The organism is Parapedobacter sp. (assembly GCF_053550995.1).
Genome location: NZ_JBMQOC010000050.1, coordinates 1 through 46305 on the forward strand (window position 1 = coordinate 1; position 46305 = coordinate 46305).

The 46305-nt window shown below is 48.5% G+C and carries 42 protein-coding genes and 1 pseudogene; 20 read left to right on the forward strand and 23 right to left on the reverse strand.

What is annotated here, in order from left to right; genetic code table 11:
* Positions 1-614 precede the first annotated feature (614 nt).
* Positions 615-1085: a 3-oxoacyl-ACP synthase gene (locus tag ACO1NT_RS06965; protein WP_449047754.1), complete on the forward strand. Its 471-nt coding sequence runs from the start codon at positions 615-617 to the stop codon at positions 1083-1085.
* Between the two features lie 21 nt (positions 1086-1106).
* Here ACO1NT_RS06965 and ACO1NT_RS06970 read toward each other — a convergent pair whose 3' ends face one another.
* The 10 genes from ACO1NT_RS06970 to ACO1NT_RS07015 all read right to left on the reverse strand — a co-directional run bounded on the left by ACO1NT_RS06970 (position 1107) and on the right by ACO1NT_RS07015 (position 18001).
* Positions 1107-1808 carry a porin family protein gene (locus ACO1NT_RS06970; RefSeq protein WP_449047755.1) on the reverse strand — a complete coding sequence of 234 codons (702 nt, stop codon included), beginning with the start codon at positions 1806-1808 and terminating at the stop codon, positions 1107-1109.
* Positions 1809-2000: 192 nt separating this feature from the next.
* A complete protein-coding gene (locus ACO1NT_RS06975; protein WP_449047756.1) occupies positions 2001-3821 on the reverse strand; it encodes a hypothetical protein in 1821 nt (606 codons plus the stop codon).
* Between the two features lie 36 nt (positions 3822-3857).
* Positions 3858-6629, reverse strand: coding sequence for a family 78 glycoside hydrolase catalytic domain (locus ACO1NT_RS06980; protein ID WP_449047758.1), 2772 nt, complete (start codon positions 6627-6629; stop codon positions 3858-3860).
* 49 nt (positions 6630-6678) lie between these two features.
* Positions 6679-7845 carry an SGNH/GDSL hydrolase family protein gene (locus ACO1NT_RS06985; RefSeq protein WP_449047759.1) on the reverse strand — a complete coding sequence of 389 codons (1167 nt, stop codon included), beginning with the start codon at positions 7843-7845 and terminating at the stop codon, positions 6679-6681.
* Positions 7846-7867: 22 nt separating this feature from the next.
* Positions 7868-9220: a hypothetical protein gene (locus ACO1NT_RS06990; protein WP_449047760.1), complete on the reverse strand. Its 1353-nt coding sequence runs from the start codon at positions 9218-9220 to the stop codon at positions 7868-7870.
* A gap of 37 nt (positions 9221-9257) precedes the next feature.
* Entirely contained in the window at positions 9258-10439 is a 1182-nt protein-coding gene (locus ACO1NT_RS06995; RefSeq protein WP_449047763.1) for a DUF4998 domain-containing protein, read from the reverse strand.
* Positions 10440-10463: 24 nt separating this feature from the next.
* A complete protein-coding gene (locus tag ACO1NT_RS07000; protein ID WP_449047765.1) occupies positions 10464-11681 on the reverse strand; it encodes a DUF4959 domain-containing protein in 1218 nt (405 codons plus the stop codon).
* 31 nt (positions 11682-11712) lie between these two features.
* Positions 11713-13611, reverse strand: a complete 1899-nt coding sequence (locus ACO1NT_RS07005; RefSeq protein WP_449047766.1) for a RagB/SusD family nutrient uptake outer membrane protein — start codon at positions 13609-13611, stop codon at positions 11713-11715.
* A 10-nt stretch (positions 13612-13621) separates the two neighbouring features.
* Positions 13622-16864: a SusC/RagA family TonB-linked outer membrane protein gene (locus tag ACO1NT_RS07010; protein WP_449047768.1), complete on the reverse strand. Its 3243-nt coding sequence runs from the start codon at positions 16862-16864 to the stop codon at positions 13622-13624.
* Positions 16865-17092: 228 nt separating this feature from the next.
* Positions 17093-18001 carry a helix-turn-helix domain-containing protein gene (locus tag ACO1NT_RS07015; protein WP_449047769.1) on the reverse strand — a complete coding sequence of 303 codons (909 nt, stop codon included), beginning with the start codon at positions 17999-18001 and terminating at the stop codon, positions 17093-17095.
* A gap of 198 nt (positions 18002-18199) precedes the next feature.
* On the opposite strand from ACO1NT_RS07015, the gene ACO1NT_RS07020 reads away from it, so the two are divergent.
* From ACO1NT_RS07020 to ilvD, 3 genes are read left to right on the forward strand one after another with little or no spacing between them, the layout of a single operon-like run.
* Positions 18200-19072 carry an amidohydrolase family protein gene (locus ACO1NT_RS07020; protein ID WP_449047771.1) on the forward strand — a complete coding sequence of 291 codons (873 nt, stop codon included), beginning with the start codon at positions 18200-18202 and terminating at the stop codon, positions 19070-19072.
* Entirely contained in the window at positions 19069-20142 is a 1074-nt protein-coding gene (locus ACO1NT_RS07025) for a Gfo/Idh/MocA family protein (RefSeq protein WP_449047772.1), read from the forward strand. The genes ACO1NT_RS07020 and ACO1NT_RS07025 overlap by 4 nt, the downstream gene beginning before the upstream one ends.
* Before the next feature lie 39 nt (positions 20143-20181).
* Entirely contained in the window at positions 20182-21870 is a 1689-nt protein-coding gene (ilvD, locus tag ACO1NT_RS07030; RefSeq protein WP_449047773.1) for a dihydroxy-acid dehydratase, read from the forward strand.
* An 8-nt stretch (positions 21871-21878) separates the two neighbouring features.
* Here ilvD and ACO1NT_RS07035 read toward each other — a convergent pair whose 3' ends face one another.
* The 3 genes from ACO1NT_RS07035 to ACO1NT_RS07045 all read right to left on the reverse strand — a co-directional run bounded on the left by ACO1NT_RS07035 (position 21879) and on the right by ACO1NT_RS07045 (position 24073).
* Positions 21879-22481 carry a DUF4142 domain-containing protein gene (locus ACO1NT_RS07035; RefSeq protein ID WP_449047775.1) on the reverse strand — a complete coding sequence of 201 codons (603 nt, stop codon included), beginning with the start codon at positions 22479-22481 and terminating at the stop codon, positions 21879-21881.
* A 99-nt stretch (positions 22482-22580) separates the two neighbouring features.
* Complete coding sequence (locus tag ACO1NT_RS07040; RefSeq protein WP_449047776.1) at positions 22581-23141, reverse strand: hypothetical protein; 561 nt, start codon at positions 23139-23141, stop codon at positions 22581-22583.
* Between the two features lie 164 nt (positions 23142-23305).
* Positions 23306-24073, reverse strand: a complete 768-nt coding sequence (locus ACO1NT_RS07045; protein ID WP_449047777.1) for a mechanosensitive ion channel family protein — start codon at positions 24071-24073, stop codon at positions 23306-23308.
* Positions 24074-24520: 447 nt separating this feature from the next.
* On the opposite strand from ACO1NT_RS07045, the gene ACO1NT_RS07050 reads away from it, so the two are divergent.
* The 5 genes from ACO1NT_RS07050 (at position 24521) to ACO1NT_RS07070 (ending at position 26996) form a co-directional block, all read left to right on the forward strand.
* Positions 24521-24769 (forward strand): hypothetical protein, encoded by a 249-nt coding sequence (locus ACO1NT_RS07050; RefSeq protein WP_449047779.1) that lies wholly within the window; start codon positions 24521-24523, stop codon positions 24767-24769.
* A 4-nt stretch (positions 24770-24773) separates the two neighbouring features.
* Positions 24774-25157, forward strand: coding sequence for a hypothetical protein (locus ACO1NT_RS07055; RefSeq protein ID WP_449047781.1), 384 nt, complete (start codon positions 24774-24776; stop codon positions 25155-25157).
* A gap of 186 nt (positions 25158-25343) precedes the next feature.
* Positions 25344-25991 carry a LuxR C-terminal-related transcriptional regulator gene (locus ACO1NT_RS07060; protein WP_449047782.1) on the forward strand — a complete coding sequence of 216 codons (648 nt, stop codon included), beginning with the start codon at positions 25344-25346 and terminating at the stop codon, positions 25989-25991.
* 24 nt (positions 25992-26015) lie between these two features.
* Positions 26016-26264 (forward strand): hypothetical protein, encoded by a 249-nt coding sequence (locus tag ACO1NT_RS07065; RefSeq protein ID WP_449047785.1) that lies wholly within the window; start codon positions 26016-26018, stop codon positions 26262-26264.
* Positions 26265-26996, forward strand: coding sequence for a DUF72 domain-containing protein (locus tag ACO1NT_RS07070; protein WP_449047786.1), 732 nt, complete (start codon positions 26265-26267; stop codon positions 26994-26996).
* Between the two features lie 6 nt (positions 26997-27002).
* On the opposite strand, the gene ACO1NT_RS07075 is transcribed toward ACO1NT_RS07070, so the two are convergent.
* The 5 genes from ACO1NT_RS07075 to ACO1NT_RS07095 form a co-directional block, all read right to left on the reverse strand.
* On the reverse strand, positions 27003-28988 hold the full coding sequence (locus ACO1NT_RS07075; protein ID WP_449047787.1) for a PAS domain S-box protein: 1986 nt from the start codon (positions 28986-28988) through the stop codon (positions 27003-27005).
* Between the two features lie 185 nt (positions 28989-29173).
* Positions 29174-29668: a DUF2383 domain-containing protein gene (locus tag ACO1NT_RS07080; RefSeq protein WP_449047788.1), complete on the reverse strand. Its 495-nt coding sequence runs from the start codon at positions 29666-29668 to the stop codon at positions 29174-29176.
* A gap of 42 nt (positions 29669-29710) precedes the next feature.
* A complete protein-coding gene (locus ACO1NT_RS07085; protein ID WP_449047790.1) occupies positions 29711-30169 on the reverse strand; it encodes a PA2169 family four-helix-bundle protein in 459 nt (152 codons plus the stop codon).
* Between the two features lie 119 nt (positions 30170-30288).
* On the reverse strand, positions 30289-31479 hold the full coding sequence (locus ACO1NT_RS07090; RefSeq protein WP_449047791.1) for a phospholipase D-like domain-containing protein: 1191 nt from the start codon (positions 31477-31479) through the stop codon (positions 30289-30291).
* A gap of 16 nt (positions 31480-31495) precedes the next feature.
* The gene (locus ACO1NT_RS07095; RefSeq protein WP_449047792.1) at positions 31496-32647 is read right to left on the reverse strand and encodes a baeRF3 domain-containing protein; all 1152 of its coding nucleotides are present in this window, start codon (positions 32645-32647) and stop codon (positions 31496-31498) included.
* 156 nt (positions 32648-32803) lie between these two features.
* Between ACO1NT_RS07095 and ACO1NT_RS07100 the strand changes: the two genes are divergently transcribed.
* The 3 genes from ACO1NT_RS07100 (at position 32804) to ACO1NT_RS07110 (ending at position 35428) form a co-directional block, all read left to right on the forward strand.
* Positions 32804-33484, forward strand: a complete 681-nt coding sequence (locus tag ACO1NT_RS07100) for a DUF421 domain-containing protein (protein WP_449047793.1) — start codon at positions 32804-32806, stop codon at positions 33482-33484.
* A gap of 65 nt (positions 33485-33549) precedes the next feature.
* Positions 33550-34497 carry a YihY/virulence factor BrkB family protein gene (locus ACO1NT_RS07105; RefSeq protein ID WP_449047794.1) on the forward strand — a complete coding sequence of 316 codons (948 nt, stop codon included), beginning with the start codon at positions 33550-33552 and terminating at the stop codon, positions 34495-34497.
* A 421-nt stretch (positions 34498-34918) separates the two neighbouring features.
* On the forward strand, positions 34919-35428 hold the full coding sequence (locus ACO1NT_RS07110; RefSeq protein ID WP_449047795.1) for an RNA polymerase sigma factor: 510 nt from the start codon (positions 34919-34921) through the stop codon (positions 35426-35428).
* 110 nt (positions 35429-35538) lie between these two features.
* On the opposite strand, the gene ACO1NT_RS07115 is transcribed toward ACO1NT_RS07110, so the two are convergent.
* The gene (locus tag ACO1NT_RS07115; protein WP_449047797.1) at positions 35539-36051 is read right to left on the reverse strand and encodes a YciE/YciF ferroxidase family protein; all 513 of its coding nucleotides are present in this window, start codon (positions 36049-36051) and stop codon (positions 35539-35541) included.
* 137 nt (positions 36052-36188) lie between these two features.
* Between ACO1NT_RS07115 and ACO1NT_RS07120 the strand changes: the two are divergent.
* The 3 genes and pseudogenes from ACO1NT_RS07120 to ACO1NT_RS07130 all read left to right on the forward strand — a co-directional run.
* Positions 36189-36275, forward strand: a pseudogene (locus tag ACO1NT_RS07120) (KTSC domain-containing protein); the annotation flags it as partial.
* A 7-nt stretch (positions 36276-36282) separates the two neighbouring features.
* A complete protein-coding gene (locus ACO1NT_RS07125; protein ID WP_449047798.1) occupies positions 36283-36384 on the forward strand; it encodes a KTSC domain-containing protein in 102 nt (33 codons plus the stop codon).
* 221 nt (positions 36385-36605) lie between these two features.
* Positions 36606-36992 (forward strand): response regulator, encoded by a 387-nt coding sequence (locus ACO1NT_RS07130; protein WP_449047799.1) that lies wholly within the window; start codon positions 36606-36608, stop codon positions 36990-36992.
* 21 nt (positions 36993-37013) lie between these two features.
* Here ACO1NT_RS07130 and ACO1NT_RS07135 read toward each other — a convergent pair whose 3' ends face one another.
* Entirely contained in the window at positions 37014-38570 is a 1557-nt protein-coding gene (locus ACO1NT_RS07135; RefSeq protein ID WP_449047800.1) for an FAD-dependent oxidoreductase, read from the reverse strand.
* Between the two features lie 140 nt (positions 38571-38710).
* Between ACO1NT_RS07135 and ACO1NT_RS07140 the strand changes: the two genes are divergently transcribed.
* Positions 38711-38926 (forward strand): hypothetical protein, encoded by a 216-nt coding sequence (locus ACO1NT_RS07140; RefSeq protein WP_449047801.1) that lies wholly within the window; start codon positions 38711-38713, stop codon positions 38924-38926.
* Between the two features lie 57 nt (positions 38927-38983).
* Here the strand turns inward: ACO1NT_RS07140 and ACO1NT_RS07145 are convergent, their stop codons facing one another.
* The 3 genes from ACO1NT_RS07145 to ACO1NT_RS07155 all read right to left on the reverse strand — a co-directional run bounded on the left by ACO1NT_RS07145 (position 38984) and on the right by ACO1NT_RS07155 (position 42300).
* Positions 38984-41428: an alpha-L-rhamnosidase-related protein gene (locus ACO1NT_RS07145; protein WP_449047803.1), complete on the reverse strand. Its 2445-nt coding sequence runs from the start codon at positions 41426-41428 to the stop codon at positions 38984-38986.
* A gap of 169 nt (positions 41429-41597) precedes the next feature.
* Positions 41598-41837, reverse strand: coding sequence for a hypothetical protein (locus ACO1NT_RS07150; RefSeq protein WP_449047805.1), 240 nt, complete (start codon positions 41835-41837; stop codon positions 41598-41600).
* 58 nt (positions 41838-41895) lie between these two features.
* On the reverse strand, positions 41896-42300 hold the full coding sequence (locus ACO1NT_RS07155) for a VOC family protein (protein WP_449047806.1): 405 nt from the start codon (positions 42298-42300) through the stop codon (positions 41896-41898).
* Between the two features lie 416 nt (positions 42301-42716).
* Between ACO1NT_RS07155 and ACO1NT_RS07160 the strand changes: the two genes are divergently transcribed.
* The 4 genes from ACO1NT_RS07160 to ACO1NT_RS07175 all read left to right on the forward strand — a co-directional run.
* The gene (locus tag ACO1NT_RS07160; RefSeq protein WP_449047808.1) at positions 42717-43079 is read left to right on the forward strand and encodes a hypothetical protein; all 363 of its coding nucleotides are present in this window, start codon (positions 42717-42719) and stop codon (positions 43077-43079) included.
* 32 nt (positions 43080-43111) lie between these two features.
* Positions 43112-43579 (forward strand): hypothetical protein, encoded by a 468-nt coding sequence (locus tag ACO1NT_RS07165; RefSeq protein ID WP_449047809.1) that lies wholly within the window; start codon positions 43112-43114, stop codon positions 43577-43579.
* 115 nt (positions 43580-43694) lie between these two features.
* Complete coding sequence (locus ACO1NT_RS07170) at positions 43695-44258, forward strand: helix-turn-helix domain-containing protein (protein ID WP_449047810.1); 564 nt, start codon at positions 43695-43697, stop codon at positions 44256-44258.
* 85 nt (positions 44259-44343) lie between these two features.
* The coding region (locus ACO1NT_RS07175) for a heavy metal translocating P-type ATPase (RefSeq protein ID WP_449047811.1) at positions 44344-46305 on the forward strand (1962 nt) is incomplete at its 3' end.

Genomic DNA, 46305 nt, shown 5'->3' on the forward strand with positions numbered 1-46305 from the left:
CCCGGAAACCTGCTTGGTTTGGGCTAGGCCTACACCATGCAATAGCAGTAAAAACAAAATTCCAATAATTCTCATGGCATTTTAATGGTTATTAAAAAAGCGAATACACTCTTGGTTTGCTTGCAACATCGTACAAACGATACATCATTCGAAGCATACGACCCGCGCGCAACGGCACAAACGGGGCATGCTCATTTTTCGGTTGAAATCATGCGTCCCCTGTTCATTGATAAAACCTGGAAAGGAGACGCCGCAATCCTTAACTGTTTAAAAAATCACTGTTCTTTGATAGGTTTTTGGGTAATTGCCTTCGCAATGGAAGGGTTGAAATGTGTCTGTTTCTCTCCATACTCGTTTAGTTTTAATGGGCAAGTGACGACGTCCTACAATCGTTTAGTTGGTTATCACTGGCTTGCTCAATGCAAATGTATGTTATATTTTGGGAACTCGAAATTTTTTTTTATTAAAAAAACTTGAACTTTTCAAACATTTACCGTTAAGGGCCGGCGACCGTTCGGACCCATTGATGGTCGCGGGTGTGATATTGTACAAAACATTTTACCGATATTCACCCCGCGTAGAAAAAATTGGAAACCATCGATAACGAAGCATATATGGATAAATCATCATCACCCGAAACCATTAAAGCCTCCCTCTTGGCGGCGTGCGGGCGTTACGTAAACCAACGCATCGCAAACGCCCAGCAAGCCATCGTTTCGGCAAGCGAGGCGGCGAAGGACGACACAAAAAGCAGTGCTGGCGACAAATTTGAAACCACACGCGAGATGATGCAACAGGAGTTGACGCGACACCATCAGCTATTGGCCGAAGCGAAACGGATGGAACAGGTACTCGTTAATTTAGATCCGCGGGTGGATAATGGCCCCGTAAGGCTGGGCAGTCTGGTCACCACAAACCGGGGCCTCTTCTTTATCGCCATCAGCATGGGACAATTGCAGGTTGGCCAGTTATCCTGCTGGGTTATTTCGGCAGCATCGCCGTTGGGCCAACAGCTTATGGGCATGCAAATTGGCGAACAGGTCGCCGTCAACGGTGCCATCTACCAAATAGCAGATATTGCGTGATGGCGGCACCCCGTAAGCGGCCTAGAATCCGTACCCTATCGTAAGGCTATACCCCTTGTTACGCACGCTGCCTTCGGGTGCTGTTCCGTCAACATCAGGCGCCAGGTTGGCGACGCCAAATTGACCTTGTAGCTGCATCGAAAACCGGGGTGAAAACTGGTATCCTACCATGACATTTGCCCCGTAATCCCAAGGTTTTCCGTAGAGATAACTGCCATATTCACCATCTGCCACATCGTTCCTGAAAATGACAGCTTCGTAATCGTTTCCGAGCGGAATATCACCGACCATTACCTGCCCCTCAGCCTCCCACGTCCCGCCGAGTCCGTACCCTACGTACGGGCCGGCGCCCACCATGAGGTTTCCGGCACCTGTCCATAGCTTATAAAGGAGCGTGAGCGGCACTTCGACGTACGATACGGCCGCTTGGAATTCCTGGTCGGCCGCAGCCAGCCAACCGCCGTCCTGTTTAAATCCTTTGCCTACATACAGGGCCGCTGGCTGCAGATATAATCCCATGGCCAAGGGAATATCCACCGTGAGGCCAGCCTGCACACGTGGGATCATGCCTGTATCCTGATGCTTGCCCGTGGCATCCGTAACACGGATACCCGAAAAATGAACACCCGCCCGCAGGCCAACAATGGTTTGGGCTTGGGTAACGAAGGAAAATACAACGAATAGGACGACCAGTCCTGGGATCAGGGTGCGTTGACTTGTCATTAGATTTTAATCTTGTTTAGTACAATAAAAAATATATACGTGGCCACCATTATTCCGATGTTTAGTAAAAGGCAAAGGCATTAGGCGCCGTTTGTGAGTTAAACGGAGGTCGCGCGGGGAACGCTACACGGGCAACGAAAAAAAATTAATTGATTTACGAATCAAGTATTTTCCGGCATCAATTGCCGGGAATCACTGGCCATAGCTGAAACTTAAACGCCCAAGGGGGGCACTATCCCCAGTTACATAATAGTCCATGATATCATCGTATCGCGTAACATGGTCGGCTACCTTAAACTCAATTGCACAATTTTCCGCTGTTAGCGCCAGCTGCTCCAAGGGTACGGCCACCTGTATAACGTTGCCGCGAACCATATACTCGGCTTCACCGCATTGCACCCAATGATAGCCGCCCAATGAACGTTCCACGGAAGTATGTCCCATTCCCGGCTTACGGTTAATTATATAATGATAGCCCGCAAAATCCGCATCACCCGTCGAACGGATCAAAACATTCATCCAGTTCAGGTCGCTACCATTATAGGCAGTGATGTCGGCCTGTGTTTTTATCCGAAAATATAGGTTTTTTTCGTCGTGCGCAACCTTAACCTCAACGATATCATTGCGGTTACTGCGGTCTGTATACACGGCTGTGCCGGCAGCATTCGCAAAATCCCGGGGTATGGCGTCGCCCGCGAAATCAACGTACGTCGTTTCGATACGGTCCCACTGAACAGTATCGCTACGTTGTATATCAATGGCCGTAACCGGCACACGGTCGTCGGGCCCTGCTTGCGAAAACTTAAATTTACGGACATTCTGCACCAATTGCATATAGAAATTATCATTGTATCCGCCCTTCATCATCTCAATATCCCTGGAAAACTCCGGATTGAATACATCTACAAAAAAAACTTCGGTGGATTCCCGTACATATTTAATAGCCATCCATTCGTTGAACGACGTTACCAGCACATGGTCGATCTTCTCTTTACTCGAAAAAACCGCCTCCCACATGGTTTGGAAATTAGCGCCTGCGGTCCAGTCGGCTTCCACTTGCCCGGTAAGGTGGTTGTAACCGCGATTACATTCCGGGTGCATGCTACTGGCATAAATAACGGAATGGCTGTGCTGCGCAACGGGCACGGCAACCGATCCATCATGGTTCCACGGTGGGTATTGCCAACTCATCCAGGGCAAAGCATGCTCGTTGTACTCGCCGTTAGGCCATTGCGATTCACGCACCTCGAAATAGGACTTCATGGTCGGCGATATGAAGTCCGTGTATTTGCCCGATTCGACCTCGGTCTTTTCAAACCTTGTTTGGTCCGACGCATGGCCATTCGCTTCGGTAATACCGACAATCATCGGTTTCCCATTCGGTCTAAACCAGATGGAATCATATTTACCGCCGCGATAAAATTCCCGATATATATTCTCCACCGTTGTTCCAGACCGCGTATTCGTATAAAACACTACTTTAGGAACCGAAAAACCCTGATCCTGGAACCTGAGAAGGGCATCTAATAAATTAAATGTAGATACAGGATACAATACCGTATTGGTTGCATCGATGCATAGATAATCGATAGAAGCATTGGCAAGCAATTCGATGTGTCGGGTAACCACCCACGGATCACTCATGCTGTAATAACCATATAGCGGCTCACCCCAGAAATGAAACTCATGCAACGGGCTTTCGGGCTGTCCCTGGGGATCGAACAACGCATCGGGATGGGTTGCGAGGAGTTTATGGATGTCATATATACCGCGTTGACCCGAATGGTGCTGCCCCAGCCAAACCGAGTAAAATACCCCCACGTATTTCGGGGCGCCGGATGTTTCCTCTACCACGCCGATCCGTCGGCCCAGCGCATCGGTCGCCGAAAGGTGGGTCAATGAAAACCGATCTTTCGCGGGCGTTGGCGCATGCTGAGTTTGCGCTACCACCGTTCCGATACGGAAACTCGCCCATAGGATGACGCTAAGCAACACGGCAATTTTGAACATCATGGGATTCGACCTATGATACTATGGAAATGAATACGCTCATTGGGCAGTCTTAAACTGATAATGCCCCGACCCGGTTAGCACAACGGTATAGTCCGCGTCATCACGCACGTGGGTTACCCCTTCAGCCTGATCCAACGCTTTTCCACCCTCGCTTATCGCCGTACCGTAAGTACGTGGAATCCAGATTTCGGCCTGGGTATTTACCGGTATATCGACATCCAGTTCGAACCCATTTTCCATGATACGCCAGGAACTGCCAATGGTACCATGCACTGACTTAAACGTACCTTCGGCGTGGCGCAAGTCGCCAGCCGGTTGCGGCTTAATCTGGATTCGTTTAAAACCAGGCGCGGCCTCATTGATGCCGAGCAGTGACCGGTAGAACCATTCTCCAATGGAACCGAACATCGGATGGTTCTGCGAGTAAGTATTGTCCGAATATTTCCATGTTTCCCAAATCGTCGTCGCCCCATTTTCTACCATATGGCCCCATCCGGGAAATGTCCGTTGATTTGCTACACGATAGGCCAGTTCATTGTCACCCCTTTCGCGGAAAACATCAAACATCATCTTCGTACCGAAGATGCCTGTAGAAACGTGCCAGTCTTTTTCATCAAACGCGATCTTGAGCCGCCGGTACACGTGTTCGTAATCCGTGTCATCCACGGTGTTGCCCCATAAGGCAAATAATTGGTCGGACTGCGTGCCGTTGCCAACCATACCATTACGTTTGTTCAAAAACTTACCAGAGACTGCCTTCTTGACACGGGTCGCCAAGGCAAGGTATTCCCGTTCATCATCCGAGCGACCGAGGATTGCGGCGAATTCGGCCATCAATTTTACATGGAGATGGTAAAAAACGGACGCTGTCAATGGTTTATTCTTGTCTTCCAACGACTCATGGTCACCGAGATCTGTACTGAACAAGTAATTCGAGGTATGGGCATTGAGGAATTCCATTTGTTTTTGCAGCGATGAATAGGATTGTTCGACAATCTGTTTGTCGCCATAAAAATCATACAATTTTTTTATGAGATAAGGATAACCTGCTTGGTACCCAAGTGGCCCAGACCCGTCTCCCGGGCCATCATCTGCGATGCCAACAAACGGTGCAGTTTCGGTAATACCCCCTAAGGGGCGCTGGTCATTGGCGTGATCCCGGATCGTTTTGGTGTAAAACTGGCTCATGTTATAATTGAATAGGAATGTTTCGGCTGCACATAGGATATCACCTCCATATGCCAATTTCTCACGCCCCGGGCAATCGGACACCACGCTAAACACATTGCTTAGGAATGTCCATTGGATAATATCATCCAATTTGTTGAACAATTCACTTGACGACGAAAAATGGCCCGCTTTTTCCAAATCGGCACTCATGCGCAACCCTTCGACATCGTCCAGATCCGGTTGGCCCGGCCACCCCCTCACCTCCACGTACCGGAATCCGTGAAAGGTAAACTTTGGCGCCCACACTTCAACTTCGCCGCCTTTGAGAATGTAGCTATCTTCTTGCCAAGCAATCTCCGGCGCGCCCGGCCCACCATTTCCAGCCTTAATTTGACCGGCCACCGTGGTCATCAGGTTCACGTGCCCGTCGGGATACCGATCTTCGCCATACCGTAGGGTAATCTTGGTACCTGCAGGCCCTTTCACACGGATACGGGCTACACCGGCAAAATTCTGTCCCATGTCGTAGACAAATACGCCAGGCTCTACCTCATTCACTTCAATCGGTTTCACCACTTTGGTGACGCGAACAGGCGGTTGCTGCTGTACTGTCATCACCCCCAGGGGACCATTGACGACCGTTGCATCGGTCCACCCTTCATCGCTTCCTTTGGCCGTACACCAGGTCGGATCTTCCAACCGTGCATCATGATGCTCCCCCAAATAGACGCTGTTCCGTACAATCGGCCCCGGTGCAGTTTGCCACGTGTCGTCCGTTTCGACGATGTCGACCGAGCCGTCCTTATATTTGATCCGAATCATGGCCTTGACTTTCGGGCGCCCCGTGGTTAATGCGTCCCGCCAGTTGTACGCTCCCCAAAACCGCAGCGGGAGCGGATTATACCACCCGTTCCCTAGCATCACCCCAACCCTGTTTGCTCCTTTGTGCAGTTGATCGGTAACGTCATACACGGAATACAGCACCTGTTCGTCATAAGCGGTCCACCCCGGCTCCAACACCCGATTACCAACTTTGGCCCCATTCAGATAGGCTTCATAGTACCCCAACCCACTGATATACAAACGAGCAGATGCAACACCTTTCTTCGCATCAAACGATTTTCGAAACAACGGACTACGATCATCCTGGTAGAAATCAGCATCCTGAGTGAGCGGCATACTACCGTCGCCGATCCAGTGCCCCCGCCAGTCGCTATCGGCCAACGCAGCCGTTTCAAACCAATTGATTCTGGACCATGGAGATACGCGCCCTTCTTTATCATAAACACGCACGCGCCAATAATATCGGGTAAACGGTTCGAGCAGCTTGCCTTGATAACGCACATGGATACTCTGATCCGTTTCGACTTTACCCGTCGACCATGTATTACCACGCCCCCTTCTGATCTGCCGAACATCTGTGGAAACGATCAGCTCATAGGCGGTCTGCCGCTGCCCCCTTTCGTCAGACGACAGGATCCAACTAAACCGCGGATTCTGCATATCGATCCCCAATGGATCCACCCGATATTCGCAAGTAGTTGCGGTGACAGAAATAGGCTTTCCAGAAAGACTACTGAACTGAAAAATAAAGCAGCCAACAAAAACCAGGAATTCATATACTTTGGGATACATCATCAGGATAACTTATGCGGAATTGAATAATACATTGAACATTGGATGAATGTTACTCATAGATTTCGGGTACGTCGACCAATGTCCGGAGAAACATCAGTCTAGATCCTTTCACATTGGGATGGTGGTATATTTTACCCCAGTCGTAATCTTCGAAATACATCGTGGTCCGATCGACTTCTTTGCCATCTTGATTTACAGATGTGGCCAAATCAAACTTACAGCCATTGATCCCATATTTTTGCCGCACCTTTTCGATGAGGGCATTGGCTTCGATATGGGTGTTGCTTTCGTTTGCAGGAATATTATTCAGGATCGGGATGGCCCCTTGCTGTTTGATGTATTCCACTAATTCATTGAGATTCCCTTCGGTGTTACCACCGTTGGTTCCAATGGTTACCATCACATATTTTGCTTTCACGTAGGGCAATTCGTTCTTTATACGATCCAGTAACTGATGGATGGTTGTCCCGCCCCGCCCACTCGATACCGCCTTGCCCTCCACCCTGTCGATGATAAGCTGGGTCCACGAACGGGGGAAGTCAGCGGTCGGGAAGTAACCCTCAGGTTCCGTGATGGAGTCGCCATAAATCAATAGTGTCAAATCACTTGCTTTCGACTCGACGATGAGGCGCTTAACCCAGGCATCCGTACCCTTAACGAGGCCAAAACAATAATAGTCGTGCTGAAGGCCGACATAAAAACCCGACCGCTCCTGGCCTTGACCCACACCACCCTGGCCATCCATCGTCGCGAACAGTTCTGCGGACTGACCCGTAAACAAATCAATAATCCGGATGCCCGACGTTTGATAATCCCTGTGAATTTCAATAAGATACTCATGTGAAGCATCCAAAAAATCGACCTGTCTGTAAAGGGTCGGTGTGGTTGCTATACTGATCCGTTTGCCAGCCATGTCTACATGGGCAACAAAGTCGCCTTCGTTACTGCTGAATGCCATTTCGGCATCGGCCGAGAACCGTACATGGTAGCGTATCAAACGCCGGGCGAGCGCGTAATATTTATCCAACTTCACCAGTTTATTATCTACATGCAGGTGTAAACCCTCTGCGGTGTACGTTAAATCCGTACCCAAAAGCTCGGGATAATCATTGCCTTCCGATAGTATTTGATGGTATAGGATATTCGTTGGTTGCTCAGCTTGGCCGAAACAAAACCACGGCATCAGGTAAAAGAGAAAAAAAAGTATGGCACGCATCAGAACATGGTTAACTAAAGTTTTACTGGATCTCGCGAAGCTTTCGCAATGCGATATATGGAGCACTCACAGACGTCATATACACTGGACCGCGCGTGTAGCCCGACGGACTATAACATTCGTATGGGCCGGAAAATTGACTTCCCTTGCGGAAGTCCCCTTCCCTCAATTCGTCGACATACTCCCGTGTTAACCGTGCCGCGGCGCCGGGGTCTACGTTAGCTATGGCGTTGATGACCCAACCCACCGGCGTGCCCCAATATGCCCCGTTCTGATAGGTGTCTACCGGAACAATGGCATCTTCCCAAGCGGTTTGACTGCTAAAATCTTCGCCCCGGATGACATGCCTTATCCCGCCTTTATAGGCGAGGTTGCCCGCTGCATATGCCGCCGCAAGGTGTTTGCCGGCTTTACGGGCATCGTCGTCTTCCATCACGCCAAGGTAAATGGCAAGCGCAGTGCCCCACACATCGGCCTGCCCACTCTTACCTGTCGATGCGCGCAGCATACCTTCTTCATTCATGAACGTAGGAACCAATGCCTGCTTGATCTTACGCGCAATTTGCCGGTATGAGTGCGCTTTTTCTTTGTCTTCCATGGCATCAAATAGCTCCGCAAGTTGCCATGCGGCCCGGTACTTTAAAATGCTGGAGTAACAGAGCTCCCCCGTAATCCGAATGGCATCACGAAATCCAAAATCCTTTCCCCGATAGTTATCCACTGTATAAACGATGCCATTGTCTGCACGCGATGGAGGAATGGCAAAAGCGATTTCCAACCGATCGCTAAGCCTTATGCCATTGATTTCATTTTTCAAGAACTTCACATCGTTGGTCTCTTGCCAGTAATAATGCGCCATAAAAACGAAATAAAACTGATCGCAATATGGCGGCATCCGGCCAAATTCCTCGGTACCCTGCTCTTCATAATCATAGGTCCCCGGAAAATAAATCGGCATCGAATCATCGACACGGATGTGGTCCGCAATCGCGCCATACGGCACATAACTTCCGCCTTTGGTAATCCATGATTGGTCACATTGGGTCGCCGCTGTTAACCAAAGCATATGCTTCTGTTCTTCCAGCGTTACCCATCCCGTTTCTAACGTCATCGCATAATCCCGAATCCAGAAGGCGGGGTACGTTTCGCGGCCACCTGGACGGATCAGTGTTCCACCTGTGTTATTCACGCCAAATGGATCGGGCAACCGTTGACCGGAATGAATTCGCGAGCTATCTACTACCGCTTTGGTTAATCCCTCCAGATACAAAAAATCATCATCACTCATGATCTGTTGGGCACGCAGTGCGGTGGATTGCGCTACCACCAATAATATCAAACATCCTTTCAAAAAAGCACGCATTTGCGTTTTCATTTCAACTAATTCGAATACCGCTACCACTCATTCAAATCTAAGGTGCCTCAAAGCTACCCATTAATTCGATTTCCATCATGACGATGGGGCCAACATCCGCACCATTTCCCCAGGTAGACGATACCTGAACCCGCAAATACCGAAAAGCCGGAGCTCCAGCAGGTATTTCGAATAATTCCCCTGCGGTTATATCGTGTGCTTCGGACGTAAAATCACCAAGCTTGGTCCAGCTATCCCAACTGCCATCCGCGGCGGGGTCGTTGCTTCCCCACAGGGCAAACGTCTTCGGGTTGCCGTGGCCGTAGGCAGTACCCCAATCCGTACGCTGCCACAGCCGGAATGAAGACAGGGAATAATCCGATGTACCTATATCAAAGGTTACGTGGGCGGGCTTTGGCAAATCCGGCGTATGGAAACCGGGGTCTGCATTGGTCCGGCCATCCCACATATTCCGGAGGAACCAGCCGATTTCCGCCAGCGCCGGTGCATCGTTGGGAAGAAAATATTCCTGGAACTTCGATTTATCCAACCTATACCGTATCGAGTTCCCCGCGATGATATCCACTTCGGTTTTCAATGTATCAATCGATGTCGTATCGGCAATGTACCAGGTAGCGTAGGAAAGATCCGTTCCCTTTTTATAATCGGCCAGCATCGTGCTTCCTGTCTCAGCTTTTACAAAAAGGCGCTTTTCCACACCGGCCTCATCTGTATAGGTAAGCTCGTGCCCGATGCTTCCATTGTTGATATCAGCACCGCCCCAAAATAGCTGTAACTGTCCGTCGGCATTGTCAACAAACGCCCGCGACAAGGGGCGGTTGAACATATTGGAGAGGAATGCTTCTCCGATAGACCGCCCTTGCACTTCCACCGGTACCGATTGGTGGCCTTCGTCGTCATATGTCTTGACGATAAAGGAGTAATTGCCTTCGGGGATATCCAGGAGATAGGAAACGGTGTCAGCATCTTCAGGTATTTCCAACGCTACCGAATCCAGATAGTTATTCCAATAGATTCGTGCGTGGGTCACGTTCGGATCGGCCGGTGCCTTCCAACCAAATTGTATCCGATTCAACCCGGAATATGTCTTTACCATTTTAGCGCGCTCCACGTACGTGATGCCGGATGGCACCACGAATTTTTTGTAGGTATCATCCATTTTCTTGCAGCCCGCCATCACCAGAAGCGCTGCAACAAGGTAACTTATGTTGATTTTCATCTTATTCAAAAATTGATTTCACCATTAATTACTACCATCCTGGCCCCACAATGTAAGCTCTTGAATGACAATTTGGGCCCTTCCGCTGGGGATACCCCAAGTATTCAGCGTTTTTAAACGGATGTACCGAACAGCAGGTATACCCGGTTCAAACTCAAAATCCTCGCCCTGGTTCAAGGCGTAGTCCCGATCTTCCGCGGTTACCGGCCCTTCTCCAGAGGGTTTAAAGGAGCTGAACGTCCCCAATTTGACCCAGTTATCGCGATAGATCTTGTTCTCCACATCCACGTAATCGCCATCCGGATTGACGCTATTGGCTCCCCAGATTTCGAATTCCTTCGGATGGGAACCTTGGTAAGCACCTTCGGGATGGAGCCATGTTTTCATACGACTGATAGTCACCGGCCTCCCGAGGTCGAGCGTAATGGTGTGCGGTAGTTGAAATTGATCGGAAGCAAAGAGGCAGCAGTAGCCGAAACCACCGTCGAAGATCTTGTAGAGTGGGTAGTTTTCGACGTATTGGAAATTATCCCCTGGCAGCTCCAATGCACTCCAAGTGGCTTTGTCAATCAGTTTTTCGAACAAGGGTGTAACGACAGACTCTTTCATCTCCGTCCGGTTATTCCAGCGGTCCCGCAGGAACACGGCAATTTTCTTTTCTTCTGTATCCATCCCACGCACGGAGAAATTAATGTCATCCGCAGCGGTATAATAGGTGGTCAGTTCGCTATAGTAGCCATTGTCGGCCGTATCTATCATGATGATGACAGCCAGGTTGGCACGGTCGGGATTCTGCAGTTTTACATTGATACCGCCAAACGTGCCCGACACATCCAGGGACTCATATACCGATTGGATGGCCGGCATCAACGGTTTAACGGTTACTACCAATGGTTCAGATTCCTTTTCGTTCTTGCCCACGCTAAACAGTTTCACGTCGTATTCCTGCGTATCGCCAAAGCCTTCTATTTTCAAGGTATCGGTATAATAGGAGGATTTCACTTCCCAAACAGCACCCGGAGCCGTTTCATAAACCGCTTTCACATACCTGAGATTAGGGTCTTTAGGCACCTTATAAATAATATGTGCCCCGCCGCTCGTTGGAATAACGCTAACATCGGATACTTGTGCAGGAGCGGGCAGCTTTGGGTCCGTATAATTTACGAAATCTTCACTCGGGTCGCAGCTGAACAGCACCAACGAAAGAAGTACGCCTAGTACAAACTGAAATTTCTTTTCCATCTTTTATGAAAATTAAAAGTGTTTACATTCTTTACCAACCGATATTCTGTACCAGGTTCGTATTCACATTACGTTCATTTTCGGCGATCGGCCAGAAATAATCCTTGATACCGAAGCGTTGCTGGAAAATATTCGTCGGCCGGTAATACGTCTCGGTGGTCGAACCATTAACATTCCAGCCGGTAATCATTTTGTTCATTTCCGTAATGGCCAGTTTCCACCGCCGCAGGTCCCAAAAGCGATGCTGCTCAAACGCCAGTTCGTTCAGCCTTTCCTGCCGGATGATCTCACGCACGCCGTTCTGGGTGGTTACCTTTGCGGGATTGGTTGAGAAATCTGTCCAAGCCGCAACGACCCCCGGAATACCTGCCCGTTCCCTGACCTGGTCTAGGTAGGCAAACACTTCGTCGCTAGGACCATCCACCTCATTAAGACACTCGCTGTATAACAGATACAGGTCGGCCAATCGCATCAGTGGCCAGGGGTATTCGATCGTGGTATAGCTTGTAGGGCTCCGCACATTATCGGGGTGTATCCATTTCTTGATGGGGTAGCCCGTAACCGGGCCTTGGTAGCTCGATTGTTTTCCAATCGGATCACCCAATTTGAGCTGCAAGTAGTAGAGGTCAGCGGGCACCTCATCGTTGAACCGGCCCTGCCCGTACCAGATACCGCCGTCGAAGCCCAGATAGGCGTAAAACCGCGGTTCGCGATTAAAATTGAGCGTGGCGGTGGCAAAGCCGCTCCTGATATACAGGTCATGTTCGTCTGCGTCGGTGGCTATTTTCGTTGCGTAACGCTGCGCATAGTTCCATGTTTTGTCTTCGCTTATCGGAAGGCCGTTATGGGTATAAAACTGTTCCACCACTTTCAAAGGCGCGTTGTAGCGGTTGTCCATCCACACACGTGCTTGGGGGCTGGGTGCCCAGTCGGGCGAGGCGAGTACCTGTACCCTGTTGATCCAGCTTTGCGTGTTCGCCCATATGATCTCCGAGTTCCATTTTTCCGAAAAGGCCATCCGCAGGCTTAATTCGGTCTGCATCGTATCGCCGATTAAAAATGCAGCCTTAACGTTTGGATGTTCATAGAGTTTGATGCCCGCGGTTTCGCAGATGGCTATTGCCTCACGACATGCATCGGCCGCCAACTGCCATTTCGCTACGGATACTTCCTGATTGAATAGTTGGGTGCCATCCGCATTTTTCAGGCTGGCTTGGTCGGTGTTGCCGTTGAAGAGTGGACTGGCCGCAAAGGTCAACACCTTCGCCTTCAACCCATAAGCTATCGGCTGGGATATCTTGCCATAGTACTGGGGGTCTACGACCGTGAGAAGCAGATCGTCTTTCGCTTCATCCAGCAGCTGTACCACGTAGGCGAAGCAATCGTCCACCGGTTCACGGAGCACCTTCACCTCATCGGCACCGGCCGAAATGGGTATATTGGTGCGGATAACAGGGACGGGGCCATACATCCGAATCAACCAGAAATGGTAATAAGCCTTCAGCACTTTTACTTCCGCAATCCATTGTCGTTTTTCTTTGGGTTCCATATCTGGCACCCGCTCTATATTTTCGAGGAAAATATTGCAGTCCCGAATGGCCGCATACATGTGGCTCCATAAATTACCAATCGGATTATTTACATTTTGGTTCCCTTCCGCCAGTTGCCGGTACACACTCGTTTCGTTAATTTCGGGAAGTTCCCAAACCTCGTCGCCACCAAATAGAGCCGGGCTACCATTGATATCGGCGGTACGAGGCATGTAGGAGTAACAGGTGAACAGGTATTTTTCGGCCTCTCCGCGCATGGCAAAGGCATTGTCGAGTGTAGCCACATTATCGGGAACGATATCGAGGTAATTCGTGCATGACGAAAAGCAAGAAGCGATTGCAACCAAAAAACCTAAAGCTACCTTTTGTATGTTGAGCATTTTCATAAGCTTAATTAAAATTAACGTGAACCCCCAGATTGTACACCTTTTGGATGGGATACCCTAGACCGTTACCGCCCATTTCAACATCCCAAAGCTTGAATTTACTAATGGTAAGCAGGTTGTTACCGCTAAAATAGATCCGGACGCTGGAAGCCCCAATCCTTTTGGTAACCTGCTGTGGCAGGGTGTAACCGAACTCTATGGTTTTCAGGCGCAAAAAGCTGCCATTACGCATGAACCACGTGCTTGACTGCGCATTATTGGGGTGGTCAAAATTGCTGAGGCGGGGCCAGAGGGCATAAACATCCTGGTTCTGCTCGCTCCAGTAATCATCGGCAATTACTTTGAGCACCTGCCTATCGCCGACAAAAGGATTAATGGCTTCGTAAGGCCTATCGGCGCTAGGAGCGGTATAATTCATCCAGAACGATTCGTGGGCCAGGCCTTGGAAAAATAAGGACAGATCGAATCCCTTATAGGAAGCGGAAGGGCCAAAACCATACACAATTTCAGGGATTGTAGGATAGCCAATGGGTACTTGGTCGGCTTGCGTAATTTCGCCGTCGCCGTTCACGTCCAAAAACTTAATATCACCGCCCAATACCGGGCGACCGAAATTCTGCCCGGGGGAATTCAACGCTTCTTCGTCATCCACAAAGAGGCGTTCGGCAATATAACCATAGACTTGGTTGATGTTCTGCCCCACCCTAGAGCGGTAAGCCTCTTTGTAAACCGGCTCTTCGTTCACCAGGAATTCATTAGTGGAATAGGTAAAATTCCCCATGGCCGATAAGAACAGTCCATTATCGAACGACTTGTTGACCGTAAGCGATGCATCGATACCTTGCGATGACGCTTCACCCACATTTGCACGTATAGGTGCCGACAGCCCCATCGTAGCGGGGATGTAAGCCCGTGTCATGAGGATATTCGTACGGTGCTGTTTGAAAAGATCCACATTCAGGGTGATGGCACGGAACAGCCCCACCTCCAGTCCCAGGTTCTGTTGGGTCGATTTTTCCCATGTGATGTCTTCGTTGGCATACCGCGAAACAGAAACGCCGTTGAGGTATTTGCTGGCTCCTATAAGATCACGGCCGAACCGGGCGGCCCGGGGCACCGCGTTCATATTCACCTCGGACAAATAGAAGAACCTATCCCAAGGTTCGCCGATAGCATCGTTACCGATGATACCGTAGGTATACCGAAACTTCAGCGTATTAACCGTACCCTTCAACTTTTCAAAGAAAGGTTCGTTATGTATGCTCCATGCAACACCTGCGGAAGGGAAAAAACCAAAGCGTTTCTCTTGGTAAAATCGCTCGGAACCGTTATACCCAAAATTGAACTCGGCATGGTACCGGGTGTCATAACCATACGTAAACCTGCCAGACAGCCCCGTATTTCTAAAAGGCAGGGAGGTAAGCAGCGTACTGGCCGCTGAATTGAGGCGCTGTTGCACAATACCCACCAGCATCCCGCTTACGGAGTGGGTTTCATTAAATATATTATCGTAATTCAAAACCCCCTGGGCGTAAAAATTAGCGTTGACTTCCCGGAGGTCGGCGTTACTATCAAAACTTAAGTATTCCGTACCGATGGGTCCCACGGGCTGTGGGTTGGCCGAGGAGTTAATCACATTATACGAATAGTCTTGGGTAAAGGGATCATAATTGGATATTTCATAGTAAAACGGATTGTAGGAGCGGGTAACCGTATTATAAGCATAGCGCTCTACATTAAACATCCCCCTGAAATTAAGCCCTTTAACCCAGTCGCCAAAGTTTTGGGATACTTCCAGCTGCGCCATCATTTTGGAGCGATTCCAATCGCGGTAGCCCCTCACCATCTCCGCATAGGGATTCAAGTACAGGGAACCACGGTTGCTCCGCGTCACATTGTTTCCAAAAACGACATGCTTCACATGCGCGTGGTCCTCATCTAATGGAAAGGTAACCGGGAACTGAACCGGGTTGGAATGCATCGACATGGCATACATATCTTCCCCGTTATGGATAGGCCCCCGGTAGTCATCAAAATTACCATACAACCTTACGGTAAGCATGGTGCTCTTGGTCAGATCGATATCGATATTGGAGCGCAACGAATAGCTTTTCAGGTTAATGTTGCTGTTAAAGTTATTTACTGGATCCACTTTCAGCACCCCATTATCCTGATTCAGCCCACCGGAAATAAAGTAGCGTGCCACGCCGCCACCGCCGCTTACATTAAGGGCGTAGCGCTGATTGCTTGTATAGTCTTTGAATAACGCTTCACGCCAGTCGTTCATCGGATAAATATAGGGGCTGGCGTCGGGTTGCCCTGTTCTGTTGATCTTGTCGTCAGAATAAAGGATGGTTCCCAGACGGTCTCTTGTAAGCACCGCTTCATTGGCCATTTTCATATACGTAATGGGGTCGGCCAACTCTATATTCTTTGTGGGCGCAGAAAATGCCTGATCCACGCGGAACGATATCTTGGCTCGGCCTTCCTTCCCTTTCTTCGTTTCCACCAGAATCACGCCATTGGCACCCCTGGCACCGTAAACGGCAGTAGAGGTGGCATCTTTGAGGATGGAAAAAGAAGCGACATCATCTACCGTTATACGCGCGAGGTCGGTATTTGACGATTCTATTCCGTCAATCAGGATGAGCGGACTATTCTTGTAACCGAATGTTGTAACACCCCGGACAAAAAAATCGGCATTATCCCGTCCCGGCTCACCCGAACGCTGGTAGGCAATAATCCCTGCGGCCCTTCCTGCTAAGGCATTGGTCAGGTTGCTAGAAGGGATCCGCAGCTCCTCGGGCGTAATGGATGTTACCGCGCCCACGACCGCCTCTTTTTTGGTAACGCTTCCAAATGCAGTTACGACCACCTCGCCTACCTCCTGGGTGGCCGGCTGAAGCGTGACGTTTAAATCAGCATTGCGAGATACCGCGATTTCCTGGGTCTCGTAGCCCAGCATCTGGAAAACCAACGTAGCACCTTGCCCGGGTACCACCAAGATGAAACGCCCGTTCTCGTCGGTCGCCGTACCCACCTTCGAATTCCCTTTCACGGTAATCGTCACATTGGCCAACGCACCAACCGAATCCTGGACGATACCTTTCACCTCAATCTCGTCTTGACGGATTGAATGGAAGGGGCCGCTGTAAGCACGGGCCTTTTCGGCGATGACCAGTGAAACGGCAAACACGCACACAAGAACCATTACGTTTCGGTTTTTGAGTAGTTTATTTTTTCTCATACAGATTAAATTAAGTTCAGCATAACCGTTATCAATTCATAATCCCATATGGGAATTTCACACATGAATGGGAACCTCAAATAAAACAGACGCCATATCAATGATATAATATCGACTCATTAGGATTATAATTATATGGACAAAGTAAGCCGGAAACAGCTTACCAAAACAGTACGGATTTGGCTACAATCAATACGAAATTGACCATCTCACCGTACCCGCGATTACTTAGGCCTGTTTGTTGGTATGGTGGTATATCCCTGAAATATTGGTTCGGTACTGTTGAGGGGTAATCCCCTTGAACTCCTTAAACCTGCGATTGAAATTGGAAATATTATTAAACCCCGCTTCAAAGCAAATCTGGGTAATACTCAGTTGATTTTCTTCCAACAGCTGGCAGGCATGGTTGATGCGCAGATCATTCACGAATTCTTTGAGGGTTCGCTTTGTCCGTGCTTTAAAGTACCGACAGAAGGCCGAGGGCGAGATGTGCGCCTGCCGCGCAATTTCGTCCAATGCGATTTCCTTGGTGAAATTCTGTATGATGTACTCGTAAATTCCACTCATCCGTACCGCATCATTATCGTTTAGATTATCCCAATAACCTGCAGACGAGAGCAAATCATAATCGGTGGTCGAAGCAATTTCTTGCAAAATCTGGATCAATAAGATAACCCGCGCAGAGCCCGTATGGTCAACCAGTTGGTTCATCCAACTTGCGATCCGTGTTCGCGATGGGCCCTTCACCACTAAGCCATGGGTGCTCTTCCTCAGTACAGCCTGAATCGCATTCATTTCCGGAATGGAAAAAAATGATTCCCCAAAGCAATCCGCACTAAAATGCACAACGACAGCATGGTATGAAAGCCCCTTATTATAAGACGGCTCGGTATGCGTTCCCGGGGCTGGCTCATGTGACCATGCATGGGGGATATTAGGCCCATAAAATACCAAATCCCCTTCATCGAAGGTTGCCATGCTGTTGCCCGCAATACGCTTGCCATGGGGATAATTGATAAAGGCCAGCTCATATTCCGAATGGTAGTGCCATTTCGTGTCGAGCACATCAAAATAATCCTTTCTCACTTGAAAAGCAGCTCTGCTTCCTAACGGGGGCTTGGCATAAATGGGTTTCATGATTATCTTTACATTAAAAGCAGTTCAGCATATACTTTTTTGACTAATTATCTAGAATAAACATCATAGCCAATCAATCGAATATCGAAAATACAACAAATCCAACATACTTTACCCGAAAAATCAAAACGGTACAGATACTTGCTAATCCGATACCATTGGAACTACCATTTTCATTCTACCTTTAACGAAATTTTTATGGCCAAGATAGACGACAAATACGATAGCCCATTCGTTACCGATGCCCACGTGCATTTCTGGGATCTGGAAACATTGCATTATCCCTGGTTGGACGGGTTGTCGATCAAGCGGTCTTTCGGACTTGCTGATTACGAAACCGCAACGGATGGCATACCCATATCGGATATGATATTCATACAGTGCGAATGCCTCCCCGTTGAATATTTGGCTGAGGTGGACTACATAACGGCATTAGCCAAAAAAGAATCACGCATCCGCGGTATCATTCCATACTTTCCATTGGAGGCGCCGGACGCCGAGGAACAGCTACACAAACTTATAGGCAACAAACTGGTGAAAGGGATTCGCCGGCTCGAGGAGGAGCCTGTTTCTTTATATCGAGACCCACGATTCATCGCGAACATGGCCCTCCTGAATCGGCATAACTTGAGTTTTGACCTCGGTGTGAAAGCGCATCAGTTGCCCGCGGCACTGCAACTTGTACAGGCTGCGCCAGATAATCGCTATGTCCTCGACCATTTCGGCAAACCGGCCATCGGAACCAACGCATTTACACAATGGCGAAGCCATATCAAAGCGCTAGCTGAACACCCCAAAGTATGCTGTAAGTTATCAGGATTGGTTACCGAAGCGGATTGGGACTCATGGACCGTTGCCGACCTCCAACCTTATGTAGACACGGTCATCGAATACTTCGGCCCCAACCGGCTTGCCTTCGGCGGAGACTGGCCAGTGGTGACCCTCGCCTCAACCTATGCAAAGTGGTACGAGACGGCTCGGGCGTTATGCCGTGCATTCGCGCCTGTGGATATCGACAAGGTATTTCATCACAATGCGCTTAACTTCTATCAAATTAGCAAAAGTACATGAATAACTATTCGTTAACTTCCGATTTTGCCATGCCCACTCGACCAAAACCAATTGTGGTCATAGGTGCCGGCGGCATTGTGGAAGAGGCCCACCTCCCCGCCTACCGAAAAGCAGGATGGCCTGTCCTTGGCATCTATGACATTCAGGTAGAAAAAGCGGCACGGCTCGCAGCGGCATTCGAACTTAAAGAGGTATATGATTCGATGCAGGAACTTATCGACCGTGTACCTTCCTACGCGGTATTCGATATCGCCGTGCCCGCATCTAAATTAGCGGATATCCTGGATCAGTTACCCCACGGTGCCCACGTCATGATGCAAAAACCCATGGGGGAAACACTCAGCGACGCAAAAAAAATCATCGAAATCTGTGAGCGAAAGCAATTTACCGCAAGTGTAAACTTCCAGATGAAACTGATTCCTTCGATTATTGCTGCAAAGCACCTGATTGGCCAAGGTGCTATCGGTCAATTGCACGATATGGAAATACGGATGAACATCCATCATCCGTGGGAGCTTTGGGATTTCCTTTTCGGACTGCCACGCATGGAAATGCTCTACCATAGCATCCATTACATGGATATGATCAAATATTTCTTAGGTATGCCCAAGCGGCTATACGCTAAAACATTCCAGCATCCCAAACAGATGCAATTGGCATCGACACGGTCGATTATCGTATTTGATTATGAAGAACCCGTGCGGGCGTTTGTCAACACCAACCATGGGCATGATTTCGGATTGCAACACCAGGATTCGTTTGTGAAGTGGGAAGGAACGAAGGGTGCCGTAAAAGCAACGCTTGGAAAAAACATCAATTTCCCGAAGGGTGAAGCCGACCGTTTTGAATATTTCTTATCCGATAACGCCCATGACGGGTGGGTAGAAGGGCCTATTTCCGGCGCGTGGTATCCCGACGCGTTCATAGCCACCATGGCCGACCTACAGTGTGCCATCGAAAATCCGGCTTCTCCGCATGCTACATCAGTGAAACACGCCTATGATACGATGCGTTTGGTGGAGGCCGCCTATATATCAAACGATTCCGGTGGCACAACCATCCCCGATTAATGAAAGTTTTGCTCACCATTAACATGTCACGCTAATATAATGGACACCATTCTAAATAAATTCAGCCGAAAACTCACCGAAAACGAGGACCAACCGGGTTCAAGAGCGATGCTCCATGCCATTGGTTTGGACGAAAAGACCATCAAATTTCCCCAGGTGGGTGTCGCCAGTGCGGGTTATGCGGGAAACCCCTGCAATATGCACCTCAATGACCTTGCAGCTATCGTGGTTGAGGCGATGAAACCACACGACATAACGGGGCTCACGTTCAACACGATCGGAGTAAGCGATGCCATCGGTATGGGCACCAGCGGAATGAACTTTTCGCTTCCCTCGCGCGATCTCATTGCCGATTGCATCGAGACGGTGATGGGGGGGCAATGGTACGACGGTTTGGTAACCGTAATGGGGTGCGACAAGAACATGCCCGGAGCGGTCATTGCCATGGGGCGGCTCAATCGCCCCGCGCTCATGATCTATGGGGGGAGTATCCACTCCGGAATCCACAAAGGAGGAAAAATCAACGTATTATCGACATTTGAAGCTTATGGTGCCCGGATGGCGGGCATCATCGATAATGAAGAGCTCAATCAGATTATCCGTAACGCATGCCCCGGCGCAGGAGCGTGCGGTGGGATGTATACCGCAAACACGATGTCTTCATCCATTGAAGCACTGGGCTTATCATTGCCCTATAGCTCATCCAACCCCGCCACAAGCGACGAAAAAAAACAGGAATGCGTAGATGCAGCTGGCGCCATTAAGAACTTGCTGCGGCTCGACTTGAAACCGCGTGATATCGTTACGCCACAAGCGCTGGAAAATGCACTGGTCGTGGTGATGGCACTCGGGGGCTCTACCAATGCTGTGCTGCATTATCTCGCTATCGCTCGCGCCTACGGGCTTTCATTGACGTTAAGTGACTTTCAGTACATCAGTGACCATACACCGTTAATCGCCGACTTGAAGCCAAGCGGAAAGTACCTCATGGAAGATGTGCATGACAGTGGTGGAACGCCTGCCATTTTGAAGATTCTCTTGGACCATGGTTTATTGAACGGCGATTGCATAACGGTTACCGGCAAAACACTTCGTGATAACTTAATTGACATCAAACCTTGGGATAATGCCTTGAATATTCTAAGACCTTTTGACAAACCATTGAAAAAGAGCGGGCATCTACAAATCCTTTACGGAAATGTAGCCCCCGCGGGTTCGGTAGCCAAGATAACGGGAAAAGAAGGTGAATTCTTTGAAGGAACCGCCAATGTGTTCGACAGTGAGGACGAAACGGTCGACGCTGTGAAGAAAGGACGGGTTAATAAGGGGGATGTCATCGTCATCCGCTACGTAGGGCCGCGGGGCGGGCCGGGCATGCCCGAAATGCTCAAGGTTACCGCCGCCATTATGGGGGCCGGGCTGGGCAACGACGTGGCGCTGATTACCGACGGACGCTTTTCGGGTGGCACACATGGCTTCGTTGTAGGACACATCTCGCCTGAAGCATTCGACGGGGGGCCTATTGCGCTTTTGCAAAATGGCGACCGTCTTACCATCGACGTGGTGAACCGCCGCATCGATGTGGGATTGACACAAGCGGAATTGGACGCCCGTGGAGCCACCTGGACCCAACGAGCCCCAACGGTCACTTCAGGTGTATTATTCAAATACCTCCAGCATGTTTCTTCAGCTTCTATAGGATGTATCACTGATGAAAAAGTGATTTGATAGATCAATCACGGCAATACCCGCTGTACGGTGGTCGTATCCACCGGACTAATCGAATCGCGCAGTATTTTTGCTTCTTCGAAGTGTTTTTTCAAGATAGGAAGCGTCTTCGCAGCAAATGCCTGCAATTCCACATTCCGTGCATCGGATGCGGCATCTTCAAACAGCGATACCACGCGATCGTGATCTTTCACCATGATATCGATGTACGCTTCTTCAAACGCATCGCCTGATTTGTCACGAAGCTTCCGCTGTTTGTCTACATGGTCTTCGCTGAGCACCGGGGGCAGCGTAATCTGGAGACTCGTTGCGATGGTCATCAGCTCATCATTAGCCCGTTGGTGGTCGGTAACCATCCGCTGGGCGAAATCCTTAAGGCGCTCGTCGGACGCTTTCTCCATAGCCAGCTTACCCAATTCGATTTCCGCCAAGCCGGCATCCGCTGCCTTAACGGCAAAATCGGCATCCTGTTCATTGACCATCGCCGATGTATCGTTGACGTCCTGGGCTTGCTCCACACTGTCGTCTGCAGCCCGCCTATTCGCGTTATTACATGCGGCCACGGTAACTGCTACCATGGCCATCGTCCAAATCAATTGCAAAGGTTTCATAACATTTCAATTAATAATGTATTCATCCATTTAATTATTCAACAAACCATCCAATAAACCCTGCCATTGTGGGTATGACGTTTCTTATATTATCCCAAATTACCCACCCTTTTCTGTAGGGTTGTCCGATTGGATTTGCTTATCGCCCAGCGGGTCCCGTTCATCGGTTGGCGAAACGTCTTGGTCGCCTTCTTCAAGTTCTCGTCCCTCACTATCATCCGGAGCCTCCAAAATAGGGTTGTGGTCACCCCCGGCATCATCCTTAACCGGATAACCTTCGGCGTCGAGATCACCACGGGCATCCTCGGCCGTATGGGCTAGCTGCTCGTCGACTTCATCCAACTGCGTCAATTTTTCATCGGTCACCATGCCATCGAGCTCAGCCAACTCACCTTGCATATCGTTTTGTTTATCACGGTACTCATCCGGCGTATAAGGATTTTCCTCGTCATAAGATGAATTATCATCTTCCCCTTCAGGGGCGGCCGTGTTATAGGGTTGTGGATGACGGTATTCCTTGTCGGCGGTTTCCGGATCGAGTTCGAAGCTATCCTCCGACTCATTATACCGAAGGTCTTCCCCCGTAGGCTCCCTGGTTTCGTCAGTATCCCGTACATCAAGTGGAATGATGGGTGGTTTATTTTTGTTATCCGTATTCATTTCGTCCTTTTTGGATTGATACATCCACATACTGCGCCACGCTCAATTATCTCCCAACGGAACGCCTATTCGCAGGGGTGCCCGAGGAGGTAGGTACCGATGCATCAACTATTCCAGACACACTGTTTATTTTTGTAGGTTTATTGTTCGGAAAAACGCACAATTTAAGCCAGCATCCGGATGGCATGCAACAATTTTTCCTGCACCGTGAGACGCGTGTCGGGATACCCACGTTCGTCTACCCATACGGATACCGAAATGCGGTAACCATCGGGCTCGAGCACACTGATGCCGATAAGATATTCATCGCTTACCAAGAAATCGCTCGCTTTGTTGAGTTCGGCTGTCAGCACCCGCTTGGCATTTTCGAAATCGACATCGTATTTGAGCTTCAGCTCCACATCGAGCCGCCGCTTCCCCGCACGGCTCATGTTAACGATCACTTCATTGGCTAGTTTACTATTGGGCACAATAACCGTGCGGTAGTCGCGCGTGAGCACAACGGTATAGAAAAGTTGAATGGATGTGACCTCCCCTTCTTGCCCCTGGCTTAGAATCTGGTCGCCCACGCGGAATGGCTTCAGCATGAGAATAAGCACACCGCTTGCGAAGTTCTGCAATGTGCCGGAGAGTGCCAGACCGGCAGCGACACCAAAAGCACCCACCAATGCAGCAAATAGTGTCATTTTTAATCCCATGATTTGGATGACCAGCAAAATCAACCATACACGGAGTGCCATCACAATCAGGTTGGAAAGGAAAACTTCCAATGTAGGATCCCAATCTTTTTGGTTTATTTTGCGTTTTATCCACCGAAGGAGTAGCCTGATCAGCCACATCCCCAAAATCAAGATGGCGACCCCTAACAACACGCGGGGCGCCTGATGGACAAGCCAATTCTCGAGCCGGTCATAGAACTGTTCGATTTCCATACAGAAAACTGCTGATGTATGTGGTATAGCGCAAAAAGCTTACCTAAGCCGCTATTAACCCGAGTTCGATTATTATTTTCGACTCAGAACGCTTTGAAAGGGTCAGGTTCAACTGAAAACGACGCTGGAATAGCGGGCTATTTCGAGGAGTTTTCAGGAAGAAGATGGCCCTTTCAAAGTGAATAAGGAAAGAAAGCTCGTCCAATAGCTACCCTATGCGGCCTTGCCTAGGATTACTATTAGACTTCTGAGTCGAAAATAATAATCGAACTCAGGTTATTAGCGCTACCAAGGCGTACCAGTGTACTAAATACCGCATAGCCGTGTCTCCAATTCTGAAAACCTTGTGCCATAAAACCGAAGGCACCTAGCGGATTTCCGCCCCTGCCGTCTTGGCACTGTGTATGCACTGACTTCGTTAAAACAGAAAGGAGTAATCTGATGGTTATGAGCGACAATCCCCAACATCAAGAAGGAAAAACGACCAAGGCAATCGAAGATCAGACTGCCAAATTGCCGTCAAAACTGTTCTTATGTGCGGCGTTGACCGTAATGGGCGTTTCATTGGCGTTGAAATGCGCCGGACATAAGCACGCAGCACTCTTCGTGGGCCAATGGGCGGCACCTTTTCTCCTATTGGGCACCTACAACAAGATTGTAAAAACACACGGACACGACCAGCAAGACAGGCATTGACTCCATGGCCAACGCAACCCATAGCAAAGCACTTGGCATAGCATTCCTCATCCAGGGGATTTACTTTGTTGTGACGGGGATATGGCCTATACTTAACATGGCCAGTTTCATTACAGCAACGTGGCCGAAGCAGGATGTTTGGCTGGTAGAAATGGTCGGTCTCCTTTCCACATCCATTGGGTTGACCTATCTCGTAACCAGCCTTCGGAAACAACACTTGCCCATTTTGCTTGGCTACGCGACTTCGCTGAGTTTTCTCGTCATGGACATCATCTACGTGACGAACGGCGAAATCGACCGAATCTATCTGTTGGATGCAATTGTTCAAGCAATATTTATCATTGCGGTCACCGTTATGCTCGGTTTACCAAGGAGCACCCCCTCTTAAAAATCGTTACATTCCTGCCCTCCATATCGTTTATTGTGCCGTCCATCGGTGTACTAAAAACCCGACGGATTGTTGGCAGAAGAGGAAAAATCTGAAGATTTTTAAAACTTTTTTAGCTGTTGAAGCGTATTCCCTTACGATTAGCGAACGAAGTAAAACAGTTTTTAAAATTAGACGACGAAGCATATGGAAAATTCAGCAAAAATTATTTGGGCTTCTCCTCAATCACTCGCCCGTGACGGTATCATTGCACTTTTGGATCAAGAGCCCGATTTCACTTTTGCGGAGATTGTTTCCAAACAAGAAGATATGACGAGCGCCGTAGCCGCAAAACCTACCGTTAGTTTATTGATCGTCGATCACCTCTTTTTAAGCGAACAGCATCAACTCCTCACCTCGTTGAAAGAAATCGCGCCCTTATTGAAAGTGCTGGTCTTATCGGGCTCCGAGCAAAATGAAGATATCCTCGACTTGATGAAATCCGGAGCAGACGGCTACATCATCAATGAGGCTAGTAAAGACGAACTTATTTTCGCCATCAAGCACATATTAAATGGAAATACCTATATCTGCACCGCCTTGTATCTCCAGGTGCTGGAATCCATCGCGGCGTTGGATAAGGAGAAAGAAGGAATTACCCTGGAATTCTCGGCACGCGAAGAGCAAATTCTCAAACTTATTCTGGAGGGCTACTCCAATCAAGAGATCGCTTATCAGCTATTCACCAATAAACGCACCATTCTGAAATATCGGGAGAATTTATTGCATAAGACCGGCGCCCCCGATATCGGTACGGTCATCCGTATGGCATTGCAGCAAGGTGTTTTGAGTTGATCCACGTTCACGGTTAACAAATCGATGGTGGAAAAATCAGAAGGCATATTTGAAATCGAGATTGCGGAAGGCCCGCTTTCGGGGCGAAGCCTGGTTGTCCGGCCGGCACACACCACAGACGGCGTTCCGGTTTACCAGTGCCATTTACAGGATGACACATCGATTTGTGAATTGCGGCGGGAGCCATCCGGCGAGTGGGTGCAACTGTGGGGTGACTTGCCTGATGATACCGTAGCGGAAATTGGCGAAGCTATCGCCAGCCATACTGCATAAATGGCCACCGGCAATATCTACATCGGAACTTCGGGCTGGCATTATAATCATTGGAAAAAAAACTTCTACCCCGAAAACCTTAAACAACCTGACTGGTTATCTTATTACGGCGAGACATTCCATACGGGTGAGCTAAACAACTCGTTCTATCGGACACCCAACGCAACGACATTCGAAAAATGGAAAACATCCGTTCCCCCAGCATTCGTTTTCGCTGTAAAAGCGAATCGCTTTATCACCCATTCAAGAAAACTGCAAGGTGCACAGCAATTTACGACCGATTTTATTCAACGAAGTTCCCAACTCGACGAAAAACTTGGGCCAATCTTGTTCCAATTACCACCCTATTGGAGCGTGGATAAGGAAGCCTTAGCTGATTTTGCTAACGCTCTTCCTAATGGCCATCGTTATGTGTTCGAATTCAGGAACCAAACATGGTACGATGAGGAGGTCTATGAAATCCTGAGGGCGAACAATTGTGCCTTTTGCATATACGAACTGGCCGGTCACTTATCACCCTTAGAAATTACGGCCGATTTCGTCTACGTCAGACTACATGGGCCAGGCAACAAATATGAGGGAAAATACACGGATACGAACCTATCTGAATGGTCGAAACGAGGTCGTTCCTGGCAGCATGATGACAAGACGGTATACATTTATTTTGATAATGACCAGCATGGCTACGCTGTGGAAAACGCCAAAACACTTAAGGCAATGATCAATGCATAAATTGGGTTATTTTTCCGGCGTACGTGGAATGGAAAAATAAAACGTAGATCCTTTTCCCAATTGGCTCTCTACGCCCACGTGGCCACCATGCCGTTCGATGATTTCCTTACTTAAATACAAACCGAGCCCCAGTCCGGTCATCTTCGATGTTCCTTCGACCTGATAAAAGCGGGTAAAAACCTTTTCCTGTTGATCGTACGTCATTCCCATCCCTTCGTCGATGACCTGAATCGTCACGTCATATGGAGAAGACTCCAGTACCACATGTACTTGATGGGCATTTGGCGAGTATTTTATCGCATTGGTAATCAAATTGATCACTACCTGCTCGATGCGCTGCCTATCGGCTTCCACCATATAGTCGCCATGGATGTTGTTCACGAAAACGGTATGTGTTTGGCTGCTGAAATGGAAGGTTTCCACCACGTCCAAAATCATCTCGCTCATATCGAACTCCTCAAAGTGGAAACTGAGTTTACCCGCTTCGATTTTCGAAATATCCAACAATTCGGCAATCAATGCATTGATTCGCTCCAACTGCTTGAGGGCTTTCGTGAGGAATCGTCGGCCCACTTGGTCAATCTCCGACCGTTCCAATATTTGGAGGTAGCCTTTGGTGGTGGTGAGCGGGGTCTTCAACTCATGGCTGGCAAGCGCGATAAACTCGTTTTTCCGCAGATTCAATACATTCACCTCCTCAAACAGTCGTGCATTCTCCAACGTCACGGCGACCAGCGATGCAATGCTGTGAATGATATCCTCATCGGCGGCATTAAACACATGGCTCTGCGCATATCCGAAAAACATGGCCCCGGTCAACAATTTATTGGCTGAACGGATAGGAATGGCCAAGCTGTGTCGAATGGTGGGTGCACTTTTCCCTAGGCATGATTCGAAGAGCGCCTGGATATGGGGCACTGCGGTAACATCATCGAATTTGATGGAGTTTTCACCGGCAAAAACCGTATGGATAAGCCCCTCACTCCGTTGCAGTTTACTGAAATCAATTTCGGCTTCCCCAAGCGTCGCTGCAGCTACCGAGAACCGGGATGGCTCCTGTTCATCCGACATGCCGTAAAAGCAAATGCCTACATCGGCGGCGGCAAGATGGGTGGTCGAATTGATGACCGTTTGAATGAGCGAGGGCGTATCTAATTTTTCAGTGATGATCTTACCGATAGCGTGTAAGGTCTCTAACTTCTTTTCATGGAATTGTATAATCTGTTCCCGTTGGATTTTATCGGAAATATCCCGCGCGATCTTGGAAGCACCAATAATTTGCCCGACCCGATTGCGCATGGGTGATATCGTCAGCGTAATGGGTATTTCTTTTCCCGACTTCGTGATGCGGATGGTTTGGTAGTGGTCTACCGTATGGCCGGCTTTAATCTCATTGATAATGGTGTTCTCTTCATGTTGAAGATAGGCCGGAATAAGGGTATTTATCGACTTGCCGACTATTTCCGCCTCATTATACCCGAAAATCCGCTCCGCACCGTGGTTCCAGCTCATGATGATTCCATCGAGATTCTTACTTATGATCGCGTCGTCCGATGACTGAACAATCGCTGACAATAGGGTTTGCTTCTCTTCATATTGTTTGAATTCCGTGATATCTACCAACGTATTATGTGCACCGATTATCTGGCCTGCCCCCGTTCGGATGAGCTTGGGAAAAGCGAGTGTGACCCGCCGGACGCCGTCGGGGCGGACGATGATTAATTCTTGCCCACATGTATCTACCTGTTCGCGTATCGCTGTCGCCATCGGTGTAGCTTCGGGCGGCATGGGTTGGCCATCCGGATAATATATGGAACCAGCCCCAGACCATTTCTCTTCACCTACTACCGGCCGCCGGCCCCAAAGTAATTCGGCTGCATGGTTGAATGCAACGATGTAGCCGTCATAGTCACATATATAACTCGCGACCGGCGATGTTAAGAATAATTCTTTGTAGATGTGGTCATCAACCCAGGCGTGTGGTTTCTTCATTTTTTTACTCTTCACCGGATAACTAGCGAAAATACGATTGTTTTATCACAATACCGTAATTAATGTATCGGTAACGTTTCGGAAAATCAGGGTAAGGCAGACCTCCTCACCACGTGAAGAGCCATTGCTAGCATGGCTTTCAATGGCGTCTAAAAAGTACAAATAAAAGTGTTGAATAAAGCGATTTAGATCACTACCCCTACCGGCTGTTCATGCAGCGGCGCTTGCCTAGGCAGTGCCTCAAAGTGAGCAATCCAGTCCCTCGCGGCAATAACTTCGCGTTTTTGCCGGTTAATCAGCAGACGTATCGGTTCGGCTAACCCGCCCGTATTTTCAATACAATGATAGGCAATAAGCAATGCATTCTCGCCCGACCGGCACTTATCTAACAGGTAACAGGGCATCTTGCTGGAAAATACAGCTTTGACCACTGACCAGGCAAGCCCATACTTGCCATTTACTTCCGATTGATCAAGGTCGTCCAATCCCCAATCTTTGCCCGTCCTGCTCAACTCCTCGGCCATGGTCTTACTTTGGGCTATAAACGCGTTAAATAACGTAATCAAATACGCTTCATCTTCGGCTAATCTATCCATCATGGTGCGATAGCCGGCCACTCGTTCACTGTGGAATGCCGCCAAATCTCGGAGACATTCCACAGTTATTTTTAGGTTTTCCATAATTCCGTCTGTCTATTATCAATTGATGATGGTCTCTCAAGGCTAGTCGTTTACCACCTTTTCCCGATCGCGCAACTGTTTAATCTGATCATGGGATGCTCGCAATTGAGTTTTCTGGCTCGAAATCAGCGCTTTTGCGGCGGTTGATATATCGGCTACCTCTTCGGCCTGCCGATACGCCTTTTGCGCCGCATCTTCACCATATTCACAACTCTCGAGAATGGCTTTCCGATCATCTAATGCAAACGTCTGTTTGACGTCCATCCAAGCGCGGTAAATCTTTCCTGAAGCCGTGGTTTCATCATCTACCCGATTTTCCCAGGCACTGATATGTTGTTGCAGCTCGTCTTTCAGCATTTGGCTCTGTTCAATCAAACCGCTGAAAAGGGCTTTCAAGTCAACGTCCGCAGCCGGCAATCGGGCGATGGCCTTTTCATATCCTGCTATCCGGTCGTTGTTAATCTTGATGAGATCATTTAACACTTCGGCTGTTTTTTTCATCTGCTCCATCATGTTTCCTTTTTATTTGCTTAAACCTTTTTGTTACGCACCCAATCGTTGGGTGTGTTTGCTATTGACAATCGATTGCGAGTTATTGTTTCAAAAATTTTAGATCACCGCTATTCGGGCTTTTCCTGCCGCATGTAAAAGGTGCCCAGGAAAAAGAGCACGCGCAGTACACGGAACGCCCACCACCTCACAAAGCGGGCTGGCATGCTGTTTTTCAGCTTGATGTTCCCACGCGTTATCCGTTCGCAATCGTTCGCGATGATCTTCTCCATTTCGACGATAGCTTGCCGTACCACGGCCTCGCCCCGCAGATCGATATTTAGTTCAATACTGACCCGGGCACTCAAGTCGTTGATATTAAATGAACCGACAGTCATCCATTTCCGGTCAGAAGTCGCTAACTTGCCGTGTAACATATTCCCTCGGTATTCATAAATTTCAACACCATGGCGCAACAGCCAATCATACATATAACGTTCGGCATCCTTAACCAATGGCACATCCATCCGGCTGCAGATAATTACGCGGATGCGGACGCCCCGATTGGCGGCCATTTCAATGTCCTTTTGCATGGCACGACCGGGAAGGAAATAACTGGAAAGCAAGATAACATCTTCCTTGGCATCGTGAAAAATCTCCCGGTAGGTCCGGCTAATCTCATACTTGCGACGCACCCAATCGTTACGGCGCATACGTAGGGCGCAACGGTGTGTTTGTCCAAAGTCGATAGCTGTTTGGGCTGGCCGGCAGCTCTCCGAAAAACGTTTGATGAATTGGAAATTTTTCCACGTCATCAAACAGGCGTTACACAAATGCGAAGCCACCTCTCCTTCTAAACATACGGCCGCATCAAGCCAAGCGGCCTGGCTAGGCAGGTCGTTGTATTTATTGCCGATATTTACGCCGGTTATCACGGCATATCTGGCATCAACCACCAGCACTTTACGGTGTAGCCGCCTACCGAAATAGAAATGCCTGCTTCGTAGCAAAGGCTCGAAAACCCGAAAATGCACACCACCTTCCCTAAGGCGAGCTCCAAATGCTTTGGGCAGACGCTGCGATCCATACCCATCTACCAGTACATATACCGCAACCCCGCTTGCCGCGGCACCGATAAGGGCCTCTGCTATCCGGTCGCCGGTTGCGTCCGATTCAAAGATATAAACCTGCAAATGGATGCTTTCACGTGCCTGTCCGATAAGCTTTAGGAGCAGGTCGAAATAGGCCCTGCCGCCCCACAACAACCGAACCTGGTGATTGGAGACGAATGTTTCTCGTTCGGCAGGCTTCGTTCCAGGCATAACGGACGCCCGTATGTTAAAACCTATTGATCGATGCTGCGCCCGTCGAAGCAGGCATCCGGTCTTTCGGCATAATCCAAACTTCTCCTTGCTTTTCGAGCACAAGTTCGGCGAGATCATCCAACACGTCATCTGTCAGATGACCGGATTCCCCCCCACCAAAAAAGATGTCTGTCCGGTTATTGATCCGTCCGGGGATGATCCGGTCCTCTTCGAGCAGCAACGCCCCTACCTTCCCATCATAGGCATCTCTGGCAATGGCGGCAATCTGATCAGTGCCCAATCCTTGGGAAGCGGCATGTCGATACTGGGCGATGATCCCCTCCAGTCGGGCGGTATAATCAGGTTCGATCACGTTCCAAGCCAACTTCCGGATAGCGTCTTTGTCCATTGCAGATGCATTGGCTTTTATGCCTTCTTCAAGCAAACGCTGGTTACGGCTTACTCGCCTGAATAGGTGGTGGTGTTCGGGGAGTGCCGCTAGCATTAATGGCAAACCGGACGGTACGGAATATTTGGTTATAACCGCACGGTCGACCGCCCTGAAAAACTGTTCGATATCGTTATCAATGTCGGTTTTCTTCAATCCATGGTTTTGGGCAACCCCCCATTTCTCTCCGGTGGCGGCCTGATAGGAAGCAAGTGTAGCATGCAAATCGCGCATTTCATGGTCCAGTGCATCCATCATTGTTTCCGGCACGTCTTCCGAAAGATCGACCTCATCCAATTGGTAGCGGTCGCCTTCGTAAAGCTGCGCCGTGTTGGCAGTTAGCACCAAGAGGTGGTACCGGTCTTTTGCCTGCAGGTATTTCAACAGCGGTTTGGTATGTGCTGAATCCGCAACAACCGCCAGTGGTTGGACCGACCTCGGCAAACGATAGACATCAAATGAATTCCTTGTCGCAAACACGACCAATCCATCTTTTGCGTGCTGCCAAAATTGGCAATTTGTTGCCAACGCATCAAATTTCCCGAAAATGCGCTGAACACGTTCGTCGTTCGCATATGCTGCTTTAAGCGGTTCGAACTGTTGGATCAACTGATCAAAAACGCGTGCGTCGGTTGCATTATCGGAATGCGTGCGGTGAGTGGGCATATATAGGGAAAAAACAGGGGGTTCATCATAACCAAGGGCCTTTTCCAATTGTTTTGCCGTTAATGTTTCCATACGATTATTCTTAAGTCTTTTATTAGCCTGCTTTTATTGCGGCTTCTTTTATTTACGCTAACAGATGTCTTGTCCGATTGTTGGACCTGTTATAGGAAAACATCTGTAGCCGTCAGTTGTATAATAGTGTGGATACATCACTAATAATAAAGCACATTGGATTGGAATCGAATCTTTCTGCATGACCTAGATCGCTCATTTGCTCTGGAAATCCTTTTCCGCACCGTTTTTATGTTCTTAGTCGTCGTGACCATCCTACGGTTATCGGGCAAGCGCGGTGTACGTCAACTTTCCATATTTGAGCTGGCCATTATCCTTACCCTAGGCTCCGCAGCGGGCGACGCCATGTTCTACGACGACGTAGCATTACTGGCCACCCTCTTGGTATGCGTTACGGCGATTGCCTTATACCGATTGATTACCTGGCTGACGGCAAAAAGCAATAGGTTAGAGGAACTAATTGAAGGCAAGGCCGTGTATATCGTTGAAGATAGTGTCATGACGATCAAGGACGACGAAAAGGACAGCCTTTCCAAAGAGGAATTTTTTGCCGAACTTCGCGAAAAGGGCGTGGAACATTTAGGGCAGGTGCGCGCTGCGATCCTCGAAACCGGAGGAAATCTCAGCGTATTCTTCTATGCCAACGAAGACGTAAAATACGGTCTACCCATTCTGCCCCGTGCATACCGTAAACACTCGGACACCATCGTCGAAGAAGGCCTGTACGCCTGCGTGGTCTGCGGTACGCTACACCGTTTGGAAATTGGCCAGCACCGATGCGGGCGCTGCCAACACCGGGAATGGGTAAAGGCTATCAATACGAAACGGGTAAGCTGATTGAATGATCATCGCGGCATCGGCCGTATTCGCGGTTTATTTCAGAGAACGTTAACCGGTAACACATGATGAAGTCAAAAGGTCTTGTTCACAGGTGGCTGATCCTCTTGAAAAATACATTCACCATTTTTATGGATGTAAGAGGTCTAAAGTTCAGTGCATCTTTGGCCTACTACACGGTCTTCTCATTAGCACCCTTGCTTGTATTGACGATTTCACTCGCGGCGCTTTTTTTTGGTCAGGAAGCTGCGGAAGGAAAGATCTTTGAAGAAATAAACGGACTCGTAGGCAACAATGCTGCGGCACAGATTGAAACCATGTTGCAAAATATACAGGTCAACGAGGACAACACGCTGGCATTCATCGTCAGCATCGGGACACTCCTCATTGGCGCGACAACGGTATTCTCAGACATGCAGCATTCCATTAACAGAATATGGGAAATCAAACCAAAACCCAAACGTGGCTGGGTTAAATTAATCACGGATCGACTCCTATCCTCGTCGCTTGTCTTATCGCTGGGATTTCTCTTAATCGTTTCCCTGATCATCAACGGGCTCCTCATGGTATTTATGGATTATGTGAGGCGCTTACTCTCCGATTTGGCCGTATATTTATCCATTGCACTCGACGCAGTTATCAATTTCATGGTCATCAGTGCCCTGTTCGGCGTAATCTTTAAATTTCTCCCCGATGTGCGCATCAAATGGAAGGATGTCCGCGCCGGTGCGATTTTTACTGCTTTGCTATTCATGCTGGGGCGCTTCCTTATCGGTTTCTATATCCAGACCACCGGTCAAGGATCTACCTACGGTGCGGCAGGCTCGCTTATCATTCTTTTGCTTTGGGTATATTACACCGCAGCCATTCTCTATATTGGTGCTTCATTCACCCGGGCTTACACTGAATTCCGCGGCCGCCGGATGGTACCAGCGGAGTTTGCGGTACACGTAGAAGAACAAGAGACAGAGAAAGACGTGGACCATCTCCCACCGGCAATAAGAAAAGATTAGCGGGTGATGTTTTCAGTACAACGTAATATATTACCGTTAAGATACGTTTAAATGACTGGGCTCGGTTAAAAATCGGAGGGGGCTTGAAAATTATTTTAATTTTTTTCAAACAAAAATAGCCGTTGTCCTGTTAGCATAAATGCAAAACAATTACGAATAACGCTAAAACAGACGGTCCATCATAAAAAAGCAACGAAATTACAGCTATGGAGAAACAATTACCTATGGAAAAAACGATTACGTGCTTTATTGTTTCTTTGAATTCATTTGTGATAGGATTGTAAATTTCGATTAACTTCAGCGTATCATCCAAGTTTCTTTCTTATCAGCGCCATGCCGGGGCGCTCATTGAACGAGTGTCTTATGTCGGCAGCTGCAAAACATTGCAAAAGCATATCATAAACGATAAATTCGATGGATTATGGATAAGATTGAGTTCAACACCAAGGTCGTACAAGAGGTAAATTCGTTAAACAGCTATGCGCTGTATTTCACACACGACGAGGAAAACGCACACGACCTTGACCAAGACACCATGTTAAAAGCGTTTTCGTACTATAATAAATTCAAAGCTGGCACGAATCTCCAGGCTTGGCTCTATACCATCCTCAAAAACACATTCATCAACTACTATCGGAGGAAGGTGAAGACGAATTCCATCATACTCAAATCCGATACGATATCATCATCAGATCTGTATAAGAGTTCATTACGCAATAACGCAGAGGGCAAATTTGTGATGGACGATATTGAGCATGCGTTATCAAAGCTGTCTGACGAATACTATTCTCCGTTTTCCATGTATTACGAGGGTTATAAATACCATGAAATTGCCGACTATTTCCAAATTCCCATTGGCACGGTCAAAACCCGCATTCATGTGGCACGCCAGCAACTGAAGAAAAAGTTAAAATCTTACTCACCCTCCTAAAAACGACGCTCCCTCCATACGAGGGTACCCATCAACAAGGAAGCCCGGCTAAATAGCCGGGCTTCCTTGTTGATGTACCGCATTTCGCGAAAACCAGCCAGATATATGGGTCAAGCCGCTACGTTCGCTTCCGACAGGGCGATGTCCGTAAGTTTCGCGTCGGTCTCCTTCTCTTCGTTCAGCGTGGTTCCCAAAATCTCTTTTGCTTCGTTATGCTCCATGAGTTTCGCATAGGTAACTAAGCAGCCATAAGATGCAATTTCATAATGCTCTACCTTTTGTGCGGCGGCAATCAATGCGGCATCCAACGACTCATCGCCCTCAAAACTTTCTATGATTTCGTCGGCTTCCGCCAGCAATCCTTCCATTGCTTTACATTTCTTTCCCCGTGCCGACAACCCCAATGATTCCATCACTTGCTTCAGCCGGCTGATGTGTTCCTCGGTTTCCGAATAATGGGTCTCGAACGCGGTTTTCAACGATTCGCTTTTCGTCACATTCGCCATCTTTTTCAGCCCTTTCAACAACTGTCGCTCACCGCCCAGTATGTCGCGCAGTTCATCCACAAACAATTCGTGAAGGTGTCCGTTGGGCATGTTGCCATTTTGATTTTTGCTTACCATAAAATCCTCCATTTATTAATCTAACATATATATATGAGTCAACACTTGCCTTGAACTTTTGTTTAGTGAATCGGATTCCTTTCGGAGGGCTTAACATTCTCGGCCATGGATTGTTACCTTTCAGGAGATTGCGGGCAATGCCATCAAGTGTAATCAAATATATCGCTTATAACGAAGACGAGCACACGCTTAAAATCACCTTCCAAACAGGGGCGGTTTACGTATATTACGATGTACCCCCCCTCGGTACATGCCGGATTGATGGGAGCCCGGTCAAAGGGTCGGTACTTTAATCGTTCTATCGTTGGACGGTTCGTATTTAAACGACTTTAAAAGGCGCTTCATACCCGTCCAAAAAGAAAGGGTTAGCTTTGGCAGCTAGGCCCTTTTTAATCATATGGTAAAGAAAGGTCTGTTCGCTACCTGATTTATTTTAAAATATTAAAAACAATTTTCAATCTTTTATGTATTTCCTACGCCAACAGCCTTGCCGTTGTCGGGAATGTTATCGATATTACCTTTTTATGCAAAAGTTAGATAAAACACCATCTCAAATGAAAAAACAAATATTATACGTCGAAGATGACGGTGATATGCTGGAAGTGGTGGCTGAGTTTATGCAGTTTGAGGATTACCAAGTCATCACCGATTGTGGTCGATCGATCGCAAAGAAGTTGAAACAGTATGCCATTGGGCTTATTTTGCTTGACGAGAATCTCAATTGGGGATGGGGAAGCGACTTGTGCCGCGAACTGAAAGCCAACGAGCAGACCGCCCACATCCCCATTGTCCTTATTTCTGCGGTGCAAAATATTGACAAAATTGCCGAATTATGCGGCGCCGATGCTTACGTGCGGAAACCATTCGACATCTATGATGTTATTGACGTCGTTAACCTACATTTCCTGAATACAGCGGCGACCGCCAATTCTGACGAATAAACTACTTCCATGGCTGCACAGCTAATGTAAAGGAATAACTTCTAGATCTTTCCGAGGCGGACCGGTAAGCACCTTTCCCGAAATGTCATACCGGCCGCCATGGCAGGGACAATCCCAACTTTTCTCGGCGTTATTCCAGGCAACAAGGCAACCAGCATGTGTACAAACCGGATTTAATGCGTTTAACGTGCCCTCCGGTGATTTATATAACGCAACTCGCTGGTCTTCATAATTGACAACCGCTCCGGTATCCGGAGCCAATTCCACCATGGCTTCTAGCTTTTCGATTGCTAATCGATCGGCAACAAACCGGTATACCACATCCGCGTTTTCCTTTACGAAATTTGTGAATGCAGCCACCGGTTTAACGCGCAAGGGAGAAAACAATTTCTCGCAAGGACTTTCGATGCCGAGAATCAGGTCTGAAAGCAGTACGGCTGAGAAACTCCCGAACAAAATCCCGTTTCCGCCAAATCCGGTAGCCACATAAGTGCCTTCGTCGCCACCCGGCAACTTGCCAATATAAGGCAAACCATCGGCCGGTTCAAAAAACTGCGCAGACCATCGATAGTCGACCGATGTTACGTCAAAATACTTATGCAAGTATGCTTCCAATTCACGGAACGATATCTCGGGGTCACCATGGCCTGTTTTGTGGTCGGCTCCACCAAGAATGAGGTATGGCTTACCATCCAGCAAATGCGTCCGAAAGTAATGGTAAGGTTCCTGCATATCATAGGCAAGAGAACCCGGGTACGCTTCATCTGCCAGTTGCGCGCCCAACACATAGCTGCGATAAGGAGCGCACCGGAAGTGAAGTACATTCACGCCCGGTGGGATATGGGTCGCATAAACAATGTTGTTTGCTCGAATCGAGCCTAAAGGTGTTTCTAAGTGGTGTGCATCTTGGTGCCGCTGGCAACCTGACACCTGGGTATGTTGCACGACCGTGCCCCCCGCCGCTTTAAAAGCCTGCGCTATCGCCAGCAGGTATTTCAACGGATGGATTTGCGCCTGCATCCGGTAGCTGATGGCCATACGGAAACTGAACGGCACCGGTATTTCATTGACGGGGGCAACGTCTACGCCAGCCCGTAGGGAACCTTCGTATATCTTTTTCAATGCGGCCGCTTCCTCATCGGTTTGAGCAAACAGCACGCCTTCTTTGTATTCAAAATCGCAGGCAATCTGATAAGCAGATACGTTTCGCGCGATGAGGTCTCTCCCGGCGCATGCTGCATCTGCTACCAATCTCGAACTTTCGATTCCGAAATCGCTTTCGATGGTATGATACGGTGTATCGAGCATCGTGTTGATGTGTGCCGTTGTGCCACCCGTGGTGCCAAACCCGATCTGATGGGCTTCGATGACGATGCAACGCTTGCCGGCCTCCTGCAAGCGAAGGGCGGTCGACAAGCCAGTTATACCTCCACCCACAATGGCTACGTCCCATATTTGATTGGCAAAACGGCGCTCCTGGCTTTCGAACGGATAACCTATGTGTTCTTGCCATACACTGGTTAGCACGCCGTCTCTCTGCCAGCGAAGCGTCGTTTTTTCATCGGTATCGGGATTCATCGTCGTTAATTTAAAGTGCTAACACCAATCGTGCAAAATTTGTTTCGACAGCGTATCATTCCATCTTCCGCAAACAAATCGAAACCGCAGCTGTTGGGCTTTACAAAGCAACGGCAACGTGAATTTTATTTCATACGATTATGGGAACGGATAGACATGAAAATGACATCCGGCGCAAGGGCCGGCCCGCAGGGCGGGGCAAAGAAGGCAACAACCTGAGGGACGCGTCGGCAGTAAACAGTGCCGAAACAGAAAAAGAGATACGGAATCGCTTCCTCGATGACGAGGGGGCGGTGGCAGACGACTCGAAAATCAAGCACCCGAACCGGAATCCAGACAAGGGAACCCAAGATTAACACGTTAATATTAGAGGCAATTCCAGGCTCCAAAAAGTGAGACGAGGTGCGAAATAGCTAATCGAAAAACAATGCGCTACAAACGGCATTCACACCGCGAACTTGATTGATACGTATCCTCACAGAGCGGTCAATTGGAAAGGTAACATATTTTCCCTCCTTGTAATCCCGCACCATGTACACGGGCATTAGCAGCTCTTTGGTGTCTAAATCGAAAATTTCTATCGCGGATCGTCTGCCCTGTTTGTCAAAATCCACGAAATACAACGACAAGTTGGTCGAGAATTCACCTTCGGTCTTGATATCGATGGTCATGGTCTGCATGCACGCATGCGGGTCGTTCGTATAAATAGCACCCAAATGGCTCTTATCTTCTACCTTTAACGCCCGATGGTCGTTGGCGTCAACAGACCAATTAACGGGAAACGCTTTGTTTAGTTTGATACCGGTAACAAACGCGGGTACCAAACTATCATTCACCGCATTGTCGTAATAGTTGAAAAACAGATGCCCCTGGGTGCCGTAGTTCGCTTTCCAATCACCGCCCGTCGACACATCCTCCTTTATGGTTGTTACCGCATACCGAAACGCTTCCCCTGGTTGACTTTCCCATCTGCCCGCATAAGATACCTTGCCTTCGTAATTACCTGATGGCAAATTATCATAATATACGAATTCATCGTCTTCGCTGTCAGGGCGCAAGTCTGTGCCGTTATTTAACCTGACGTTTTTTATCCGTCGTCCGGCTTTAGGAATGGCTAAATTTCCAACTGTTCCGCGCGGAATAGCCAACCGGATAACACCCGTTTCTGAGTCGATAGAAAACGAAATAATACCCTTCGGTGTTGGCACGTCGCCCTTTACCCTCGTAATCCGCGACGAAAGGAAGGGCTTAACAGCAAAGGTCTCAAAGCCCGGCGACAATGGTTGTATGCCGAGGATTTCCTCGGTCAGCCATTTGGTTACGCCTGCACTCCAAGGGTGTGTAAGGCTCGTATACCCGCACTGATTGTTAATGGGTGCATCATTCGGCTTTGAAATGTCATTCCATGAGGGCCTGAAAACTTCAAAGAACGTTGTGCCCCCATATCTTATTTGGCCACCCCAACAGTCATCCACCGTGGTAACGGCCTCGGCGTGCCGTTGCATGCGAGCCATGGCTTGTAATATGAAATATTGATTGAAAGGTGAATAAGAAAGTCGCTGCATCCGATCAGCGAAAGCATTTCGCCAAATCGACTGTTCTTCATTTTCCTGAACGAATAGTGCATTTATCGCATCCGCCGAAGCATGAAGCCCAAAGCGTCGCCACCAACTTTTATCATTGATTAACGTGGTGATTTTTTCGTCCGCATAACGTTGATATTTGTCAGCAAGCTGGTCCCTCCCCATCTGTCTCATACTAGCGGAATATTCTTTCCAAGCACGGATGCAAAGCATGTGATAAGCGTTATGGGTCTCTGAAATCTCCGGATGTTCGAACCCCGCACCCAATCGCTCGTCCCACCCATAGAATGCGAGTTTTAGGTCTGTACCATAACGTTTATAAGCAGTATCCAGCTTTGCACATGCATTTCCCAGCATCTCTTCCATCAGTGCTTTATCGCCGGTATAGTTATAATAATCGATTAAACTCAATACCCAATATAAAGAATAGCTGGCAATCCCATTGTATTGGTCCGAAGTGTATCTGATATTTTGCTTTACGAAGTCAAAATTACCAAACGCAACCATCGCTGCAGCCTGCGATGCATGGGCATCGCCCGTCCACGAATGCCTATCACTCCGCTCCATCAATATGGCGCCGAAGTGATCTTTCAAGAGGTTCAGTTTTACGGTGTATGCTCCCGTATACCATATCCGCGTCAGCAACGTATCGTTGGTTTCGAAACTACCGTTATAATTCGTGGGCTTTATCTGGCATACCAGTCGCGGAGATCTAATTTCCATGGGTTCGCGCAGGGACCGGATGCGTATCCATCCAAAACGAACGCCTTCATAAAGTTCTTTGTTCAGCTCGAGCCTGAAGGTTTGACCATGCTTCATTGGTGTCGCCGTCTTTTTAGGGTGCTGAGATCCGGCATTGAACACCGCAGGCTCGTTGAATTCACTGATGCTCATTTCGACTTCACCGTCAAAACCCGGGGAATCGAATTCGAACCAAGCGGCATTGACCTGTCCGAAATCAAACATGATATCACAAGGGGCGGTAACGGTTAACGCGGAATGATTACGAACAGTAACCGCATTTGGCCTGTCCGCTGTGATCGAAACCGGCGGTAACGTGTATGTTTCCAAGCCATCGGTGGCCGTTGGATGATCCCATCGGTAATGGACCAAGGGATCGGGCGATTGCCGTACTTCCTTACCGGTGGGGACGGCTGTTAATCGGGGGTATTCAATAGGCTTTTCGCTTACGCGTTCTTGTGCCGTCAGCACCCCGATTTGGAAAAACAGAAATAAAAAAATGCAGCTTAAATTCTTGATAGTGTAGTGGCTCATAATATCACTAATATAGATACAATAATTGAGCAACCATACCGCACTATCCTGCTTTACGTCACGCCGTTCCTGCCGCCGTAGGGCGGCAAGTGGTACGGACTTTCTACTTCGCCGCGAACGAGCCGCTTGCTGCGGCAGTGACGTTCAATCCTCATTTCATGCCTATTTTCTAAAAGAAGCAAATAGGCAATCGCACCTCCGTTTCGCTATGTGTATAATTATCTACACAGTCTAACCAAAGTGCATGATAACCGAACTTCACTCGGTGGGCTCGGGAAACCGCCGTGTTTGCAATCGGCCTCTCCTCAACTTCGAGTTTAAGGATGTCGCGGTAAAATTCAATGGCTTTGCCATACTTGCTTTTTGGAATCTTTAACACGATGTTCATCCCTTCAAACGTCGGTTCCATTGCTTGTTGCTAATTTTCAAGTATATCTATCATATATCCACCGCCGCCTACCCATCGGTCACTGCATGGAATACAGTCCGAACGAATTACCCTCAGTGTCTTGGCAGATAGCACAATAGCCATATTCGCCGATGGAGAATTTAGATCTATGCACCTGACCGCCCGCGTCTACGACCCGGCTTTCTTCGACACTACAGTCCATGCAAGGGAAATAAACGAGGGTACCGGTAGGTTGGCAGTCGCCGCCCCTCGCCCCAGCCATTTGTATCAACGCTCCGCCCACACCCATCCGTTCGGGATTGGGGTCGGAGGGGAAGAAAGACATCTTGAAATCTCCGGCGTCCCCTGGAGAAGGCACATCCTGAAACACAACTTTCAACACTTCGCTATAAAACTTTTTAGCTCTTTCGATATCATCCACATAGATTTCGAACCAGCAAATTGCATTGGGATTTTGATTCATGGCAATCATAATTAAAACCAACAGATTAATAAGATTCAAATCTAACCATTCCACCATCTATTCGAGATGGTCAATTGCGCCAATATGCAGGGGGATTTGTGACACCCGTATTATCCCGCTTGCCTTGCCGGAAGTCATCCATGAAAAGCACAAGGATAGCGCGAAAACAATCACCTAATTCCGATGTTGGTTCGTATATACACATCGACAAGTGAACAACCATGGGCAAATATAGTTTAATGGTAGTGGTATTTTCGGCTATTGGGTTCGTGGTATTCCACGGCTTGACCAAACCCGGGGCAACGAAACTTGGGGAGGGTGTATGAGCGACGGACGTCTTCGGCCAGATCGCCCGAAATGATTGTACGGCATACGATAAAATGAAAAGATTGATCGCAATGACTAAAGATCGAACTATGGGATTGGAAATTCCGGATTTTAGCTTATTGACGGAAGTGACGCCCGGAAAAGCATCGTTGCGGGGGAGGGTGGTCATCTTCCACTTCCCTACTCATACCGTATTGGAATTGGTCCGCTCAGGCAACCCCTTGCTGGAATCAATCAAGCCACGTTATGATTGGGATCGCGTAAATAAATATGGAGAAATCGACAAGCTGACGTTTATCGTCCACCGCTACGTCACCGACGACCTTCCCGAGGTCTTCGAAAAAGCGAAGGCTTGGTATCAAGATGCAATGGAGTGGCTGGAAATCAGTGAGGATGCACTCGAACACTTCCTTAAAGATTGGGAAAACCACTCCGACGACCTACCCAACTAATCGAAAATAATTTCGTATTATTGCCTACAAACATGTATCCTACGCTGTTGGCAACTCATTCATTGGTCCGCTGGCTCGTGCTGGCTGCATTGTTGGTTGCGGTTGGTTACGCCTACCATGGATGGTTCGCTAAACGGAAATTCTCGCGGTTCGACAATGCCCTGCGGCATTGGACAGCCACTATCGCCCATATCCAGCTGATCGTCGGTCTGTGGCTCTACATAATCAGTCCGTTTTCCAATCAATTCCTAAAGGGTTTCAGTGACACGGTTCATCAACGGGATCTTCGATTCTTCGGTATGGAGCACAGTTTGATGATGGTCGTTGCTATCGTGATCATTACGGTCGGTTCGGCCAAAGCGAAACGGAAAGTCATCGACAGCGAAAAATTCAAAACCATGGCCATCGGGTACACGATTGGCCTACTGATTATCCTGGCATCGATTCCCTGGGCATTTTCACCGTTTACCAGCAGACCGCTTTTTAGGCCTTTTTTTTAAGAGACATACCGTCTTTCTGTTCGGCAGCACGGTGCTTAATCGCTTTTCCCGTTAACAACTCGAAAGTAAAAGGTTGTTATCGCATTCTTTTCATACCTTTGATAAGCATAAGACGATGAATAAATTATTCATAAAAAATATGGTCTGCAATCGCTGTATCATGGTGGTACAGGGCGAGATGGACAAACTTGGCATAAATGCTACACATATAAAATTAGGAGAGGTTTCGCTGGAAAGGCCGCTATCCGGCGACGAAACTTCCGCATTGAGGAACGCATTGACCACCGTAGGGTTTGAACTCATCGACGACAAAAAAAGCCGCATCATCGAACAGATTAAAACGGTAATCATTGATCTGGTGCATCATCAAAAGAGCGATAAGAAGTATAACCTATCGGATATGCTCACCAACACCCTCAACCACGATTACAGCTACCTTTCCAACCTGTTTTCTGAGGTGGAAGGCACCACCATCGAAAAATATTTCATCGCCCAGAAAATCGAAAAGGTGAAAGAACTATTGGTATATGATGAACTGACCCTAAGCGAGATTGCACATCGTCTCAACTACTCCAGCGTAGCGTACCTGAGCAATCAATTCAAAAAGGTGACCGGGCTCACTCCAAGCCATTTCAAGAAAATCAAAGAAGATAGGCGAAAACCGTTGGATAAGGTATAAAATCTTACAAAACAATTCCAGAATTCCACAACGACTTGCATGGATTTAGTTGCCACCTTTGTAGGGTACAATTAAAGCAAGAGCAATGGCAACATCAACGGCAGATAAAAACTCAGTAAAACAAGCCTTCCCGGTATTGAACATGACCTGCGCATCCTGCGCGGCCAGCGTGGAGAGCATGGCGAAATCGTCCGCAGGGGTCATCGATGCATCGGTTAATTTTGCAACGGCGACGCTGTCGGTAGAATACCAACCAAGCCTTACTACCCCACTTGCTTTGCAGGAAGCCATCCGCTCGGTGGGTTATGATTTACTCCTTGAAAGCGAGGACACACGGCAGGAAACCTTGGAAGCGATCCATGAAAAACAATTCCGATCATTAAAACAGAAAACCACGTGGGCTATCGTTCTTTCCCTTCCCGTAGTGGCTATCGGCATGTTTTTCATGACGATGCCTTACGCCAATGAAATCATGTGGTTGTTTACCACACCCGTAGTGCTGTGGTTGGGCCGGGATTTCTATCGCAATGCTTGGAAGCAGGCCAAGCACGGTAAGGCCAATATGGACACACTGGTAGCTTTGAGTACAGGCATTGCTTATTTATTCAGCATTTTCAACATGCTGCTTCCGGAGTTCTGGCATCAACGCGGTTTAGAAGCCCACGTGTATTTCGAGGCTGCAGCGGTTATCGTTGCGTTCATACTGCTCGGAAAATTGCTGGAAGAAAAGGCCAAAGGCAACACATCGTCGGCCATCAAGAAATTGATGGGCCTACAACCGAAAACCGTAACATTGGTATTGCCCGACGGCCAAGAACAACAAACCGCCATCGAAGATGTGCGCGTCGACGACATACTTGCCGTTAAACCCGGCGAGAAGATTGCGGTAGACGGGATGGTCTTATCGGGCAGCTCATACGTCGACGAAAGCATGTTAAGTGGCGAACCGGTGCCGGTTCTTAAAAAAGCGGACGAAAAAGTCTTTGCGGGTACCATCAACCAAAAAGGAAGTTTCCTATTCAAAGCGGTGAAAGTAGGCAAGGAAACCATGCTTGCCCAGATTATCAAAACGGTACAGGATGCCCAAGGCAGCAAAGCCCCCGTGCAGAAGCTCGTCGATAAAATAGCCGGTATCTTTGTCCCTGTTGTCATCGGCATTGCCGTGCTTACATTCCTACTGTGGGTGGTACTTGGTGGCGACAATGGGATTGTACACGGGCTTTTGGCGGCCATCACCGTATTGGTCATCGCGTGTCCCTGTGCGCTTGGGCTGGCAACTCCCACCGCCATCATGGTAGGCGTGGGCAAAGGCGCCGAAAATGGAATACTCATTAAAGACGCCGAGAGCCTGGAATTGGCCAAAAAGGTGAATGCCGTGGTGCTAGATAAGACCGGAACGATTACCGAAGGCAAGCCAGAAGTGACCGGTGCTAAATGGTTGAACGGCGACGGCACAGCAAAACAGATCCTATTCAGTTTGGAAAAACAATCCGAACACCCGTTGGCTGAGGCGGTGACCAGCCATCTAGCCGAGACAAAGACGGTGGATTTAACTGCATTTGAAAGCCTTACCGGCAAGGGAGTGAAAGCGATGTACGAGGGCAAGACTTATTTTGCTGGCAACAAAAGGCTGTTGGTTGAAAACAATGTTTCCGTTGCCGCCGAATTACAGGAACAGGCTAACGAATGGGGCAAAGCGTCGAAAACGGTCATCTGGTTCGCAGACCGTACCCAAACGCTCGCCGTACTGGCCATTTCCGACAAGATAAAGGAGACATCCATATTGGCCATCAAACAAATGCAGGATATGGACATTGCATTGTACATGCTCACCGGCGATAATGAAGCTACGGCCAAAGCCATAGCCCAGCAAACGGGTATAACAAATTACAAAGCAGAAGTTTTGCCACAGCACAAGGCTGATTTCGTGAAAGAGCTGCAGCGGCAGGGCAAAACGGTAGCCATGGTGGGCGACGGCATCAACGACAGTACGGCGCTGGCCACTGCAGACGTAAGCATTGCCATGGGCAAAGGTAGCGACATTGCC

What these genes read in the sequence shown, in the direction of transcription:
- ACO1NT_RS06965 (WP_449047754.1), top strand. Translation starts at nt 615, where the DNA reads ATGGATAAATCATCATCACCCGAAACCATTAAAGCCTCCCTCTTGGCG.
- ACO1NT_RS07045 (WP_449047777.1), bottom strand. Translation starts at nt 24,073, where the DNA reads ATGGAAATCGAACAGTTCTATGACCGGCTCGAGAATTGGCTTGTCCAT.
- ACO1NT_RS06985 (WP_449047759.1), bottom strand. Translation starts at nt 7,845, where the DNA reads ATGCGTGCCATACTTTTTTTTCTCTTTTACCTGATGCCGTGGTTTTGT.
- ACO1NT_RS07115 (WP_449047797.1), bottom strand. Translation starts at nt 36,051, where the DNA reads ATGGTAAGCAAAAATCAAAATGGCAACATGCCCAACGGACACCTTCAC.
- ACO1NT_RS07085 (WP_449047790.1), bottom strand. Translation starts at nt 30,169, where the DNA reads ATGAAAAAAACAGCCGAAGTGTTAAATGATCTCATCAAGATTAACAAC.
- ACO1NT_RS07015 (WP_449047769.1), bottom strand. Translation starts at nt 18,001, where the DNA reads ATGAAACCCATTTATGCCAAGCCCCCGTTAGGAAGCAGAGCTGCTTTT.
- ACO1NT_RS07150 (WP_449047805.1), bottom strand. Translation starts at nt 41,837, where the DNA reads ATGGAACCGACGTTTGAAGGGATGAACATCGTGTTAAAGATTCCAAAA.
- ACO1NT_RS07000 (WP_449047765.1), bottom strand. Translation starts at nt 11,681, where the DNA reads ATGGAAAAGAAATTTCAGTTTGTACTAGGCGTACTTCTTTCGTTGGTG.
- ACO1NT_RS07055 (WP_449047781.1), top strand. Translation starts at nt 24,774, where the DNA reads ATGGCCAACGCAACCCATAGCAAAGCACTTGGCATAGCATTCCTCATC.
- ACO1NT_RS07040 (WP_449047776.1), bottom strand. Translation starts at nt 23,141, where the DNA reads ATGAATACGGATAACAAAAATAAACCACCCATCATTCCACTTGATGTA.
- ACO1NT_RS07050 (WP_449047779.1), top strand. Translation starts at nt 24,521, where the DNA reads ATGAGCGACAATCCCCAACATCAAGAAGGAAAAACGACCAAGGCAATC.
- ACO1NT_RS06995 (WP_449047763.1), bottom strand. Translation starts at nt 10,439, where the DNA reads ATGAAAATCAACATAAGTTACCTTGTTGCAGCGCTTCTGGTGATGGCG.
- ACO1NT_RS07155 (WP_449047806.1), bottom strand. Translation starts at nt 42,300, where the DNA reads ATGAATCAAAATCCCAATGCAATTTGCTGGTTCGAAATCTATGTGGAT.
- ACO1NT_RS07065 (WP_449047785.1), top strand. Translation starts at nt 26,016, where the DNA reads ATGGTGGAAAAATCAGAAGGCATATTTGAAATCGAGATTGCGGAAGGC.
- ACO1NT_RS07095 (WP_449047792.1), bottom strand. Translation starts at nt 32,647, where the DNA reads ATGGAAACATTAACGGCAAAACAATTGGAAAAGGCCCTTGGTTATGAT.
- ACO1NT_RS07135 (WP_449047800.1), bottom strand. Translation starts at nt 38,570, where the DNA reads ATGAATCCCGATACCGATGAAAAAACGACGCTTCGCTGGCAGAGAGAC.
- ACO1NT_RS07090 (WP_449047791.1), bottom strand. Translation starts at nt 31,479, where the DNA reads ATGCCTGGAACGAAGCCTGCCGAACGAGAAACATTCGTCTCCAATCAC.
- ACO1NT_RS06990 (WP_449047760.1), bottom strand. Translation starts at nt 9,220, where the DNA reads ATGAAAACGCAAATGCGTGCTTTTTTGAAAGGATGTTTGATATTATTG.
- ACO1NT_RS07075 (WP_449047787.1), bottom strand. Translation starts at nt 28,988, where the DNA reads ATGAAGAAACCACACGCCTGGGTTGATGACCACATCTACAAAGAATTA.
- ACO1NT_RS07060 (WP_449047782.1), top strand. Translation starts at nt 25,344, where the DNA reads ATGGAAAATTCAGCAAAAATTATTTGGGCTTCTCCTCAATCACTCGCC.
- ACO1NT_RS07160 (WP_449047808.1), top strand. Translation starts at nt 42,717, where the DNA reads ATGGGATTGGAAATTCCGGATTTTAGCTTATTGACGGAAGTGACGCCC.
- ACO1NT_RS07170 (WP_449047810.1), top strand. Translation starts at nt 43,695, where the DNA reads ATGAATAAATTATTCATAAAAAATATGGTCTGCAATCGCTGTATCATG.
- ACO1NT_RS06975 (WP_449047756.1), bottom strand. Translation starts at nt 3,821, where the DNA reads ATGATGTTCAAAATTGCCGTGTTGCTTAGCGTCATCCTATGGGCGAGT.
- ACO1NT_RS07070 (WP_449047786.1), top strand. Translation starts at nt 26,265, where the DNA reads ATGGCCACCGGCAATATCTACATCGGAACTTCGGGCTGGCATTATAAT.
- ACO1NT_RS07105 (WP_449047794.1), top strand. Translation starts at nt 33,550, where the DNA reads ATGATGAAGTCAAAAGGTCTTGTTCACAGGTGGCTGATCCTCTTGAAA.
- ACO1NT_RS07125 (WP_449047798.1), top strand. Translation starts at nt 36,283, where the DNA reads ATGTACCCCCCCTCGGTACATGCCGGATTGATGGGAGCCCGGTCAAAG.
- ACO1NT_RS06970 (WP_449047755.1), bottom strand. Translation starts at nt 1,808, where the DNA reads ATGACAAGTCAACGCACCCTGATCCCAGGACTGGTCGTCCTATTCGTT.
- ACO1NT_RS07140 (WP_449047801.1), top strand. Translation starts at nt 38,711, where the DNA reads ATGGGAACGGATAGACATGAAAATGACATCCGGCGCAAGGGCCGGCCC.
- ACO1NT_RS07165 (WP_449047809.1), top strand. Translation starts at nt 43,112, where the DNA reads ATGTATCCTACGCTGTTGGCAACTCATTCATTGGTCCGCTGGCTCGTG.
- ilvD (WP_449047773.1), top strand. Translation starts at nt 20,182, where the DNA reads ATGGACACCATTCTAAATAAATTCAGCCGAAAACTCACCGAAAACGAG.
- ACO1NT_RS07130 (WP_449047799.1), top strand. Translation starts at nt 36,606, where the DNA reads ATGAAAAAACAAATATTATACGTCGAAGATGACGGTGATATGCTGGAA.
- ACO1NT_RS07035 (WP_449047775.1), bottom strand. Translation starts at nt 22,481, where the DNA reads ATGAAACCTTTGCAATTGATTTGGACGATGGCCATGGTAGCAGTTACC.
- ACO1NT_RS06980 (WP_449047758.1), bottom strand. Translation starts at nt 6,629, where the DNA reads ATGATGTATCCCAAAGTATATGAATTCCTGGTTTTTGTTGGCTGCTTT.
- ACO1NT_RS07025 (WP_449047772.1), top strand. Translation starts at nt 19,069, where the DNA reads ATGAATAACTATTCGTTAACTTCCGATTTTGCCATGCCCACTCGACCA.
- ACO1NT_RS07005 (WP_449047766.1), bottom strand. Translation starts at nt 13,611, where the DNA reads ATGCTCAACATACAAAAGGTAGCTTTAGGTTTTTTGGTTGCAATCGCT.
- ACO1NT_RS07020 (WP_449047771.1), top strand. Translation starts at nt 18,200, where the DNA reads ATGGCCAAGATAGACGACAAATACGATAGCCCATTCGTTACCGATGCC.
- ACO1NT_RS07110 (WP_449047795.1), top strand. Translation starts at nt 34,919, where the DNA reads ATGGATAAGATTGAGTTCAACACCAAGGTCGTACAAGAGGTAAATTCG.
- ACO1NT_RS07010 (WP_449047768.1), bottom strand. Translation starts at nt 16,864, where the DNA reads ATGAGAAAAAATAAACTACTCAAAAACCGAAACGTAATGGTTCTTGTG.
- ACO1NT_RS07080 (WP_449047788.1), bottom strand. Translation starts at nt 29,668, where the DNA reads ATGGAAAACCTAAAAATAACTGTGGAATGTCTCCGAGATTTGGCGGCA.
- ACO1NT_RS07145 (WP_449047803.1), bottom strand. Translation starts at nt 41,428, where the DNA reads ATGAGCCACTACACTATCAAGAATTTAAGCTGCATTTTTTTATTTCTG.